Here is a 57,671-nt window from a genome sequence, read left to right on the forward strand (position 1 = left end):
TAAATATCTGCAATTTTCAAGGTTCATTTGAGCCTATTTTTCTTCGGCTCGTTTTTCATAGCTTACTTGACACTATCATCTATTGAACCATACGCATGAAACTTATTTCATGCATATGAAACATCTGATTCTGCTCATTTTTCAATATATCTACGATTTCTTTGCAGCCTTCTTCGCTCCCGCCTTCTCATAAAATGGCTTCGTCCGGTCAAACAATCGCGTGATCTGATTCTGATTTCGTATCTGCTTCACGGCATTCGTGTTATCACAGACAAATTTATTCATCTTGGCTGTATATTCATCCTTCGAAATCGTTCCCTCCGCAACACCGGAAAGCCCTTTCTCCCACGATGCCGTCATTTCCGCCCAAAGCAAACTCTGAATGGAATTTAAGCATACATCGTAGATGATCTCTCCAAGAAACGTCGGTGTCACGATCTGTGTTTTCTTATTTAACGCAATGTATTTGTTCGTCACAAGCTTCGTGATGATACTGTCACGTGTCGCACTCGTTCCAATACCGCTGCCCTTGATCTGACTTCGAAGCTCTTCATCCTCGATGAGCTGTCCGGCATTTTCCATCGCCAGAATCAATGTACCCGAAGAATATCGCTTCGGTGGAGATGTCTCTCCTTCCTTGATATTGAATGTCTGTACTGGAATCGCATCACCTTTCTTCAAAGATGCAAACTTCGCCAACTCCTCATCCGTCAGCTTCTGTTCTTCCTGTTTTTTGTCAGACGAAAGTCCTGCTATCGTCAGATACCCTGGATTTTTCAGTCGTTTGAAATTTGCAAAAAAGCTTTCGGTTCCATTTTCTTTTTCGCCAACCACCGTATGAATCTGTCTTGACAACACAAGGCTTACTTTCTCATACTCTGCTGCCGGAAAGAAAATGCTCAAAAACCGCCGTGCAATAATGTCATACACCTTCCGCTGAATATCATTTAACCCATTCAGATTCCCAAGTCCCTGTCCGGTCGGAATGATCGCATAGTGGTCGGTAATCTGTTTATCATTGACATATTTGGATTTGGCAACACCCTTGTATCCGCCCTGTTGCATAATATACTGCGCATACTGTGCAAGCGGTTCGTATTTCTGCAAGCCACCGATATTTTTCCCGATTTCTTTCGCAACGGCTGTGGAAAGCACACGGGCATCCGTTCTTGGATATGTTACCAGCTTTCGCTCATAGAGTGTCTGCACGGTATTCAACGTATCGGTCGGACTAATCTTAAACAACCGTGAACAGTCATTTTGCAGCTCCGCTAAGTTATATAACATCGGTGGTGCTTTCTTCTCTGTCTTTTTCTCTACCTTCTGCACGATCAGTTCAATCGGTGCATCCGCAGACAATTCAGTAATCAACTGCTTAGCACTCTCTTCTTTTTTGAAACCATTTTCCTTATACAGAAGAGGAGAATCCAGATAGGCAGAATCCTTCGTCGTCTTCCACTCTGCTTCAAATCCTTCTGTGCTGGCAAGCACCCGGTAAAATGGTGTCGGCACGAACTGACGGATCTCCCGTTCCCGCTTCACAATCATGCCAAGTACACATGTCATGACACGTCCAACTGCGATCACGCATCGATCCATGCCAAGATAATTCCGGACTGTGTAGCTATATTTCAGCGATAATGCACGGGAAAAATTGATTCCCATCAGATAATCTTCCTGCGCACGCAGATATGCCGCATCACTCAGGTTATCATAGGCAGAAAGCTCTTTCGCCTCCCGGATACCTCGCATGATTTCTTCCTCGGTCTGCGAATCAATCCACACTCGTCGCCGGTCTTTTTTACTTTTGTCCACGCCTGCCATCTGCTCGACAAGACGGTAGATATATTCTCCTTCTCGTCCCGAGTCGGTGCAGACATAGATGCGTCCAACATCCTCACGATTCAGCAGCTTGCTTACGATCTGAAACTGTTTGCTTGACGCATCAATAATCTCATATTTATATTCCTCCGGTATAAATGGAATCGTATCAAAGCTCCATTTCTTCAAGGCTGGATCATAGACCTCCGGATAGCTCATCGTGATCAGATGTCCGACACACCATGTCACGATCGTATCCTCGTTCTCTAAGTATCCGTCCCTTGCACCGGCAGTTGCAGCCCCCTTCATGCCGAGCGCTTTTGCAAACTCACGGGCAACGCTGGGTTTCTCTGCTATGTACAAATTCTTCACTTAAAACTCTCCTTATTTGATTGCATTCACTAAGGCTTCCATCGCTGGGTAATCAGATTCCTTCATCGTAGACATGATCGTAACGGTTGGCTCCACAATCGTGACATCCTTCATCGTAGAAAGAATCGTCTTCATCGTGCGGGCGGCACATGGTGCCCAGCTGCCATTCTCCAGAATACCAACGGTACGCTTCTGGTACGCCTTTGACTGCAGATGATTCAGGAAATCCTGCATGCATGGAAATACCCCACCATCATAGCTTGCGGCACAGAGCACCATCCGGTCATAGCGGAATGCATCCTCTATTACCTCAGCCATATCTTCTCTCGCCAGATCACTGACAACGACCTTCTCTACGCCCTCTGCGCGAAGCATGTCTGCAAGCTTTTTAGCTGCCTTCGCCGTATTGCCATGGATCGATGCATACGCAACAAGCACGCCTTTATTCTCCGGCTCATACTTGCTCCATGTATCGTAAAGTCCAATATAGTATCCGAGATTTTCCTTCAATACCGGACCGTGCAATGGACAGATTGTCTCGATATCAAGTCCTGCTGCCTTCTTCAGAAGTGTCTGCACCGGCATGCCATATTTACCGACGATATTAAAATAATACCGTCTTGCCTCACATGCCCAGTCCTCATTTTCTGTGAGGGAAAGCGCGCCGAACTTACCAAATCCATCTGCTGAGAACAGCACCTTCTCGCTCTTCTCATAGGTCACCATGACCTCCGGCCAGTGTACCATCGGTGCCATATAGAACACCAATGTATGGGTTCCAAGCGATAACTCTTCGCCCTCCTTGACCGCAATCTTCTCCTGCGCATCCAATCTATCCTCGAAGAACTGTGGCAGCATCGCAATCGCCTTTGCACTTGCAACCAGCTTTACCTCCGGAAAAAGCTCGACCATTCTTCCGATACTTCCCGCATGATCAGGCTCGAGATGCGAGATAATCAGATAATCCGGCTTCTTTCCATTCAATGTCTGAAGCAGCTTATCCTCCCAGCCTTCCATGCCCCTGGCATCAACCGTATCCATAACTGCAATCTTCTCATCCAGAATCACATATGAATTGTACGATACACCTTCTGGTACTACATACTGACTCTCAAATAAGTCAATATCCTTATCATCCACTCCAATATAACGAATTGCATCTGAAATAGTTACCTGCATGTTTTTATCCTCCTGATTATTGTATTCTCCTATATTTAATCGTTCCATAGCATACCAATTACTTTCCTGCGTTTATTCGTACAACACAGTAACTTTATCCGCTACCCTATTCTAACAGATTCCGCTCTATATATCCAATATAATTTCGTGTATAATCCTCAATCAGATAATCGCACACTCCTGTATTCTGAAGCAGCTTTTTATCGGAATCGCCGTAGATTCCTACAATACAAGCTGCGTTCGCAGCAACGGCGGCTTTCACACCGGATGGGCTGTCTTCGATCACCATCGTCTCAGATGGCTCCGCCCCGATGCGCTCCATCGCACGAATATACATATCCGGTGCTGGTTTCGCCCGCATCGTTCCATCATCATAGGCAAGCTTTGATTTGTCAAACCATTTTGCAAGTGCAAACCGTTCAAAATAAAAGTCGACATTGGATAGACCAGATGCCGTTGCGATATTGCATTTTATATTTCTTCGCTGCAACTCATCCAGAAATTCTGGTAACCCCTTCACCAGCCTGCAGGCGTCCTGATCTTCCTGATACATGCTTCTGTATAGAACCTCTTTCTCTTCGGTCAACTGCATGATCTTCTCCTCGGACAAAGCACCCTTCCCAAGCAGCCACTCGAAAATATCCCGGTTCGTATGTCCGAGTATCTGATGCTGGAATTCTTCTTTGGTAAGTTCCCTGCCAGCCAGCTTACTCACATATGTCCGCCATGCAATATCATGATATTTGCCATCAAAAATCATCGTGCCATTACAATCAAATATAATGTTCCTTATTTTCATGTCTCATCCTCTTCTTATCTTTATATATGTACATCTGAGTGGATATACAGAATCCACTCTGAAATTCGCTTAAAATTTCCGGGATGGGTTTTTCCGCTTACTTTCCACGTCCTACGCCCACGTTGTGGGCATTTTCATAATTATACTCCATTCTACGCCCATTTGCCATCGCCCCAAACAGAAAAACTCATCTCGATAAACCAAATTTCCAATTCAAATCTAAAAAATTCACTTTCAATACTGAAAACATTCCACATAATATCTCCTATTACGTAAAAAAGGGGCTGCCAAAGCAGCCCCTGGGGGAAAATATATAAACCAAATGGTCTATAGCATATTCTACTGTTCAAACAACAGCTCTTCATATGTAGGGAATGGCCATGCCTTTGCATCTACGATCTTCTCAAGCTCATCCGCCGGCTTACGAACCGTATCGAAGAAAGCAAATACCACATCATGGTAATACTTTGCCCATGCCTTTGGATCCTCTTCCTTCTCGGCAGCCTTAGCCACAATATCCTCAAGCTCTGCAGTTGCCTTCTTAAGTTCCGCAAGCTTTGTATCGATGGTAGAAAGAATCTCCATCTGTGTATCTGCGCTGATACCAAGCTCCTTCAAATCCTTCACAGAAGCAGCCAGAGTACCCTCATACTTCATAACAGCCGGAATAATCTGCTTCGTGGACATCTCGATCATTGTCTTAGCCTCGATATTGATCTGCTTTGCGTAGTTATCATACATAACAACGCCTCTTGCAACCAGCTCACGCTTAGACATTACACCATGCTTCTCAAACATTTCGATATTCTCCGGTGTTGCGAGGTAATCAACCGCATCAACCATGCACTTGATATTTGGGAGTCCACGGCGCTCTGCTTCCTTTACCCACTCCTCAGAATAACCATTTCCGTTGAAGATGATTCTCTGATGCTCTCTCAACTTATCTGCAACCAGCTTCTTTGCGGCTGCCTCGAAATCATCTGCCTTCTCCAGCACATCTGCAAAATTGCAAAGTGTGTCAGCAACGATTGTATTTAAAGTCATCATTGGCTGTGCAATACACTGTGTACTACCAACCATACGGAACTCGAACTTATTACCGGTAAACGCAAATGGTGATGTACGGTTACGGTCTGTCGCATCCATCTTGAACTCAGGGATGACTGAACATCCTGACTTGTAAACCTTACCCTTCAAGCTGCTTGTTGCCTCTCCATTTGCAATGATCTGATCAACAACATCAGCAAGCTGATCACCAAGGTAAGCAGAAATGATTGCTGGAGGTGCCTCATTTGCACCAAGTCTGTGATCGTTACCAGCAGAGCTTGCTGACAGACGAAGCAATGCAGCATGATTATCAACAGACTCCAGAATTGCAGCTAAGAATACCTGGAACTGCAGGTTCTTCTCTGGCTCCTTGCCTGGATCAATCAAATTCTCGCCATCGGATGTTGAGATAGACCAGTTATTATGCTTACCAGAACCATTGACACCTGCAAATGGCTTCTCATGAAGCAGACATGCAAATCCATTTCTCTCTGCAACCTTCTTCAATGTCTCCATCAGCAACTGGTTCTGATCCGTTGCTACATTTGTTGTACCATAGATTGGTGCGATCTCATGCTGAGAAGGAGCAACCTCGTTATGCTGTGTCTTCGCTGGAATACCATACTCCCACAGATCCTTGTTCAGCTCTCTCATGAAATGAGAAACCTTATCCTTGATCACGCCGAAGTACTGATCGTCAAGCTCCTGTCCCTTCGGTGCCGGTGCGCCAAACAATGTACGTCCAGTCAGCTTCAGGTCAAGTCTCTGATTGAACTTATCCTTGTCAATCAGGAAGTACTCCTGCTCTGGTCCAACGGAAGCAGTTACCTTCGCTGGTGTCTTACCAAACAGCTTCAGGATACGAAGTGCCTGCTTGTTAACGGCATCCATGGAACGAAGAAGTGGTGTCTTGTGATCCAGAGACTCGCCTGTATATGAAATAAAAATAGTCGGAATACAAAGAACCTTACAGCCATCCGGAATCTCTTTGACAAATGCAGGAGATGTACAATCCCAGACTGTATAACCTCTTGCTGCACACGTCTCACGGATTCCTCCGGAAGGGAAGGAAGAACCATCTGGCTCAGCCTTGATCAATTCCTTGCCAGTGAACTCTGTGATGAATGTACCATCACCAACCGGATCCATGAAAGAATCATGTTTCTCTGCTGTCAGGTTTGTGAGTGGATGGAACCAGTGTGTATAGTGTGTTGCGCCGAGCTCCTTTGCCCACTCCCGCATGGCAATCGCTACGGAATCAGCAATCGCTGCGTCAAGCGGTGCACCGTAATCAATTGTCTTCTTTAATTCCTTGAATACTGCCTTTGGCAATCTTGCACGCATGACTGCCTCACAAAATGAACGCTTTCCTAAATCTTCTGCTGTAACTTCCATACTCGTATTCTCCTTTTCCTTAATTTTTTTAATTATCTTTAACTCGTAATTAAGATAACTCAAGTCTAAGGAAAACGCAAACTGAAAAAACCGTCTTTTTTCTTTCATAAATTACGTCAAATCGAATTTTTACTATACATTATTAAGTTTTAACTTGTGAATCGTATGTAAAAACGGACTTTTGTGTCGTTTTCGCAAGTAAATATAGGCGCTCGCAACGCTTAACTTGTGAAACCGTATCAAAAGTCCGTTTCTACTTGTTTTTATCTAGTCAAATCATCTCTCACACCCATATAATACGATGCAAACTCTTGTGTAATCAATTTGTTTCGTATCATCAGGTTGAGCGTATCTTTAAATTCTGCATAGCTGATTGTCGAATGCGCCAGATTATCCAGCGTCTTGCTGATCCGGTCTGCATATCCGTTCGCATCAATCACATTGTCCCGTAATAAGATATTCGACTTGTATGCTTCTTTAAAATAAATATTCACCTTGTTGGACATTGTTACCCGGTCATCCACCTGAAACTCTACCCCTAACAGGTCAAACAGTGCCGATGCCGACCGGTTTGTCACATAGATATCATTTCCGATTCCATACAAATTCTTATAGGCAGACAGATCATCCACAACCGTACTGTGCGCATAATCCGGCAGATACGGACGAAACATATCCGCAAGCACACTGCTGCCCTTATACGCTGCATAATCAATATCTTCATTTGCCGGCTGCTTCTTCAGATATGTAATATTCTTGATCTGATATAGTGGAATCGTGATGTGCCGCGGTTCCTGTTCAATCAGCAACAGATGAAAATCCTTTTTCTCTACCCAGATATAGGCAGGTGTCTGATTTGCCTTGAGCTTTTCGGAACGATCTACGAAGATCATACGATGCTCCCGCCGCACCTTGAACTTATGCAGCGTCTTCTTGACCTTCTTCCGGTCGTATGTTGTGACAGTTTCCTGCGTAAGAGCAACAATCGACTGTTCTTCCATCCGTTCCTCTCTGTCCTGCGACTCCTGTCCGCCCTCATCTGCGTCCTTCTTTTGCTGTTTCTTCCGCTTGTGCCGGTTGTGTTCTTCCTCGACATTCGAAGCTTCTTTCTCGTTCTTTCGCTTCGCAAATACCGGCGGCTTCATATGATCGACTTTCTTGTCCGCATCCTGTGGCTTCGTACGTTTGGAACGTTTTGTGTCCTGCGTTTCCGCGTTCTTCGCATCTTCCACAACACCACCCTGAATCACAAGCGTCTGCGCCAGCGTAATCACAACAAACACACATACGACTGCTGCAAAAATAAACAGAATCTGCCGGAACACGATTGCACACACAATCGCACCGACAGTTCCGATTCCGAACAGCAATGACAAGAGCACGATTGCCCTTGCCTTTGCCGTTCCATATTTAATTGTATTGACACATTTTCGAATCATTACGCCTTATATACAACCTTACGGAAATTCTTCTTTCCCTTCTTCAATACGAACTCCTCTGCGAAATCATCCGGTGTGAACATCTTCTTCACATCTGTGATCTTCTCGCCATTGACAGAGACACCGCCCTGCTCCATCGCACGTCTTGCCTCGCTCTTGGATGCTGCAAGTCCTGCCTGTACAATAATCGACATCAGATCTGTCTGTCCATCATTGAAGATATCTGCTGTGATTTCAGCAACTGGCATATTCTCTGTATTTCCGCCACCGAAGATATTCTTCGCTGCGTCAAGTGCCTTCTTCGCTTCTTCCTCGCCGTGTACAAGTGCAGTCAGCTCATAGGCAAGAATCTCTTTTGCCTTATTCAGCTCGCTGCCTTCCCAGTGCTCCATCTCCTGAATCTGCTCCAATGGAAGGAATGTCAACATCTTGAGACACTTGATAACATCTGCGTCGTCGACATTTCTCCAGTACTGGAAGAACTCATACGGTGTTGTCTTGTTTGGATCAAGCCATACAGCACCCTTCTGTGTCTTACCCATCTTCTTACCCTCAGAATTTAAGAGCAGTGTGATTGTCATCGCATGTGCATCCTTGCCAAGCTTTCTACGGATCAGCTCTGTACCACCAAGCATGTTCGACCACTGATCATCGCCACCAAACTGCAGGTTACAGCCGTACTTCTGGAACAACGCATAGAAATCGTAGCTCTGCATGATCATGTAGTTAAACTCCAGGAAGCTAAGTCCCTTCTCCATACGCTGCTTGTAGCATTCAGCCGTCAGCATACGATTGACAGAGAAATGCGCTCCAACCTCACGCAATACCTCTATATAATTCAGATCAAGCAGCCAGTCCGCATTATTTACCATAAGCGCTTTTCCCTCTGAGAAATCAATAAAACGGCTCATCTGCTTCTTAAAGCAATCACAGTTATGCTGAATGGTCTCCTTTGTCATCATCTGACGCATATCGGTTCTTCCGGATGGATCACCGATCATTGCGGTACCTCCACCAATCAGAGCAATTGGCTTATTGCCACCCATCTGCAGACGCTTCATCAGACAAAGTGCCATAAAATGTCCTACATGCAGGCTGTCTGCTGTCGGATCAAATCCAATATAGAACGTTGCCTTTCCTTCATTGATCAGACGGCTGATCTCCTCTTCGTTTGTTACCTGTGCAATCAAACCTCTTGCTACAAGTTCTTCGTACAATGTCATCTTTCTTTCCTCCAAAATATATTTTCTTTTTTGGGCATTAAAAAACGCCCTTATAAAAATATAAGGACGAAGTATACTCCGTGTTACCACCTTATTTCACGCTTACCTCACGATAACCGCCTTTGCAAGTATCGATATCAATACTTCAGCCTCTGTAACGTGTGCCAATCCGTCTGCCCCTACTTGACAAGCGTTCAGGGAGCAGCTCCGAGATGTATTCATGTTTCCGACTTACCGCGCCTCTCATCAACCGGCTGCTTTCTGTGGCAGCTGCTCGCAAACACTACTTGTTCTCTTCCTCGCCTTTGCTATCATTCACAATGATATGAAAATTATATATGATGATTTTCCGTTTGTCAACAATATCCTTTATCAAACGTAATTACTGTATAATATGTATCCTGTTTCTCCGCAAGCTTCTGCTGGATCTCAGACTTAATCTGTGCTTCTGTCTTCTTACATTCATATGGCACAAGCACATCAAAGATCAGATTGGTATGCGTTGGTCCCGACACAATCCGAAAGTCATGCATCGTAAGACCTTCATCGATTTCCTTTAAAATCCCCGCCATCATATCACGGCAAACATTCGTCTTCTCATCATCGTAATCAATCGGGTCCATGTGGATCGTCATATGTACCTGCAATTCATCGTAGATGTTCCGTTCTAACTCATCAATCGCATCGTGAATCTCCATGATATTTTCATGACAGTCCACTTCCACATGCACACTACCAATCAGATTTCCCGGACCATAGCTGTGTATGATCAGATCATGCATGCCATGACAGAACATATTCTCCATCACAAGCTCCCGGATCTTTGCAACTAACTCCTCATCCGCCGGCTGTCCAAGCAGCTGATCCACCGTATCTTTCACAATACCAAAACCGGAAAGCATAATCATGACTGACACCACGATTCCCATGATTCCATCCATCGGCAGATCTGAAAATGCCGACATCACAAGTGCGATTGCGGTTGCCAGTGTTGCAAACACATCGCTAAAGCTATCCTTAGAGGTTGCAAGCATAATGGACGAAGAAAGCTTCGTGCCAAGCTTCCGGTTCATAACTCCCATCCCAATCTTCACCAGCATGGAAAGCACCAGCACCAAAAGAGCAAGAAATGAAAACGTTACACGCTCCGGATGCATGACCTTCTCCACCGAGCTTCGCAGCAACTCAAATCCAACCGCCACAACCGCAGCCGCGATCACAAGCGAAGTCAGATATTCCATCCGCCCATGTCCAAACGGATGATCCCGGTCGGCTGGCTTCGCTGCCATCTTATACCCAAACATCGTCACGATACAAGTCGCACAATCCGATAAGTTATTCACACCATCTGATACAATCGAAATCGAGCCCGCGATCAGACCGATTGCAAGCTTACTTGCAAACAAGATCACATTGCAGATGATTCCGACGATGGAGGAGAAAAAACCATACCGTTTCCGCACTTCCGGGCGTTCGATCTCATCCGCATCCTTTATGCACTTATGAACCAGAAATTCAAGCACGTTTCTCTAACTCCTTCACTCTTCTACAATAATTCACAGTACCAACGCCCATTGCCATAAATACAAAGAACAGTGGTGTTGTAATCGGCTGATTCAGATTCAGGATGCTCTGCGCGAAATATCCAACTGTCGCTGCCAGACACACACTGATCCATGCATGCTCCTTTGCATGCTTAAACATATAGACGATACTGCTTCCGACCAATGCCAGATAAGAAAGCAGACCAACAATACCTGTGGTAAATAAGTACTGCAACAGCTCGTTATGCGCATTGTCATACACTTTACCCGTGACCTGAACCATCTCATTGTAGCATGCCGCCTTGAGTGTCACACGTACCGACTCATTTCCATATCCAAACAGCTTATTTACAAACGGTGCATCACCATACACTTCCACAATCTTTCTCCAGATGTAACCACGATAACTGCCCCATTTATCATTGAATGTCAGTAACGAAGAGCCAGTTACCGCCAAAACAATAATACCAATCACGCCAAGCGCCACACACGCACCACAGACAATCAGCACAATCTTCTTTTTATTCCATGCTGCAACCCTCGTGCCAAGCTTCCAGTTGCAGACACACACAACTGCAAATACAAGCAGCGCTGCTCCACATAACACAAATGCAATATCCAGCCGGTTTAAGGCGATTGCAAGTCCGCCCCGTTTTTTGTCATATCTTGTATGTCCATATTTATTGATAAACCCAAGCACCAGATTGCCGACAAACAATAAAAACACTGCAAACGAACTATACCGCAGTCTGCCCTGCATAAATGCAAGGATTGTCACCACAACAACGCCAGCAAAAATACCAAGGAATACACTGTCACTGTTTGCAATCAGAATATTGCAACCAGCCGCGATCAGTAGGATTCCTGACAGAATACGCGAAAACCAGTTCTTACAAAATGCAAACACTGCCAACAACACTGGAATCGAGATGGACAGATAACTTGCATACATATTGATATTTCCGAATGTTGATATGAATTTCGTATATTGATTTGATGCAATGTTATAACGCAGATTCAGGAAATCATGCTCCATATGCTGTCCGATTGCAACCGCATACGCAAATGCATTCGCCGCAGCAAAAAAGATAAACATGATCATCTGTGGGCGCACACGCTGTGCCAGCACAACGAATACGATCATCAGAACCAGATACATGCAAAGACCCATCCGTCTGCCCTGCAAGCCATAAAAAGCATCTTTTTTATTATCTGCACAAAACCATGCAAAAAAGTTTGCCATCAGGAATGCAAGTGCATAAAACTCCGGTCGCAAAAACCGTTTCTTCCCGGTATCCTCGACGAGCAAAGAATCATACTTATAATAATTCTTCAGATTTGCCTCCACAACATAACCGATCAATGCAAGCGCCAGATAGATACCGGCCGCATATAAAAAGAAATGATATTTTGTGATCGTAATATTAAAATAATGGTCATCGTAAATCAGTGGATACACACCAAACGCCAACAATGCAAATACATACACCGCGACATCCATCACACGAATTCCTCTGCAATATTCCAAATTGTCTGATTTTTTCGTCTTTGCCATGACTTTTATCTCCTTATCCAGCTCCTGCTGCTATTTTAACATATGTATATAAAAAGAAAAGAGAGATAATTGCTATCTCTCTTTCTCTTCGTGCGGGAGATGGGACTTGAACCCACACGACGTTGCCATCACTAGATCCTTAGTCTAGCCTGTCTGCCAATTCCAGCACTCCCGCATTCTCTTGCGTGTCGCTCACGCTCAACGCAAGACATATATTATCATTTTGATTGCCCTTTGTCAACAACTTTTTTCTATTTTTGTAAATATTTTTTCACCATCTACTATAATGCGCATAAATCCGTGCTTTTATCGTTGGATATACGACCGACTTTGCACACTGCGAATGCCCTGATAATTTACAGACGGTGCTGCGCCATTCTTCGGAACAAGCACAATCTGAATTCCTTCCAACCGTTTTGCCATACCGGCAGTTCCCGCTGGCGCTCCATTTTTAGACCATCCAAGCCAGCCATACGTCTGTGCATGCACACGGTAGTAAACGTCATAATGTGCTGCCATCTCACCTGTCAGATTGATGCAGATTGCCTCCAGACGCTTTGCGCGTCCACTTGTACCACTCATGACTCCATTCTGCTTCCATGTGGACACATCATTTATATTTCCCTCCCAGCCGTAAGTCTGCACATGGGTTGTGTAAACGATATTACCACTGTATGGCTTATTGGTCAGCTTGATACAGATTCCCTCCAGGCGCTTTGCCTGTCCACTTGTGCCGCTCATCTGACCGTTATATTTCCAGCCCTGCCAGCCATACGTCTGTACATGGGTGCGATACGCCACATTTACCGTATTCTCTCCGCTCACCGTCGGATTTGCATTTGTGGTTGCGGAACTGCCAAGCACAGGAGATGTTCCATTCTTCGCGATATACGAGGCGGTCTGACGCACAGTCGCACTTGCATATACACCAGCATAATCAACTTCCGGTGCTGGCATACCACGCTTTACAACCACGATCTGAATACCCTCCAGGCGCTTTGCATATCCCGCAGTTCCTGCTGGCGCACCATTCTTCGCCCATCCAAGCCAGCCGTAACTTTGCGCATGCACACGATAATATACATCATATTTATCTTTGTCAGCGCCCGTAAGTTGGATTTTAATTGCTTCCAGACGTTTTGCCTCTCCCTCGGTTCCGTTCATCTCTCCATTCGACGACCAAGGCAGCCATCCATAGGTCTGACAGTGCGTCGTATATTGGATTCCAAGCTTCTGGTTGCCACTCACAGCGATCTCGATCCCCTCCAGGCGCTTCGCCTGTCCACTTGTACCGCTCATCGTGCCATTTGTCACCTGCTTCTGCCATCCATAGGTCTGCACATGCGTCCGATATCGCACTGTCACCGCAGGTGCCGCCTGTACTTCTTCCGTCAGAGTACGCACACGGACAGACACTGCTTTGCTCTCCCGGTAATATCCGCTCGTTGGACGTTTTACATAAAAGGTATATTCTGTATTTGGTTTGAGATACACAAAAGCCGGACTTGACTGCCAGTGGATTCCATCCACAGAATACACACAGCCACTCTGTGTGTCCAATGTAATCCAAGTTGAACCGTACTTTGCAACCGTCGGAGTCTCCGGTTCATCCTGCCATCCGTATACCTCTATGGTACAGGTTGCCTTTTGATTGTTTGTCAGTTTACGGATTGTAATGGATGTTTTACCCGGTGCAACCGCAGTCACAAGCCCGGATGCACTGACCTTTGCAATATTTGTATTCTCTGACACATATCCTAACCGTTTGTCTGTAACATTTGCGGGCACAAAACTGGTTCGTATCTGCCCTGACTGATTATTCACAAGATCCAATACGACTGTCGCTGTATCCGCATGAATCTGCTCTGCATCCACAACCGTCACAGAAGCTCCGTAATCACTTTCACAACCAGGAGCTACGCCATCATAATAGTGATTCTGCGTATGCGATTCCCGGGAAGAGCCATCGTACTTCTCCATCGTAGCATCAGATTTATTGAAGAACTGATAGGATATCGGCGTTCCATCATCCCACGTGAGGTCCACATTGTACCACTGATTTCCAAGCTTCGTCCGGTTCCAGCCGTGTGTGGCACTCGTAACTGATACCGTCTCAAGCCCTGCAGCATTCGTCAACATACTATACAGCTTCGCATATCCGGCGCACACCGTTTTTTTCTGCATGACAGCACTATATGCTGTCTGATCGTAGGTGCCCTCTTCGTACTCTACATATTCGCAGATGATATCATGTGCTTTCTTCTCCTTTGCATACGCAGTTGATTCTTTTTGAATCGTCTGCACCCATACATCCACCCGGTTAAACATCTGCACGGAAGCATTGGAACGGGTATCTCCATCCGCAAAAGTATCATATACGCCCAGATATACAACTTTACTATTGTAATACAGAGCATTCTTGATGAAATAAAACTGCGGATTCTGATAGGTGAATATGTAAACCAAAGATGATAACTCCTCCGATGTCAACCCTTCATAGCGGATTGGACCGATACCAGAAACAGCCCTGCCATTAACGGATAACACCTTCGCATCCACACATGTATTCATATACGCTGTACAATACAAGTTCATCTCATCATAGAGTTCCTGCCATGTTGTACTCAGATTCTGATAGCAATAATCATCTCCATATGAGTCCCAATTCGTACGATAGACACCAGATAGTGCGGTTCCACTGCTACTATCACTGATTGACATGGCAGCCTCATCGAGATCTCCATAGCTTTCATCAATCTGGTAAAGCTCCAACGGCTTCAGATCCGATGTCTCCGGATCCGCCGTCTCTGCTGCATAAGTTGTCATATTCCCCGTCCAGATAAAGATCGTGCACAACAGCATGATTATACATTTTGTTACTTTTTTATTCATCCTTTGCTCCTTGTACTCTCCGGTCAACAGTTTTACACCCCTATTATAACAAAACCCGCTGTCCGAAGACAACGGGTTTTGAATACAATCTTTTATTAAGCGAGCTTGCTCTTAGCAACCTCTACTACCTTTGCGAAACCTTCTGGATCGCTGATAGCCATCTCTGAAAGCATCTTTCTGTTAAGATCTACACCTGCAAGCTTCAATCCATACATAAGCTTGCTGTATGAAAGTCCATTCATTCTTGCTGCTGCATTGATACGAGCGATCCAGAGCTGTCTGAACTGTCTCTTTCTCTGCTTTCTACCAGCATAAGAAGATGTCAAAGCTCTCATAACTGACTGCTTTGCTACTCTATACTGCTTAGATCTTGCTCCCTTGTATCCCTTAGCGAGCTTTAATGTTCTATTATGTCTCTTCTTAGCGCCAACGCCGCCTTTAATTCTTGCCATCGTTCATTCCTCCTAATATCCTATAAATATGGTAAAATCTTCTTCATAACTTTGCTGTTTGTAGAATCAGTCATAGTTGCTTTTCTAAGATTTCTCTTTCTCTTTGTAGTCTTCTTAGTAAGAATGTGGCTCTTGTAAGCCTTATTTCTCTTAAGCTCACCGGTTCCTGTCTTCTTAAAACGCTTTGCAGCTGCTCTTTTTGTCTTTAACTTTGGCATTTCTTTTCCTCCTTAAAAATCATGCATATGCATGGTAATTTCTTATTTATATGAATTTAACGTTTTTCAGCTAAAAACATGATCATACTTCTACCTTCAAACTTTGCAGGTTTATCTACAACAGCAACATCTGAAAGCATCTCGGCAAAGGAATTCAGAATCGCTTTACCATTATCCACATGCGCAAGCTCTCTACCGCGGAAACGAAGTGTAACTTTTACCTTATCGCCCTTAGTCAGGAATTTTCTTGCCATGTTTGCCTTCGTATTCAGATCGTTATTGTCGATGTTTGGTGACAAACGAACTTCTTTGATTTCAATGACTCTCTGCTTTTTCTTTGCTTCCTTCTCGCGACGTGTCTGCTCATAACGGAACTTTCCATAGTCCATAATCTTGCAAACAGGTGGCTTTGCTGTCGGTGCAATCTTGATCAGATCAACACCCTGCTCATCTGCGAGCTTCTGAGCGTCCTTGGATGACATGATACCAAGCTGCTCTCCTGTCTCACTTACCACACGTACCTCTTTGTCACGAATCTGCTCGTTAATCATTAAATCGCTAATAATATACACCTCCCATTATCAATGCATTAAAAAAGTGGATAGACAAACTATCCACACATTGTTATAATAAGAAATCTATATATTCTCTTACTACATAACCCGAGTCGCCTATGCGCTAAGGTGAGAGTGGATACTCTGCTTTCATCAACATACTTGCATACTATAGCATGCAGGTATGGAGTTGTCAATACTTTTTTCAAAATTATATTTCATTTTAGACTATTATACACAGATCAGTTCCTTCGGGGAAGATGCCAGATTCTGATATCCATCTTCCGTCACCACGATCATATCCTCAATCCGTACACCAAATCTGCCCGGCAGATAAATACCCGGTTCCACTGTGATCACAACACCCGGCTTCAACACAGCATCACATTTCATGGAAAAACGAGGTTCCTCGTGAATAAAAAGTCCCACACTATGTCCGAGTCCATGTCCGAAATAATCTCCATAACCGGCGTCTGCGATGATGTCACGTGCACATTTATCGACATCCGAACATACCATGCCCGGTTTCACAACGGAAAGTGCTGCAAGCTGTGCCTGAAGCACGGTATCATACACCTTCTTCTGCTCTGATTCTACCACTTCTCCAATATGAATCGTCCGCGTCATATCCGAACAATATCCCTGATACATACAGCCAAAATCCATCGTCAGGAAATCACCTTCCGTAAGCAGCTTCGGCTGTGGCATCGCATGTGGCAGACTGCTGTTTGAACCACTTGCCGCAATCGTATCAAAACTCGTTCCCTCGGCACCACGCAGCCGCATCTCATATTCTAACTGCAAGGCAACTCGCTGTTCCGTCAATCCATCCTTCCAGTTCTCGTGGATAAACTTTACAATCTCTGTAAACGCCTCATCGCCAATCTGCTCTGCACGTGCCAGCTTCGCAATCTCGTCCTCTGTCTTTACTTCCCGATACACATTAACTGCATCTTCCAGTGGCACAAACTCCACCTGCATTCCCGTCAATTCTTTTGCAAATGTATCTACAAAAGCCTGATACTGCATATACGAAATCTCTTTATTCTCAAATCCGATTCGAAGTGTGGATCTGCCCTCTTTTGCAAATGCCTTCTGCACCATCGCCGCGATCGTCTTGGAATATCCTTCCCGTCCAATATCCACACAGGTAAATTCCGGTGCTTCCAGTTCTACCTGCTCTGTATACCGGCTGTCTGTCAAAATATACTGTTCTCCCTGAAACGCCACAAGCATTCCTGTATGTCCCCGATACCCAGACAGATGATGGATGTTATATCCATCCGTCAGGATCAGTACCTGTAAATCCTTTTTATCAATAACTTGTACCAGTTGTTCCTTCATGTCTATCAAGCCTCCTACTGTAGTAGTATACAATCATAGATTTGGAAATACAACGCAAAAATGCAACAAATAAAAAAGTATGCTCTGTAGAGCGCCAATTGTGCCAGCCCCCTTGATTTTTATCAATTATATGTTACGATAATCTTGTTCGAGGATCAGTCCTTGGACATCTTGGGGAGAGCGAGTTGTTGATGTTCGGACGCAACAACTCAAACTATGTTTTACATAGGGAGACCATATAGATTGGGGAATCTATATGGTCTCTTCTATTTTTTATTTATCTAATGAATTTTATATAACATATTTATTACATACAAAAATCCATGAGCAACCCCGATATTATCGAAGTCACTCATGGATTTTATTTTACTAATAATATAATAATTACTTACTTACATACGGTCTAGCTGTTTTACCAGGTGCCGGTCCACCCTTTGGAACAAGCTTAATTTCTATGCCCTCCAAACGTTTTGCATAACCTGCAGTTCCTGCTGGTGCACCATTCTTTGCCCAATCAAGCCAGCCAAATGTCTGCGCATGTACACGATAATAAATATCATAGTGCTCTGCCATCTTGCCTGTTAAAGTAATACAAATCGCTTCTAGACGTTTTGCCTCACCACTTGTACCGGACATTGCACCATTTGATCTCCAAGTAGAAGGATTATTCACATTTCCCTGCCATCCATAGGACTGTACATGTGTTGTATAACTAATGCCTCCGCTATAAGGCTTGTTTGTCAGTTTAATTTCGATACCTTCCAGACGTTTTGCTTGTCCACTTGTACCACTCATACTTCCGTTAAACTTCCAACCTTGCCAGCCATATGTCTGTACATGCGTTCTGTATGTAACATTTGGTGTACTGTTTCCTTCAATCGTAGGATTCATTGAAGATGTCGGCTTCGAATTCACAACTGGTGACGTTCCAGATAATGCAATATATGCACTTTTATTGACAGATTTAATGCCATTCTTATTCTCGTCAATCTTCTCGCCCTTCTTAACAATTACAATCTGAATTCCTTCCAGACGTTTTGCATAACCTGCAGTTCCTGCTGGTGCGCCATTCTTCGCCCAACCAAGCCAGCCATAAGACTGTGCATGTACACGATAATAAATGTCATACTTATCCTTATCTGCACCTGTGAGCTGAATCTTAATTGCCTCCAGACGCTTTGCTTCGCCTTCTGTACCACTCATGTCTCCGTTTGATGACCATGGCAGCCAGCCGTAGCTCTGGCAATGAGTCGTGTACTGAATGCCAACCTTATCATTTCCGCTGACATTTATTTCAATGCCTTCCAGACGTTTTGCCTTTCCGGACGTACCGGACATAGCGCCATCCTTACTCCATGACTTCTCCCATCCAAATGTCTGTACATGCGTACGATAGCTCACTGACATTGTTGGAACTTTCACTTCCGGAGTCGGTGTCGGAGTTGGTTTTGGATCCGGAGTTGGTTTTGGATCCGGATTCGGATTTGGATTTGGTGTTGGATCTGGTGTCGGTGTTGGCGTTGTTCCATCCTTTGGCAAAACCGTCAATGTACAGGTAACAGCTTCTGCCGTATCACCATAATTCGAGTTGTTTGAAGGTGTACATGTAATAGTGACTGTTCCTGCCTTCTTTGCTGTAATTTCTCCGGTCGTAGACTTAATAGTCGCAACCGATGTATCCGAACTCTTCCATGTGACCTTCTGTGTGGTTGCTCCTTCTGGATTCAATGTCGCTGTCAACTTCAACTTCTCGCCGCCAACCTTTACAGTTGCTGTTTCAGGAATACTGATACTCTGTAACGGCATATAGACATTTATCGTCTTTGTAAATTTCGTTTCCGTTTCACCAGGTACACTTGTAGCAAATGTAATAACTGTATTTCCACTCTTTACCGGTGTAATTACTGTTGAAACTGTAGCCTGTGTATAATCTTCATTAAACACAATCTTTCCCGTCTCAATCTTAACCACACCTTCTACAGATGGTGTACATGTAAGTGTCACATCTTCCTCTTTAATCTCACCATATTCCAATGCTTCTTTGAATCCCTGCAATTTGATTGTTGCTGTAATCGTTGTTTGCTCTCCATCCTTTGAAGCATTCAGTTTTGTTGTTGCTGGATCAGAGGACGACATTTGTGTAACATATTTATTAAACACTGTTACCTTACACATACCATTTGTCTTACCATCCGGTGATGTTGCCTTGATTGTTTCCGTTCCCTGTTTGATTGCTGATACTTTGCCATCTGCATAGGATGCATAGGTACCTGTATCTTTATTATTCATAGTCCATGTTAATTTATCTGGTGCATCTTTCTCTGCAACTTCATATGGTACATCCACACCATTTTCTTCTTTATAATATTTGATAGTTGCAGACAAGTCTCTCTCTGAGCCAACTCGCATTGTGTATGCGTTATTGGAAAGCTTGATTGAAGCTAATGCATCCAAATAAATAACATCAAACGTTTTCTGCTCTGTGGACAAATTTCTTGCCCACGCAGCTCCATCAGACCCCGCATATACATAAAGATCCAGTGCAGAGTTCGTTCCAATAAATACACCAGTATTGATTGTCTTAATAGTCTTTGGAACCTGTATTTTTGTCAGCATCTTACAATTTCCAAACATCTGCTGTGGTAACGCCGTTGTTCCCTCTGCAATCTCAATAATTTGTATGTTACCCTGCTCATCCTTCGGATTTGTTAATTTCGAACAACCATAGAAGCACAGCTCTCCAAAGGATGTAAGTTTCTTTGACAAATACATATATCCATTTAATCCGGACATCCCTGCAAAAGCAGACTTTCCAACTGAAGTGACAGTATCCGGCATCGCCAGATTTCCAACAAGTCCACTACAACCACTAAATGAAAACTCTCCAACCGTCTTCAGGTTTGCAGGAAGTACAAATTCATTTTTAAAGCCATCACAATCTGCAAATGCATAATTTCCGATAGTTGTAATACTATCCGAAAGCTTTAATGCATCAAATCCAGAACATGCGTCAAATGCATAATTCGATACATTAGTTACCTTTCCCGGTATTGTTAAAGTCCCGGTGAGTAAACTACATTGATCAAAGGCATAGGCACCAATCGTATCTACCGTTTCCGGGATTGTTAATGTTCCATTTAACGAAGAACATCCCTGAAATGCGTTTGCATTTATTTTCTGTACGCCTTCTGGAATATCCACACTTCCAATCATGCTAGAACAGTTTGAAAATGCAGCCTGTGGTATATTCTTTAAATTCTTACTTAATACAAGTTCTCCATTAATATTACTACATTTATTAAATGTATACGTACCAAGCTGTGTCAACGTATCTGGAAGTGTAATTCCTCCTGTCAGCTTTGAACACTCAGAAAAAGCATAATTGCCAATTGTTTCCAACCCTGATGGCAAAGAAAGCGTTCCATCCATCCCTGAACACTTTTCAAATGCATATTGCCCAATACTTGTAACCCCCTCTGGAATTACAATCGAGCCCTTAAACGCAAGGCACTTATCAAATGCATACGCTGGAATACTCGTTAATTTACTTCCGTTTTCAAACGATAACATCCCCATATTTGATTTGTCGGTATCGGCATATGCACTTTGAAATGCAGAATCTCCCATGAACGCAACGGAACTTGGGATAACAAGATTTCCTTTCAGCTTTGCGCCAGAAAAGGCTTTCTTTCCGATTGATGTAAGTCCACTTGGAAGCGCAAGATCTCCTGCATTTGTTGAGGAAGCCCCATAATTCAAAAATGCTTCATCACCAATTTCTGTTACATTAAGTGGAAATTTTAACCCATTTTCCATATTGACTTTTCTACAACCAGAAAATGCCTGCGCACCAATGATTCCTCCACCATTAAATGTAATCTTTGTCAAGCCTTCACAATTATAAAATGCCTGTTTACCAATTTTGGTAACACCATCAGGAATCACAATTTCACTTTTCAATCCTGCCTGACTTTGAAATGCAGCCTCTCCAATCCAATTCAGCTTTGAACCTTCCTCAATTGTAACGGACTGCAATATGTAAACTTTCTGTTTTTCTCCTCCGGCAAATGCATTTGTACCAATGGATTCTATAGAGGCAGGAATATTCACGCTTCTCGGACATTCCGTCAATGCGAATGCACCCTGATCAATCGCTGTAACTGGAATATTCTGATAGTCTGCAGCATTTGTGTACTCACTGGAAGCACTTACCTCACTTGGAATAGTAATATTTCTATCTGTCTTATTTTTACCATATCCCTTAATAATAGCTTCCTTTTTTCCATTATTTACACGAATCTGATAAGACAGAGTATAATTTCCCTCTTCAGGTGTGTACTCTAAATACGTTTCTTCTGTAATCGTCTTATCTTCTGCAACAGTTTGCTCTGCCTGCTGTAAATCTTCACTTACAGTTTCAACCTCTGTCTTGGATTCCTGTTCACTTGTTTCTTCTTGTGGATTTTCTTGTTCTGACGCTTCGAAAATTTGAGATGACTCCGCCGCATATGTAACTGTTGGTGCTATATTGCTTGATGCCATAGCAACACTCAGTGCGACAACGAGTGCTCGATTCATTTTGCGTTTTCGCATAGTATCTCCCCTTTCATATTATTTTGTACGTTGTGGCATATATCGCCTAATTCCTAACTACATACATATTTTAATTATAACGATTCTTATAAAAAAGTCAATCAAATGGCAAAAAAAGCATGGGACTCTTTTCAGAGTTTCCCATGCTTTTTTTATTATTTTACGTTAAGTCAAAGAGATAATCCTTCAACATAACCTTGATTCTCTGGTAAACCTTGTTACCTTCGGAATCGGTTGCTTCAATTACAATATATGTATATTCATTATTGTAATTCTCAAAGTACGATGGCTGAAGCTTCAATTTCGTTGCCGCTACTGTAACTTCCTTACCATCAGAATCTACATACTTCTCAGCAATCTGTCCGCCATCCTTATTCAACAGCTTCTCAAGAGAAGAATCATATCGGAATACATCCTTGATGATACCTTCCTTTACCTGTGTAGAATTCCAATCCGCAATCAATACATGATTCTTATCTGCTACATATGAACTATCACGATTTGTCTCTGAGTAATCCAAATCATAGTAGATTCGAACCTGCTTTAATGTTGCATCCTGGTCTACAGTTACCTTAAAACTAAACTCTGGATATGAAGTATTCTCCTCAACCTTTGTATAATAATCATCGTTTACATCACGTTTGATGATATTATTTGTTTCTTTACCATAGTCATATACATAAATGGTTGGCTGTTTTACACTGTTACGAACTGAGTTACAAATAATATTGATGTACAGGTAACGCTCATCATTATTATCCTTTCCTACACCAGTCACCTTCGAATGTCCGGCACCACAGTAGTTTACGTTCTTATAAGTGTAAATAAAGTAGTTGTCCATACCATCTCTCGGTGATGCTGCATAGATGGAAGAACCGTCCTTTGTATTATTACCACCTGCAAGAGAATACCACACAGTCATGTCATCATTTTCAACATCCAGCGCATATGCCTGTGAGTGCGTTCCTGAAATATTCAACTCAGATGCCAATGTGAATGGGAACAATGTTACAATACCCTGATTGTTCTGACTCGCTTTATCAGTACCATACTTTGTATTCTCCTTTGCAGAAAAGCTAGCTGCATTGTACCAATATCCTGCGATTGCCCAGCTCAAATCGGCATACCGATAAGGAATTGCATATGGATTATCATTACCACTGACATTTACCGCATCTGTATATGCCACGGATGTCAGATATTTGCTTGGCGTTGATCCAAACACTTTTTTCATATCTGAAAGCCAGCTTGTATACCGACTTTCATCTTTCGTTGTCGACAGATTCGTCATAAAGTACTTGTCACTATCCTGTGTAGTTGTATACTTCACATAATTCTGACTTGCATCTGTTGTCACAGGATCATTAAAGTGATACCGATCCATACCAAAGTATGAACGAAGTGTTGCTGTCAATGTAGAAGTACCCTTATCAGAGAACTTTGTCAATGTATCATGGAACAACAGGAGCTGTCCATCATCTTCGATGTAAGACTTCAAATCTGCAAGTGCAATCGGACTTGTAATATCATCTCCACCGAAATCTTCAGATGGTCCAAGAATAATTGTACTGTATGATTCCTGTAACCAATCGGCACCTGCTGCATATCTTGTATATTTCTTGTAAAGTTCCTTATACTCAAGTTCTTTATCTTTTACCTTAAAGTACTCCTCCATATAAGTGTTCATACTCTCGCCATTTGGAAGATATGCCTGTGATACATCATTATACTGTGCAGCGTTACCATCAATAGAATAATAATCACTGTACGTTGATTTTGTCTTCAAACGATTCAATTCCTGAATCAAAGTCTCTTTTGATGTATTACTTGAGAAGGTTGTCTTGCCTGAATTTGTGCTTCCTGACTGAATTCCGGCAATTAACTTATCAATTTCTTCATCAAGTTCCTTTCTTGCATCAACGGTTGTTTTCTGAATATCAACACCTGTTTCATCCTTCATGCTGGATGTTCCAGTTGCACTCTCATTCTTCATAAACTGATACAACTGCCAATACTTGCCTGCCAACTGCTCATACTCACGTTTCTTAATAAATTTATATTTATCTTCCACTGTTGTGAGTGCATTATACTTATCATAATCAGTATCCGTTGAATCAATTGTAAATGAATTTACAAGTGCCTCTTTTTCTGCATCTGTAATTGCTGAAGAGTAATCAACTTCTCCATTGTCAACCTTGTAATCATATGCAGCTTCTGCATCCTTTGCAGCCTGCTCAAACTCATTACGCAGCATAATATCAATATCAAAGTCATACAGATCATTTACCTGATCTGCAAGGTTGTTATCCCAGTCATCCATACCCTTGACACCTTTTCCAGGTACAACAAGCTGACTGTCATAACTTACGATACCAAACGTATGCTCATGCTTACCTAAGTAATGACTTCCCAGCATACCATCCTTCGAATCCTGGAAATTACCACCATAAAGAGCTCCATACGCTGTACGATTTCCTGAATTCGTATATGGGTTATACTCCAGTCTCTGATATGCCTGCTGACATACAGTACAGAAATACAAGGAGTTGTAACCTTCTGCGCCTTCGCCAAGTGCGTTATTTGACCACTGGTTTGCCTTACCTCCCGGCATAATCTGCAATACATTTACCTGCTGTTTTTCGTCAGTCTTGTTCTTGACATAAGCAATACCCGTCTGGCTGACTGAATTTCCATTTGTATCAACAACCTCAATCATCCAATACAGTGGACCATAGAAGCTGTCCGCACACTGATAAGTAAGTGAATTCGCATCTCCTGATGTCATGTACTCTTCTTTTCGATCAAAAGTACTATTTCCATCATCATCAATATACAGTTTAACCGTATAATTGGCACTTCCCGTGACTGTATATTTAAATTTCAATGTACCGTCTGTAATCTGTGATGTTTCATCATACCGATTATAAGTTGCCGGCATACTTGTGATTGTCAGCTTTGGTCTCTTCTCTGATGTTGCATAGATTGAACTCAACTCATTCTTTGGAGTATCTGCTGCACCACCCTTGAACACTGAGACATATCCTGTTAATGAATCACCAAGCGAACCATCACTTAAAATATCTTCCACATCCGTCTGATTAAAGTTCCACTGTACATTATCTTTATCAGTGCCTTCACATGCTGCCAATAACTTATACATATTAGAATCCGGATCAATCGAGTTCTGCAAATAGCCATCTGTCTTTGCAAGAGTATATGCTGTTGTCAGATTCTTACTTACTACAACCGGCATTCCTGCATCAACATATTCTTTTAATGCCTCATACCGATTATATGTGATATCATTACCATTCAATACTGTAAACGTATCTGTATAATTTCCATTCAGGCGAACCTTCGCAGTTGGTGTACCACTGTTTGCAGGACCTGGAGACTGTGCCATAGCTGAAAGATCCAGATTTACAATATCACCATTGTGAGAATACATCGTGTAGATTGGCAAAGTTGTAATCTTTGACATGTCCAAACTACCCGAATTAGACTTCAAAGTCCCACCCCATCTTGCAAGACCTGTCAAACTACGATATTCTAACACATCCTTTAATGCAGATGTATTTCCGCCAATATAAACCAAATCGTACTTTCCTAAAACTTCTGATTTATCACACGCAAACTCCTCGGATGACATCTGTACCAAATTAATCTTATCAATTGGTAAGTTTAATGCATCTGCTAATTTTGCCTTAGAGAGCTCCCAAGCATAGTACTCTGTATTTTCAGCTAACTGTTCTTTTGTCTTTCCATTCACGACATTAGCTGGAGCTGTATAATAATTTCCACTTCCATAAATACTTGATGCATTACCACTTCTTGGCTTTGCCTTGCCTACTTCCTGTGCCACAGCTTCATCAATTGGATAGCATGGCTGAATCTCTAACACCGTAAAGGATGAGGAAGAAGAACCTCTACCACCAATTCCACGATATTTCGATGCATTGATCAAATCTGCAATAACCTTTGCTGTCGCTGCACTCTTTGAAGTTGTAACAACACTGAAGTCTGCTCTTGAAGTTACCATGATATTCTCATATCGTGCAACATACTCTGTTGTTGCTACCATATAGAATAACTTAGAGTAGTTTGTCTCTTTTAAATCATCTGGAACTTTAATCGCAGCATCTGATGATGTTCCCATATCTGCACCATATACAATATGGAGCTTACCATACATTGCTGATGCAAATTTCTTATAGAGATCTGCCGTGATTGTCTGATTATAACAAGAATCTTCAATCACAATCATGTCGTACTGATCAAAATCAACGGATTCTGAATCAGCCAATGTTACAATATCATTCTGTATATAAGTTGGTCTTACACCGACACGGTTATTATAACCATTCTTATAGAAGATTGAATTTGCATCCAGCTTATAATATTTTGATGTAGCAGTATCTGCAATTGCAGAACCATCTGCTGCATACAACCCCGTTGCTGACGGATTTCCTGCTAACAGCGCATCTGTCTTTGTATATGTAGTATTGACGCCAATTGTCAAAATCTTCGCCATAGACATCGGCTGTGCTGAGGATCCATCTGAAGCAGAGGCAGTCGGGTCTGACTCATATACTTCTGTCCATGCACCATTTGTCTTCTGTGTCTGACCGTTAATTCCCAGATACAAAGAACCACCTGCATGCTGCAAATACTGATCTGCACTTAAGTTGCTTGCCCACTTGAATGTGTAATAATACTTTTCATTTGGGCCAAATACAGAAGATGCAAGATCTTTCATATTCTTTGATGTCGACGGATCAACGGTTGTTGCATTTGGACTATCAATGACTAAAGGCTTAAAATCGCCAACTGCATATGTATGCAGAAGATCATATAATTTCTCGCTCATGTCATTGTCTTTTGTAAATTTCGATGCAGAATCATTACTTACATAAATGAAATCTGCCTTTGAAATATAAGCAAGATCTGCATCACTTGTTACATTTCCGCCAAAACATTTGTATTCGATACAACCATCTGCCATCGCCTGCTCGATTGTACGGTTTCCATCAATAACATAATCCTTAAAGCCATTGGAACTAACAAATGTCTCTAAGCTTGAAGCAGAAGAAGATGAAATTTCTGCGATATGATAAATCTTATCTACTTCTGGATCTTCTGAATTTGAATTATCGATAATGTAATCGATAATCGTTTTTGTATCCACATTCTGACTTGCATCTGCGATAATTTCGCCATTCTCCAGCAAGCCGTCTTCGTCACCATTTCCAGCGAAGGAGAACGATGCAATTGCAACTGCAATCGCCGCAACGAACATTACAGATAATGCAGATATCAAAATCTTTGTTTTACGTTTCATGTTCTACTTCCCCTCCCTACTTTTTTGGTACTAATACATACGAATTTCTTGGATTCACTCTTCCATTCGTTGTATACGTCATATTAGACTGATTATAGTATATATCCAGCTTAACTGAATTGTTTTTTGCATCAATGTTTGCTGTACATCCCGCAACACCAACGCCTATCGCTCCTAGCTTTGCTTCAACATATGACAAATATGGATTATACAGATGTACAAACTTTGAATTTGAATCTGACATATCCACCTCATCATCTGACATTGTCATGTATGCATATTTTCTGCCATAATACATGTTATTGTTTTCGAAGTAAAAGGTAGAAACTAATGTGTCATTTATGCTGTATACAATTTTGGAATTTTGTTCTGTGCACTGTACCTTTGTTGCTTCCCCTGTCAATGAATTAGTTATTACCTGTTCAGACAAAATGCTTGGGTTTCCACCCGGTACCAGATTCATATCCAACGGAACAGAACTTTCAATTCGCAGATATGATATATATATTGGATCGTCTACATCAATATCCTTAAAACATATTACATCTGCCTTTGAAACTGAATCAGTAATTCCATATAAAGATGGATCTTTTACAAGTGCTTTTGCTGTTGCCTCATCTTTCACATAGAACTTCTTCGCCATTGTTGCACTTGTCTCTTCTCCTACCGTTGCAAAATTCAACTGTTCTGATGCTGTATATCCAACCATCACAATATCATTTGCCTGCATGATAGTGTCTGTAATTAAGCTATATGTTTCCTGAGCCTGTGTTTGTAACTTAACATCCACCTGTTCTTTCCTTGTTTGTGATACGCTCGATCCCATAAAGGAAGAAACTGCTAACATCAAGAACGCAAGCACTGCTATAGCTATAATTAATTCCACCAAGGAGAAGCCGCTGTTTTTATTATCTTTATTCATCTTCACGCCCCTCCTTAATGTAATGTATGGCTTCCATTTTTATTCAAAACCACGGTATTTAACAATGAGTCTTTGCTGTTACGATAAAACTCATACTGACCATCACCATATATACACATGCCTTGACGGTCATAAATTATATATACAGGCTTTTCATCAATTCCGGTAATATCCTGTTCCGTACCAGATGAATCTTTGTACTTCACCTTTACATATGCCGAAAAGCTCTCGCCCTTTCCACTGTTTGCATTCTCTGAATCATCAAATACATAACTGGAATTCAGCGACATATCATTACCATTTCCTATATAATAACCCTTCTTTACATAATACTTACTACCACTTTTATAGACAGCTAATGCAAATTTGTAATCTGGCTGCTGTGTATCCGCTACCACACACATTTTCCCTTTGGCATTTTTCTGTGTTTCAGACAATGCTGTTTCCAATGTAATAGAAGCTTCCTTGGCTTTTGCATTATGCAAAATCGTGATTGTTACCATAGCCGCGCCAGTCATTATTGCAATAATCGCTATAACGATAATCATCTCAATGAGTGTGTAGCCTTTGTTATCCTTCATAAATCTTCTCTTCTCCATAGGCCACCTCTCTATTCCACATTCTTCATCCAGTTTGCGAAGCTTACAACATCTGTATAATCAATCATATCAATTGATTTTGCTTCGGAGGCGTCTGTGGAAGATGCATCCTCTTCCTTTGGCTCATATCCACGGAACAGACTCAATATCAATTTTGAATTATCATCTCCAGTCAGTAAGCATTCACGCAATACTGCTCTACAAATCTCAGCGGAAGAAGCAATTGTTTTTACATTTCCTGCAACATATACTTTACCACCGGCAATAATCACACCTTCAAAATCTGTGACACCATTCTCAGCCGATGTATCAAAGTATACATCTCCCTTTGTGATTACAACGCCTCGTACCTCACCTTTATCTTCCTTCTTTGCCTTGACAACTACATCTGAATTACTTATCCATACAGAGTACCCAGATGCAAGATCCATAACATTTGCGCCCGAATCTGTACCAGAAATATTAGGTGTAATGTTTGTGCTCTCTGTTATCTTCGACATATCCAGGAACTTATTAATTGGTGTGATACTTCCATCGCCAAGATCTTCATCATTGACAACCGCCTTAATATACTGCTTCTCTACTGCATTGTTTGCAAGTGTAACCGAATCTAATGTAGGATCCTGACTATAATGTCCCAGATTCCACTTCATATAGTCATATTCCATTTCCAAATCATTGGAAAGCTGATATGCATCTGTATACTTTGATTCCTTTCCGTTTGCATCTACTGAACCAAGCCAGCTATTTCCCTCATTCATGTCCTTCAGACTATCAGAAGTCAAAAGCTTTGTAAGTGCATCTGTATTGTCTGCTCTGACAATACTAAATGTTGTATCTTTCTTCGTTGTAATTGCACCGCTGGAATAAATACTTACATTTGGATCAAGATCTGCATCCGGAAGAACAATATTTCCAGCATCAAAATCCTCATAATCGCCAATATCTACCAAATATTCTGCAATTACACTATCTGTAAGCCCGGTCTTATTTGTTGCTGCTACATATTTTCTATGCATTTCCAATTCAGCATCATAATCTTCAATAAAGCCTGCAGCAAAATACTGTGCAGACGGGAATTCATCTAACCATGCACTATACTCTGCATTTGTCATCTGTCCTGCCATTACTCTAGCACGATACAGCAGTTCCGTCTGAGTGTATGCAGTCTGGAAATCATAATAATAATACTTCTTACCAGATATTTCCTGCAATACACATGGTACCTTACCATCAAACTGATAAGATGGGAAATACTTTTCAAACAAATCACTGCCCTTTAATGCTGGTGGAAGTTCTGCCAGATAATATCCAAGCGACTCCCCTTTGTCATTCTTAGCAAGCTTAGGGATTCCATTATAGGTTACTGGAATATAAGCTTCCTGGTTACTCTTTAATGAAATACTCTCACCCATCTTATAATCGCGGATGGTTGTAGTCTTATTATCATCTGTCCGCAATGCATCTGGCATTTCCGGATTATAATCCGTTGGATGATATGCATATGTATCCTTCACTGTGTTTACAACTGCATCATCTTCTCTTGTCGTTCCATCTACGCTGTTTACATCCTTTGAAAGCTCAATGTATGTACGTCCTGCTAAGAACAATGTTTTTGCCTGTGCCAAATTCAATGTTGACTGCTCACCATTTACGATAATAGCACTACTGTTATAATGCCCGCGATTTTCTGTTTTCTTATTACCTGCTGCATCTGTAACTTCAATCTGGAAGTTTGCGGCATCCACAACTGGTGTAAACTTACGATCATCTTTCTCTGTGCTGTCTCCATAGCCAAAATAGCTACCAGTTAACTGGAAAGAAGATCCTGCAGCATTTACTTCCGTGTCATCTTTTACATACATATTTGCTTTCATAATTGCCTCTGCGCCTTTGTATGTTGTTGTGACAGTACCATCTTTTGCTGTATTATCTTTAACTGTACTATAACCATCTAATACAATATTGTCTGTCCATACCTCAGATTCTGCTGTCTGGCTTCCATTCTTACCATAGACAGAAAGAGATCCCTTATCCATAACTGCCATTGTACCTGGTACAATAACCGTATCTGCCATAATAGATACCTGAGAACCATTTACATAGAATCCTGAGTATTTACTCTTAATTGTTGCACCATCATAATAATCGTTTCTTCCTGCAACCTCCGTTTGATTGTTCTGTGTTGCATAATTATTATAATAGGTATATGTACTTGAAGTTTTCTCTCCCTTGGCACTCTTTGATGTTACACTGCCATGCTGATATAATTCTGCAATATTAACATTTTCTCCATCTTCCTGTTCAATCTCATAAGTGTCGGATGTGGTAAGCTTTTTACTATCATCACTTACATCTTCATCCCATGTGCTTTCGTTATACTGCTTATTATAATAATCAGAAGCAGCATATACATTACCAGCAATGGTAAGCGGAACTGTTGGCTGATCAACCTCAACACCCATATCCGCTACTAAAGCATACTTGAAAATGTTAGGATCTGTATCATTCATAGAATCGAACAATACTGCAAAATCAGGATTGCCAATTACGATATCTGTTGTGATGCTCTGTGTAAACACACCATTTGCAGATGAACGATTGTATTCCTGCGTACGGCTTAACTTCAGATTCTTAATGATCTTACCAACCTTATTATTGTTTTCATCTTCATAATCTACAACCTGTATCCGGCTCGCATCCAATTTTACCGAATCATTTGTGATATAAGATGTCAACTTTACTGCCAAATCATCCAAGCTTACTTTAAAGAATGGATTATTCTGCAGCTGACGGTAGAACTCTTTTGAGAACATCTCCTGAGCCTCGTCCTGTGTTTTCGTCACATAACGTCCCTTAATCAGATCATACTCAACCATATTCTCTACCGTATAAACATATGCATCCTGCAAGTCTTCCACTGTCTGTGAACCCACACCTGCATAAATTTCATTTAACGCCTGCTCAACATAATAGAAATTATCCCGGTCATTCAGCTCCTGTAGTTTTAACCGATAAGACTGAACTGCAGCTGCTAACAACGCTCCAACAATAATTCCAATAAACGCAACAGAAACGACTACCATTACAATACTGGAGCCGGCATTACTTTTTAGTTTTTTCAACAGTTTTTTGAATTTTTTCAACTAATTAGCCCCCTTTGCTCCAGATAACCGAACTGTATTCAAGCTCTCCTTGTCCGGTGTTAATTTTACTGTAACTGTGTATAATCTTTCTGATTCTCGTGTATCTTCACTAAGCATATACAGAACCTTCATATCTCCAGTCGTTGTTGTTCCATCGGAAGATACTGTATTTGTAACATAAGAATTACCCAATGCATATTTGAGATAAACCGCATCCACTTCATTTTCTACGGAACTTCTTGATTCTTTCTCTCCCTTTACATAATCAAACACTCCTGAAAATGCATCTGACTGGAACTGAGAATCATTATCTCCATCATAATAACCATTTGTATCAAGATTTGTAAAGATGTATATACGTTTGTAGCCATCTGGATTTGTTGCCTTACCAGTGCTATCAAGTTCTACAGATGTATTGTTATTCTTACTTGCAAGATGTATCGTAACTTTTCTTGTCTGTGTTGAATCAGTATAGTATGTATAATATTCTGCTTTCTTATCAGGAACTCCATCTCCATCTGAATCTATCGTATAATAATCATCCAAGCTTGCCTTGGCATTCTGCTGATCCTTATACGGTTTATAGAGATACAGTTTGCTCTCATCTACATTGTTATCAAATAAGATATAATCATCACTCTGATATACCGCATTCTCAGTATTTGCGCCAGAAATACAATACGGCTGGTATTCAAAATAAATTTCCGGTGCCTGCTTTGTATAGAATTTCTGACTGAAAACTGTATAACTTACCATATCATGATAGGAACTCGTCGCAGCACCATCAACAATCAAGCTATATGTATAATCATAATATACATCGGCTTTTACAATATAGTAATCTTTTCCTGTTGAAGCATCTGTTGCCTTATCCGTATATATCTTGATTAATCTCTTTGAATTGTTCATACTATCCTGCGACAATATTGACTCATTATCAACATTCAGCAATGCCTGCTGCCATGATTCATAATCCAATTCACGAAGATGATCCATTGCCTTGGAGAACAACGCCGAAAATGCTTCTGAGTCAAAGCTGGATGTACCACCCAATATAAGCGCAACCGTATTCTTATCAAGGTCATGCATATTACCCAGATTTACATCATTCGGATTTTGTACATAACTTACTGCCGATCCATCGGAATTGGTATCTGTACATACAACTGCTGATACATAACCTTCATCATTATACTTTACAATCGAACCTTCATTGGTGAGTTCAAACCCTTCGCCAAAGGCTGCCAATTCTGTGCTTGTCAGATTATATGCAACTTTATAATGTTTTGGTGCACTCTCTCCACCATACGCACGTACTTTATTTGACAAGTCATCGAGTACTACAACATTTGAATACTTATCTCTCTTAGCTCCAATCTCGCTTTCCGGTAACTGATATTCATATGCAGAATATGTAAGATCCGTTGCGATTTCATTTGCCGATGTATCATACATGGTAACTGAAAGATCTGCATGTATCGTAGGATCTCCATATCGATCATTCAGGTCTTCTCTTGAAACCGTCTGGAATTCCTCCATCTCACTACCAGCCATCTCATTTACCTCCTGGAGAGCTTTTGCCTTCCGGCTTGTCTCCAGGGTATTGGCAAATTGTTTTAAAATCGGAGTTAAAAGGACTGACAATATGGCAACAGCTATGACGATTTCAATCAAAGTGAAACCTTTATTATTTGTTTTTGCCATAAATCCTCACCCTCTCTTAGTATACCTTAACAGTACCTGTCTTGCTGCCTAAGGCAAATCTAGGAGCGCTCTTGTCATCGTCTGCAACCTTCACATAAACCGGAACATCTGTTGAGTTGCTTACACTCAATGTAATTCCATTCTTGTCATCATTATCTACACGAGCAGATGACTCAACATAAATTGTTAAATCCTTATCTGTCAGCTCAAATGAGTAAGAATCGCTGCCCATTGCAACCTCGACCATATTCTTACCATCCTCATCTGTAATTGTAAGTGTAACCTTCTCAACATCGTTTGCTGTTGAGCTTACCTTGTTGCTTCCTGCACTTACAATAATACCATCTGAGCTGTCTCCATTTGCATTGTTCAAACCAATCAGGATATCATGATCACTCGCGATATCTTCACCCTGACCTGCATCATGGCTGGAAGTCTGTACAGATGCTGCACCAGGACCTCCAAGGAAGATATTAGATACACCTTCTGGTACATCTACATCCACACTATCTGCTTCACGTCCACCACCTGTTATACAATATGCATTCAAAGAAATGCTTCCTGAATATACATCATCCTGTGAATTATATGCAATGTTGAAAGAAGAAATATTCATTCTGTACTTATATCCCATAATATAATCAATGAAATCCTTCAAGCCTTCATATGATCCTGTATATGTAATAGGAAATGCTGCTGACATACACTGATAATCACCAGATCCAACAGTCGTTGTATCTTCATCCGTTGCTTCTTCTGTATCGCTTGTATCATTAGACGCACTTGCTGCTGCACTTAAACTGTAGAATGTCTCAGGCTGTCCAAGGCCAACAGAGTTTACACCAAACTGTAAATTCCCCTCATCCTTTTCAACACCTTTGATGAACATAACAGAAATTTCCTGATCCAATGTTGCAGGGAAATATGCCAGTCTGTCAGCAAAAAGCTTTTCATATTCAGCAGTCTTTTCCTCATACATGTCACGATCTTTCTGTTTTGCATTTAATTCATCATAGCGAGCCTGTAATGTGTCTACCTCTGACTGAATTGAATCTGCAGTGCTCATATTATCCTTAAATACATACAGATATGTAAGGCCTAAAATTGCAACTGCCACGATAAATAAAATAATTTTAATATTACTTTTGCTTAATTTCATACTCTGCTCCCTCCCTTACTCAGCTTCTGCTTCTGTCGTTTCAGTATCCCCGGCATCATCAGTTGAAGCTTCAGGGTTTTCCATCATCGGTACATAGTTGACTGTGACAGTAAATTCATATGTGATTTCTCCATCTGTATCCTTCTTTGAAATGCTTGCTACATACGCATTGTCTACACAATCAATTGTCTTCAGCTGCATAATAAAATCTGCAATTGCATCATAGCTTGTTGATACACATGGCATTGATACACCGTTGTTATCAGATGAGAATGATGATACGACTATACTTGTAGGAATCTTACTCTCTAATTCTGAGATAAACTGTCTTGCATTTTCGTTCAACTGGTATGTTGTATAGTACATAGACTCCATGTCTGTATACTTTGCTTCAGCTGCATCATATGCATCGATAATATCTTCAATATCACTGATTCTTGCAATATCTGACTCTAACTGATCTCGTTTTTCAGTCACAGTATTCTTCTTATTAATAGAATAGAACGCCATGCCAGCTGCACCAATTGCAGCAACTGCGATCAATGCAATAAACGGAGCCAGACTTCCGTCTGCCTTTGTTGCGGATGCTGCTACATCTGCAAGTTCAAATCCCATTGGAGCAAACGCTGCTCCGATTGGAGTAACAAGATATACCGGATTGTATACTTTCAAGTCGATACTTGGATCAAACTTGATATTGTACAATGTATCCATAATTCGTGTGCTGACATTCAACTGTACTTTAAAAAGTCCGTCAATACCGCGAATCAACGCACCATCACCAGTCAGGAATACATCCTCAATTGGCTTGTCCGGGTTCTTTGATGCATAGAAGTCCATAACACGTCCAATGTTGTTAATCAAATAACGGAATGCACCAGTTACTTCGTTATCATCAAAATCTACAGTGATCAAGCGATCGTTCTGGAGCAATGTCATAGCGGTTGTTGCATCAACGCCCTTGTCATCCATGACTACATTTACAACAGAGTTTGTACCATATGGAACCGTTCTCTGTAACAGCAGGTTATCGCCCTGTACAATATTCAATACTGTACTCTCGCTACCTAACTGGATAACCATGGTTGTTGTGTTCTGATTTGTCTGTGTTTTAATAAGCTGGAGCATTGCATTACCGATATAATCCAGTGCAACGACATTCAATCCAGCCATCTGACCTAAGTCATAATAAGACTTTACCATATGCTCCGGTGCTGCAACCGCAAGTACGCGAAGCTGCTTGTTATTCTCTTCATCTGTTACTGTCTCAAGCACAGAATGAGAAACAACATAATCTTCTATATTTACAGGGAAATACTCGGATGAGTTTGAATTGATAATTCCTCTGATCTTTTTCTCTGGAACAAACGGTATCATAACCTCTCTGTTTACAATCTTTGTCGATGAAAGAACGAAGATCGCATTCTTATTATTAATACCGCGAGCCATCAACTGCTGTGTAATTGCCTCTGCAATCTTCTCTGGCTCCTTTAATACACCATCTTCATAGGAATCTTCTGGTGTTTCAAAAATGATGATATTATGAATCATCGTCTGCTTTTTTGCTGAAGCAGTCAGCTCAATAATTGTAATACTTTCGTTTGTGATATCAATCGATAACACTTTATTGCTTTTTGCCATTCGTTATAGCCTCCCTCGCTAATCAGTGATTTTATATGTAGGACTTTCGTCCATATACTTATAGGTACCAGCTCACGAGCTGTTCACCCCATATCATTGCTATAAATATACCCATAGATAAATATGGGCCAAAAGCCAGCTTTCTGCCAGCTTTCTTAACAGCCATTCGTATGAGATGTACCACCGTTCCGATGATACACGCCATGATAAATGCTACCGTAATTAGTTTCCAGCCCATCAGTAAGCCGGTTGCCGCCATAAGCTTTATGTCACCGTGTCCTATGCCTCTCCCCTTTGTAACAAGATTAATGAGAAGTAAAAAAACGCTGACAGCAAACAAACCGATTACATACTGACTCCAATTACTTATATCTGTAAAGAGTCTAACCAGTCCCAAAATTAGTATAAAAATATTGAATCCCAAGGGGATTTCCTGTGTACGCCAATCTATGACGCTTAACGCTAGTAAGGCAGAAGCACACAGGCAATAAAGGAACGTTTCCAATGTGATTCCTTTTGCGAGGAAGACAACCACATATATGATTCCATTTGCAGCCTCCACAATCGGGTACTGTACTGAAATATGTGCCTTACAATGCCTGCACTTTCCACCTAAAAATAAATAACTAAATAAAGGTATGAGTTCATACCAGGATAAGGTATGCCCACATGTCATACAATGAGACCGTTTTAAGGTTATGCTTTCTTTTATCGGAAGTCTTAAAATTAAAACATTGACAAAACTACCGATTACAATTCCATATAACGCAAAAAAAATGCTAAATACTATTGTTACTAACATCGTCCTAACCTTTCCGTCTCATTTTTAACAGATTCCACCCGATCATTCGAGTGGAATCTGTTTTTGTGATTTAATCACATATTTTACTGATATGCTGCACAGCACTCTGGGCTGATGATGTATGCAGAATCATACTCAGCAACCTTTGCTCCAGATGGTGTAGCTGTAGGAGCTGTATCGGAACCGATCATTACATATACTGTACCCTTTGCAGTGATTGCTGCATAGAACTTCTCCGGCTTAACTACACATGCTGCTGCGCTATCATCTTTGTTAGCCTTTGTGTACTTAAGCTTTGGAATCTTCTCACCAATGTTTGTACCAATTTCTGTCAATGCAAGAGTTCCAACATCTGCAACACTAACCCCTGTAGTTGGCTCTTCACAACCTGAAATTGTCATTGCATCATTAGTCATTGTTGCTGTTGATGTAGATTCTCCCGGGTTAAATGTGATGAGTGTAAAATCAGCATCATCATCACCGCAGTTTGTCAAGAATGCATATACATCCTCATTACCAAGTGCAGTCTCAACTGCTGTCTTAATTGTCTTACATGAGCTAACATCGTTAGACTTTCTTGACTTATCAATGTAACGAATCAATGCAGGAGCGATTGCACCAGCAAGGATTGCCATGATAGCAATAACGATAATCAACTCTACGAGTGAGAAACCTTTGTTGTTTGTTTTCTTCATAAATTTACTCTCCTTTTCTTTATATAGTTTTTTCTATGATAAAACCGAAGTCCTCGCCCAACGGTTTGTATCCAATTTCACTTTAATAACTATCAATTGCGTCGTACATGCTAAGCATTGGACTGTAGATAGCCATTACGATACCGCCGACAACAACACCCATGATTACGATGATGAGTGGTTCCATTGCTGCTGTAAGTGCATCTGTTGCATCATTTACTTCCATCTCGTAGTAATCTGCAACCTTGTCCATCATATCTTCGATATTACCAGTTTCCTCACCGATCTTTGTCATCTGAGGAAGCATCGGTGGGAAGATTCCACAATCGCGAAGTGGTTTGGAAAGCGGAACACCTTTTGCAATCTGTGTCTTCGCATCCAAAAGTGCTTCCCGAATGATCCGGTTATTGATCATCTTTGCGACCTGCTCCACTGCATCGATCAAACTGATACCAGAAGCCATCAAAGTTGCCATCGTACGAGAGAATGTTGCTGCGGCTGACTTAATCGTCAGATTACCAAACAATGGGAATTTAATGCCAATCTTTGCATACATCAATGATCCAGGTTCTGTCTTGCCAAATGCTTTCAAGCCAAATACGATCGCTGCAACAATAATCACCAAGATATACCACTTATGCTGCAAGAAGTTACTTAAGTTTACAAGCATCTGTGTAGCCGCCGGAAGTTCTGATCCCAAATCGTCAAACATCTGTGAAAACTGTGGGATAACGCCAACCAGTAACACTGCTACAACCGCTGCAACGACAATCAAGATAACGATTGGATATGTAACTGCACCTTTCACCTTTGAATGCAGTGCATTTGCTGTCTCAAAGTGTGTTGTCAGACGATCAAAACAGATTTCCAGATTACCGGACATCTCACCAGCCGCTGTCATGTTGATCATAATCGGCGGGAATACCTTTGGATTCAATTTGAATGCATCCGCCAGTGTACCACCCTTTTGCACATACGACTGAGCTTCCTGTAATGCGCGTTTCAAAGTTTTGTTTTCCAGCTGTTCTGACATCATTTCCAACGCACTGATAATCGTAACACCTGCATTCAGAACTGCCGAGAACTGCTTACAGAACACTGCCAAATCTTTATCTTTGACTTTCTTGCCGCCTCCCTTTTTTCCGGCGCCCTGTTCTTTTATATCCTGGACAATCAGTCCTTCGGACTTCAGCTTTTCTTTTGCCTTGTCAAGGTTAATCGCCTCTATCGAGCCTTTTTTCGCCTTGCCGTTTTTGTCCATGGCTTTGTAATTGTATTGTGCCATTTTAACTCCTCCGACCTCTTATTTTTCTAAAAAATGAACATTTTATGAACAATTTATATACTGATACTACTCTATTTGATAGTTTTTTGCAATAAAGTTCAATAAAATAATTTAATTTTGTGAAACTTGCACAAATGTTACATCTGTTTCTTCATTGCAACCTGATCCTGTGCATACACAAGTGCCATATCTCTGGTGATCGTTCCACTCTTATACAAATCCAAGATATAATCATCCAGTGTAATCATACCCTGTGCACGGCTTGTCTGAATCGTAGACTGGATCTGATGGTTCTTCTGCTCACGAATCAAGCTTCGGATTGCCGGGCTGGCAAGCATAACCTCGAACGCTGCCACTCGTCCATGCCCATCTGCTGTCGGAATCAGTGCCTGTGAGATAACCCCTTCCAGAATCATCGCTAACTGGATACGTGTCTGCTGCTGCTGATGTGTTGGGAACACGTCGATGATACGGTCGATCGTAGATGCCGCACCAATTGTATGCAGTGTGGAGAATACCAGGTGTCCAGTCTCAGCAGCCGTAATCGCTGTAGAGATTGTCTCAAGGTCACGCATCTCTCCTACGAGGATGATATCCGGATCCTCACGGAGGGCTGCACGAAGTGCATTTGCATAAGAGAGTGTATCCATACCAACTTCTCGCTGGTTTACAACTGATTTTTTATGTTTGTGGATATACTCGATTGGATCTTCCAGTGTAATGATGTGATCGGTCAGGTTTTCATTTGCTTTATTGATAATAGAAGCAAGCGTTGTCGACTTACCGGAACCGGTTGGTCCTGTTACAAGCACCAAGCCTCTTTTCTTCTTATACAACTGTACAACTGCTTCTGGAATTCCTAACTGATCCGGTCTAGGAATAATGGTATCGACCTTTCTGTAAGCAGCCGCCATATTTCCACGATCCATAAATACGTTTACACGGAATCGACCAGTTTCTGGAGATGCGAAGGAAAAATCGACCTCTCCTCGTTCCTTTAAGATCTGCTTATGACGATCATGCATCGTCGAACCAATTGCTTCTGCTGCATCTGCCGGTGTCATTGCCGGAAGTTCTACCTCTGTCAACCGACCGTTGATACGAAGTTTCGGCGGGATACCTACCGCAATATGGATATCGGATGCATTCTGTTCTACGGCGAATGCCAGAAGTTCTTTCATGTCTATCATGTTCTTTTCTCTCCCTCTTTTATATTATAGTTTTAATATTCATCACCCGTCTCATATGTAATCTTCTTCATCTCACTAATCGACGTAATACCGTTCAATACATGTTGTGCTGCACCCATCTTCAAAGTAAGCATGCCTTCTGACAACGCCTGCTTTTCAATGACATCCGCCGTAGCACCCTTGGAGATAACTGCCTGCAGTGCTTTCGATACCGGCATCATCTCATACACACCGATTCGCCCTGCATAACCAGTATCTCCACAAAGTGGACAACCAACCGGCTCATAGATGATGACATCATCATCCATATCCTCTGGTTTGACACCAAGAATTTTCTTTTCTTCCGGTTCTGCTAATCTTGCCTGTTTGCAAGAGCTACAAAGTCTACGAACAAGTCGCTGTGCGATAACACCCACCAACGCATCGCCCGCTACATAAGGCTCAATACCCATATCGATGATACGTGTAACCGTAGATGCGGCTGAGTTTGTATGCAGTGTGGATACTACCAAATGTCCGGTGATAGCCGCCTGAACAGCAATCTGTGCAGTCTCACTGTCTCGAATCTCTCCGATCATAATAATATCCGGATCCTGACGGAGGATAGATCGAAGGGCTGCCGCGAAAGTCATCTCTGCTTTTACATTTACCTGAACCTGATTGATACCGTCGATATTTGCCTCGACAGGATCTTCTACCGTGATAATATTTACATCTTCGGTATTTAACTCACTCAATGATGTATACAGTGTAGTTGATTTACCGGAACCGGTTGGTCCTGTTACAAGGATGATTCCATGTGGGTTACTCAGGATGCCGTCAAACACCTTCAATTCCTTTGGTCCAAATCCAAGCGCGCTCTTCGGTTTCGTCAGACCGTCCTTGGAAGTAAGTCTCATAACGGTTTTCTCACCATATACAGTTGGAAGGATAGATACACGGACATCGTACTCTCTCCGGTCAACCATAATTGTGATACGACCATCCTGTGGTTTACGTTTCTCTGCGATATCCATACCGCCGATGATCTTGATACGGGCACTGATACCTGCCAGAAGTCCAATATCGTAGGTCATAACATGCTTCAACGCACCATCAATACGGTAACGAACTCGAACGCTACTCTCCAGCGGTTCGATATGTATATCGGAAGCTCTCTGTCTGACACCGCTCTCGATAATCTGCTTTACCAGAAGTACGATTGGCGAGTTCTCGATATCTTCATTCAGCGCCTCTTCATCCGCATCATTGACGCCGTTCTCCTGCATCTCCTTACGGTACTGCTCAGCAGCCTCCATTGCCTGTGCATTACCATAATATTTACCAATTGCCTCCATGACATCATCTTCCATGGCAAGCAATGGTTCTACCTGTGTATTTGTCGCAATACCGATATCATCGATAGCATTTAAATCCATTGGATCTACCATTGCCACTCGCAGGATATTCGGATTATTCTCATCATATCCAATCGGGATTGCCTTATATTTGTTGACCAGGTTTTCCGGTACCTGTTTCAACAAATCTTCATCCAGTTTGCAGGCTTTCAGCTCAATGTAATCAATTCCCATCTGTGTCGTCAATACTGTAATCAAAAGTTCCTGGCTAATAAAGCCAAGTTCCATGATTACATTACCGATACGACCACCATTTTCCTTCTGATAGGCAAGTGCCTCCTGAAGCTCTTCTTCCGTAATAGCCCCCGCTTCAACAAGCAAATCACCTATACGAATCTTTTTTCTTCCTCCAGTTATTCGCATAGCAATACCCTCTCATAAATTTTATAGTATGTACAATTATAGCATAGCCTATTTGAAAAAAAAAGCAATTTTTTGATATCTGTTTAAATCTGTCTAAGTCGTTTATTTTACATAACATTATGGTTCTTCAAGATTTTCATTTATCCAAGCCTACACCTTATCCAGCATATACGGAATAAAGCATATAGCAAAGTCATACATTCCATGAATCGCTGCTACCATAATATAATTGCACTTATTCCATTTATTGTATAATAGCGTGTATATAGCCCCGACGCAAAACGCAAATACCGCGTTTGATATATTATGTTGAAATAAGTGTGATAGTCCAAATAAAACGTTTGCTAAAATCGGAGCTATCCATTTTGCCTTATCTGTTACACTTTCCAAGCTTTCTTTAAATGCCACTCTATAAATGAGTTCTTCTGCAGGTCCAACCGAAAAAACGTAATATATAAAAAAGAAGACTATTGTCCACATATTATTGGTATAAAATCTTCCCACTGTTATTCCCATTTGATTTGCAATCACAAGCCACAAACAAGAAAGTGCTACTCCAATTACTACACCAATCCCAAAATCAAAAATCCATTTTTTATTAACTAATTGAACTCTTTGTTTAATACAATAAACAATAGATGGGACTGCTATCAGCCACGGAACTACTATTAACGATATTCTATATAAATGCATATTCCAAATATAGTCAGGCAGCCCCATCAGCACAGCCGATAATATAAATGTAAACAAAAACAACCGAACGAATTGAAAAACTTCCTTTTCCTTTTTTAGATGTATCTGCACATCATGTTTTAAGTGAAACATAACCCTCTCCTTCCCAAACCATTAGAATCATCATACCATCTTTTTCCATCTTGGAAAAGCACTATTTTCCATCATTCGTCATAGTATATACAAAGAGGGATAGCGAGGCAGCCATGCAGACTTTTCATCACCCGCTCTCTCCCGAAGAGGAATCGCATTATCTGCAAAAAGCAAAGGCGGGCGATCTATCCGCGCGCAATATCCTTGTAGAATACAATCTGCGTCTCGTCGCGCATATCGTCAAGAAATATCAGACTGGAAACCGCTCCACCGAGGATCTGATTTCCATCGGCACGATCGGCCTGATCAAAGCGATCAATACATATGATACCGACAAAGGTTCAAAGCTTGTCACCTACGCCAGTCGCTGTATCGAAAATGAACTTTTGATGCGGCTTCGTCAGGAACGCAAGGAAGCGCGTGAGATTTCCCTGTACGAACCAATCGGCACCGACCGGGAGGGAAATGAGATCAGTTTGATGGATGTCATCCGAATCGACGAAGAAAATGTGCTTTTGAATGTTATCACGTCCGAAAGTCTCAGAAATATCAATGACTTGTTTACCGAAATATTAGATGACCGCGAGCAGCAGGTAATCGCGCTCCGTTACGGTTTATATGACAATCAGGAGCTTACGCAGAAAGAGATTTCAAACCTACTCCATATCTCGCGCTCCTATGTCTCACGGATAGAGAAAAAGGCACTGCTTAAGCTGCGCAGTGCCTTGTGCGTATAATCATACCTTTTCTGATTTTCTCTGAATTTGAAACCTTCACACAGAGTAACTGTTTTGGATGCGGTGCAGATTCCATCTCTGTGCCGTGTTCGTCATGAATTGCAAGAACCTCTACGTCCACATTCTCGCCGTCAAACGCCATAACCTCGATTGCATCACCCACGCAGAATTTATTCTTCTGGTGGATAACCAGTTCTCCTGCCGCTGTCACTTCTTCAACTGTACCAAGGTAGACACGGTTCTTCACATAGGTGTTACAGTCGTAAATCTGTGTCTCCTCGTTTGGTTTTCCATAATAAAAACCAGTTGTAAACTGACGGAATGTGCATGCTGCGATTTCCTCACGGTAATGTTCCATCTTGCTCTCATACAATTCCTTCGATGTATAGTAATCATCAATTGCCTCCCGGTATGTCCGGGTAACAACTGCTACATACAGTGCTGTCTTCATACGTCCTTCTACCTTGAAAGAGTTGATTCCTGCGTCAATCATATCCGGGATATGCTCAATCATGCAGAGGTCCTTGGAATTAAAGATATACGTGCCTCTGTCATCTTCTTCCACTGGAAGATATTCGCCCGGTCGCTTCTCCTCCACAACCGCATATTTCCAACGGCATGGATGCGTGCAGGCTCCCTGATTTGCATCTCTGCCTGTAAAATAACTGCTGAGCAGGCATCTTCCGGAATAAGATATACACATCGCTCCATGCATAAATGCCTCGATCTCCATATCTGCCGGAATATGTTCCCGGATCGTTTTGATTTCCTTTAATGAAAGTTCCCGCGCCGCTACCACACGCGTCGCGCCCTGTTTTCTCCAGAAATCGTAGATCAAGTAATTCGTATTGTTCGCCTGTGTACTGACATGAATCTCAATGCCCGGCAGGATTTCCTTCGCCAATGTGAAAATACCCGGATCTGAAATGATAAATGCATCTATTTTCTCTTCAAGTCCAGTCTCTTTCAATTCATGGAAATACGCCTTGATTCCATCGATATCCTCATTGTGTGCAAATATATTTACCGTCACATACAGCTTCGCTCCATGCGCATGCACATAGTCTGCTGCTTCATGCATCTCTTCGATTGTGAAATTCCCAGCCTTCGCACGAAGTCCATAATTCTTGCCACCGATATAGACTGCATCTGCGCCATAATCAACTGCCACCTTTAATACTTCCAGACTTCCGGCAGGTATCAATAATTCTGGTTTCTGTAACTTATCCATCTTCGATCCTCTTTCATTTTCCTGTTATTCCTGCACGATTGAGATTGCCATACCATCCCCAACTGGCAGAATGGCTGTCTCCAACCGATCATCATGTGTGAGCACATACAGATATTCCCGCATCCGGTCATGGATCGTGCGGTTCCGCTTTTCCACCAGAAAATGGGATTCTAATACTTCCCCTTCCTGCAGGATGTTGTCCGATACGATCACACCGCCCGGTTTTAACACGCGCAGCACATCTGGCAGATAATAAATATACTGTGCCTTTGCTGCATCGACAAACGCAAACTCATAAGTATCATCTGGAAGCTCCTTCAACGTCTCTGCCGCATCTCCACAGATCACCTGAATCTGCGTCTCTTTTCCAAGCTGTTTGATATTTGTTCTTGCTTCCGCAGTCCGTTCCTCGCTCAATTCCAGCGTTGTGATCTGCGCATCCTCTGACAGAAATCCTGTCATGTAGATAGAAGAATAGCCGACGGCTGTTCCGATCTCCAGAACACGCTTCGGCTTTTTCAATAGTAACTGTGTCTTTAATAATTCTCTTGCCTCTGGCCGGATCACCGGAACACCGCGCTTTACAGCATCCCGATATAATTCTCCCAACGCCCCGGCATCCTCCTTTGCCATCGAACGGACAAAGGATGTAATTCTCGCAAACTCATTCATACTTATTCGTTTTCCTCGTCACTGCTTGTATCTATATTACAGATAATCTGCAATATCTCATCATAGGTCATGCTGGCTGACAAATGATATTTTCCACTTGTGATCTTATTTCCATAGCCCTTTACCTTTACCTTGGCATAAAAGACGTACTTATCTTCAATAATCTCCGCATCCTGCAAAGCACTTCCAATCTCCATGATCGAGGAATCTGCTGGAATATCGACCACGATATACTGCTGGCTTCCCGGATGGTATGCAACATTGCCAAATACGCCATAAGCAAAATTAAAAGAATATGTAAACAGCTTTACGATCAAAAATACGATCAGTATATTGACAAATAAACTGAACATAAACCCAGAAGAATTCTTTAAACCTTTTCGCAGATTCTCCTCTTTTTTACGCACATTTTTCCTGCTTGTTTTTTTCTTTGCTATTCCATTTGTTGTTTTTTTCACATTTTCACTCATTGATGTAATCAAACTCCAATCCTTCTGCTATGGAATCAAACACCCGCTGCAGCAGCTTACAGATCTGCTGTTCCGCCTGCAAAAAATCACTTACCACAGAGTTGTGCAGCAGTTCATCGTATTCCCTTGTCAGTTCTATCATCTCATCGTAAGGGTTTACGCCCTGCCGATTCTGAAGCTCGTAATTCTTGGCACGGAATTCCTGCAGATGTCTGCTCAATTCCTCATTTTCAAGAAGCGCCTGTTTTGTCCGCAGGTAAGTGCGGTACTCCTCAGATGCCCGGATATGTTCATTTAATTGTTTGCTCTCGTTAATAACCTGTCTCATATTAAACCTCTGTGATAATCGGCAGAATCATCGGGCTTCGCTTCATCTTCTTCCAGAGGAAATCACTCAGCGCATCTCGAATCGTATTCTTCAATTTGCCCCAATCTGTAATTCCCCGGTCTAAGCAGTTATCCAATGCTTCCTGCACCACCTCGCGGCATTCATCCATCAGGTTCTCTGCCTCACGCACATAAACGAATCCACGGGATACAATATCCGGTCCGGCAACCTGCTGGTTGCTTCCTGCCTCCAGTGTCACGACAACGATCAAAAGGCCATTCTCGGAAAGTTGCTGACGATCACGCAATACAATGTTTCCAACATCGCCAACACCGAGTCCGTCGACCAGAATTCCCTGTGCCTGTACCTTTCCAGTCACGTCAAAGACATCTTCTCCTATCGACAGTACATCGCCGGCGGATAAGATCTTGACATTTTCCTTGGGAATTCCCATCTCTACTGCAAGCTCTGCATGGCGCTTCAGATGTCGGTATTCGCCGTGTACCGACATCGCATATTTCGGTTTTGTAAGCGCATACATCAGTTTTATCTCTTCCTGACAGGCATGTCCGGAAACATGGGTATCCTGGAAGATTACATGAGCGCCCTTCATTTCAAGCTCGTTGATCACCTTGAAGATTGCCTTCTCATTTCCCGGAATCGGGCTGGATGAGAAGATAACTACATCGCCCGGCTTGATCGTGATCTGCTTGTGAATGCTGGCCGCAATTCTCGAAAGCGCTGCCATATTCTCGCCCTGACTTCCGGTTGTGATCAGTACCACCTGCTCATCCGGATAGTTCTTAATCTGATCGATCTCGATCAACGTATTGTCCGGTATATCAATATAGCCAAGCTCCGAAGCTGTCTGAATGACATTTACCATGCTTCGTCCCTCGACAACCACCTTTCTGCCATACTTGTACGCAGAATTGATAATCTGCTGTACACGGTCGACATTTGATGCAAATGTCGCAATGATGATTCGATGATCCTTGTTGTCATCAAACAAATGGTCAAATACTTTTCCGATCGTTTTCTCGGATGGAGTGTATCCTGAACGTTCCACATTTGTGGAATCCGCCATCAGTGCAAGCACACCTTTCTTTCCAAGTTCACCAAATCGTGGCAGGTCAATTGCCTCACCAAAGACCGGTGTGTAATCAACCTTAAAATCTCCGGTATGCACGATGATACCGGCTGGTGTATAGATCGCAAGTGCAGCCGCATCCGCAATCGAATGTGTCGTACGGATGAACTCGATACGGAACGCACCAAGTGTGATCATCTGTCCGTGTGTTACGATCTTTCTTCTGACGTTGTTAATATTTCCATGTTCACGAAGCTTATGCTCGATCAGTCCCATCGTCAGCTTGGTTGCGTAAATCGGCATATTCACTTCATTTTCTATATACGGAATCGCACCGATATGATCCTCATGTCCGTGCGTGATTACAAGTCCCTTTACCTTGTCCGCATTTTCCTTTAAGTATGTGACATCCGGGATGACAAGGTCGATACCAAGCATCTCATCCTCCGGAAATGCAAGTCCACAGTCTACGACAATAATACTGTCCTCATACTCGAACGCGGTAATGTTCATTCCGATCTGCTCTAATCCCCCAAGCGGAATGATCTTCACCGACTTATTATTCTGTTTCATTCTAAACTAAACCTCCAAATCAATGTCTTCCAACAGCTCATCAAAGATCTTGATCACTGCTTTCAATTCGTTCTCGTCTTCTACTTCTGCGTAAGAAACGACATCTCCTTCGCTGTCCGGTTCTTCTTTCAGTACAAAGAAACTGCCATCCTCACTTTCTTCGTCATCTGTCACCAGAATGTAATTCACTCCAAAAAGCGTTGTCTGTTCTAATACATACAACTCGATATCTCCATCTTCTGTTTCAAATGTAATCTTCTCACTCATCTCTTTTATGTGCCTCTCGATCCAGATAACTCTGCAATATGATAGCTGCCGCCATCTTGTCAATGTGTTCTTTTCTTCCGCTCACGCACACACCCGTCTCTTCTAAAATCCGGTTTGCTTCCACTGTCGTGAGCCTTTCATCCTCAAATATTATCGGCAATCCGGTTCTGCGTTCCAGATTCTCCGCAAATTCTCTCGTTGCCTGAACTCTTGGTCCTTCCGTATTGTTCATCATCTTGGGAAGTCCAAGTACGATTTTATCCACGTCGTGCTCCACCACGAGTGCCTCAATCCTTGCATAGGTCTGTCTCAGTTTATTTTCTTGTTTTCGCTCGATCGTCTCGAGTGGCTGTGCAATCAAACAAGTTGCATCTGACAATGCAACGCCAACTGTCTTCGAGCCATAATCCAGTCCAAGGATTCTCATATCGTCCCGCTCCTTCTGTCAAGCAGAAATACCACGCAGTGTTTCTTACTTGAGCCGTGTCTCAATATAGTTCTCAAGAAGTACCTCTATGATCTCATCCCGCTCTGCTTTCATGATCAGACTTCTCGCATTTTTGTAACTTGTAATGTAGGTTGGATCTCCACTCATCACATAACCGACGATCTGACTTACAGGGTTGTATCCTTTCTCAGATAACGCCTCATACACCTGCTCTAAAATGTCAGATACCTCTATATTTGATTCATGGATAATTCCTATGTCCTGAGTATTTTGATTGTTCACTTTCTCACGTCCTTCTTTATTGCATTAAAAAACATTTGGCTTTATTTTAATATATGTAGCCTAAAATAGCAACTCTTTTATTTCAGCATGCCAAAGAAATCATACTGGTTTGTCTCTGGCAGATCGCCGAGGATTCCAAGTTCTTCCATCACATCGAGGATCGTCTTTGACACCTTTCCACGGATACGGATATCCTCTTTTGATGTAAATGTGCCGCCTTTTGCTGCTTCCTCCAGCTGTTGCGCCGCCTTTAAGCCCATGCCGGCAATGGATGCAAAGCTCGGCATGATCTTTCCATCTATGATCTGGAAACGATCTGCCTTTGCACGGTACAGATCGATTGGCATAAACTCGATACCTCTCGCATACATCTCCTGTACCAGCCGCATATCACGCACCATATCCTTCTCGGTCGCACTCATATCATTCTTATCTTTCTTCTGCAAGGCAGCCAGATTTTCTTCCAGTGCCTCCTTGCCAAGACACATCTGCTGATAGTCAAACGCCGACGCACGGATACTGAAAAATGCCGTGTAATATGCAAGCGGATATTTAATCTTGTAATATGCTACACGCCAGCCCATCATAACATAGGCAACCGCATGTGCCTTCGGGAACATGTACTTGATTTTCTCACATGACTCCATGTACCATTCTGGAACATCATGCTTACGCATCTCCTCTTTCCACTCATCCCATTTGTCACATTTGCCTTTTGCAACGATACCTTTTCGTACCTTCTCCATGATGTTAAATGCAAGTCCCGGTTCCAGTCCCCGGTAGATCAGATACGTCATAATATCATCTCGTGTACAGATCGCGGACGAAAGTTCACAGACGCCCTCCGCAATCAGTGTCTGTGCGTTTCCAAGCCATACATCCGTACCATGGGAAAGTCCCGCGATACGCACCAGATCCGAAAATGCTTTCGGCGCAGCGTCGATCAACATCTGCATCGCAAAATCTGTACCAAACTCCGGAATTCCAAGTGTACCAAGCTTCGTGCCGCCGATGTCCTCCGGTTTGATACCAAGTGCTTCCGTATTATGGAACAAAGACATAACATCTTTATCATCCAGCGGAATCGTCTTCGCATCCAGTCCGGTCAGATCTTCCAGACGACGAATCATCGTCGGATCATCATGACCGAGAATATCAAGTTTCAACAGGTTATGGTCGATGGAATGGTACTCAAAATGTGTTGTAATAATATCGGTTGTTGTGTCGTTCGCCGGATGCTGGATCGGCGTGAACGAATAAATCTCCTCATGCTTTGGCAGCACGATCATACCACCCGGATGCTGTCCGGTTGTACGTTTCACGCCTGTCAGTCCCAAAGCGATACGTTCCATCTCACAACGCCGTTTTACCTGCTCATGCTCTTCGTAATATTTGTACACATATCCAAATGCGGTTTTCTCTGCCAGAGAACCAATCGTTCCCGCACGGAATGCCTTTCCCTTTCCAAAAAGTTCCTCTGTATAAGCATGTGCTTTGGGCTGATACTCACCAGAGAAATTCAAATCAATATCCGGCTCTTTATCGCCATAGAAACCAAGGAATGTCTCAAACGGAATATCGTGTCCTTCCTTCGTCATCAGCGTGCCACACTTTGGGCATTTCCGGTCAGGCATATCACAACCAGACTGTCCTTCGAACTGTTTCACAAAATCCGAATCAAAATCTGTAAAATAACACTTCGGACAGATGTAGTGTGCCGGAAGTGGATTTACTTCCGTGATACCTGCCATCGTCGCAACAAAGGACGAACCAACCGAACCTCGGCTGCCTACCAGATATCCATCGCCATTTGATTTCCACACCAGCTTCTGCGCGATAATATACATAACCGCAAATCCGTTTGAGATAATGGAATGCAGTTCCCGTTTCAGTCTCGCCTCTACGATCTCCGGCAGATTTGGTCCGTAAATCTCATGTGCTTTGTCATAACAGATCGTCGTCAGCGTCTCATCGGAATTATCAATGATCGGCGGACATTTATCCGGCCGTACCGGTGAGATACGCTCAATCATATCATTGATTTTATTTGTATTTGTAATAACGACTTCTTTTGCAAGATCACTGCCTAAATACTGGAACTCTGCAAGCATCTCATCCGTTGTACGGAAAAACAGCGGTGGCTGACGGTCTGCATCATGGAATCCCTTTCCCGCCATCATGATCCGCCGATATATCTCATCCTCCGGATCGAGGAAATGCACATCACACGTTGCAACGACCGGCTTGCCAAACTGTTTCCCGAGGTCACAAATCTTCCGGTTTACATCCTGCAGATCTTCCACGGTCTTGACCGGCGCTTTCTCATCATCAAGCAGGAACATGTTGTTTCCAACCGGCTGAATCTCATAGTAATCATAGAAATTACAAAGTCTTGTGATTTCATCCTCGCCCTCTCCGTACAATACTGCACGGTAAAGCTCGCCCGCCTCACAGGCGGAGCCAATGATCAGACCTTCCCGGTATTTGTTGATCAGACTCTTCGGCATACGTGGACGCCGGTTAAAATATGTCAGATGCGACTCAGAAATCAGACGGTACAGATTCACTCGTCCAACCTCATTTGCCGCCAATATGATACCATGATACGTTTTTGCTTTCCGGATTGCATCCGGAGATGCAGCACCCGCTTCGTTTAACTCATGGATCGTTGTAATACCTTTTTCTTTGATCATCTTGATCATCTTGACGAAGATCTCAGCTGTAGCAGCCGCATCATCACAAGCTCTATGGTGATGCTCATTTACAACACCAAACTGCTTGCACAGACGATCCAGTGTATACTTACCAAGCTCAGGAAGCAGGATATGCGCCAGTGTCATCGTATCCACGATTGTACTGTCAAACACCAGTCCCAGCCGCTTTGCATTCTCCCGTATAAATCCGGTATCAAAGGTAGCATTATGCGCAACCACACTTGCATCGCCAATATACTCTAAAAATTTCGGCAGGATCACTTCGATCGTCGGTGCATTCTGCACCATCGCATCCGTGATGGATGTAAGCTTCGTGATCGTATACGGAATCGGCACCTCCGGATTGACAAATTCAGAGAATGTATCCTGTATCCTTCCATCCTTGATCCGCACGGCACCGATCTCAATGATACGATTATTTGTCGGGCTTAAGCCTGTGGTTTCTATATCAAATACCACATATTCCGAATCAATCTTCTGTCCTTTTTCGTTCTGGATCAAGCCTTTTACATCATCGACAAAATAGCCCTCTACACCATAGATGATTTTAAAGTCCTCGCCTTTTTTGAGCTGGTGGTTTGCAATCGGGAATGCCTGTACAACACCATGATCGGTGATTGCAAGCGCCTTCATGCCCCATTCCTTCGCGCGGGCAATAACTTTTTCGATGCCAACCACACTATCCATCTCGCTCATGATCGTATGCAGATGCAGCTCGACACGTTTTTCAAGCGCGTTATCCATCCGTTTCTCCCGAAAATCATTTGCCGGTTTGATTCCGGCAACGGATGAAAAGGTGATTTCCTTACTGTAGCTGTCATACATTGGCACACCTTTTATGATATAGAATTTTCCCTTCTGCAATTCATCCAGCAACGGTCCCCGGTCATCCGGTGATACAAACAGTTTGAACATAATTGTATCAGTAAAATCGGTAATCGCACCTGTGATAATAAACTTTCCACTTCGCAGTTCGCGATCTTCCAACGCAATTACCTGTCCATGGATACAACATTCACCGGTACCTTCTTCGAGTGCCTCAATCTTGACAATATCCGCCTCACAGTTTCTGCCATAGAACACATCCGGGTCCTGTGACTGCTGCTTGCGATAACTTCCATAATCGCCTTTCCCTGAGAATTTGCGATCGGATCTGGCACCTGCGCCATAGGATTTGGCTGCTGCAGCCGCTGGTTTTGCACTGGATGCGGCTGGCTGTGGGGACTTCGGTGCATCTGTCTTTGCAGCCGTTTTTGCTTCTGCCTGTTTATTTTCATCCTTGGCGGCCTTTTTATCTTCTGCATTCTTCTCTTTTTCCGAAGCATCCGAAGCAGCTTTTGCCGCCTGTAATTCTGCATTTTTCTCCTCGATCGTACGGAGCTCCTGCTGTAAGCGCAGCGCATTTGCCTGCCGCAGCTTCGTTTTTTGCTCTAAGGAATAGCTGAATCCAACTTCGATTTCTTTTCCAAAATGATCACGAAAATAAGACACGAGAAAATCCCGTATCAGTTTTTCATGTTCCTTTGCAACCGAGGAATGTTCGACCGCAATGCTGATCACATCCTCGTTATAATACCACTCCGCCCGGCTCATCAACCGAAATGCAATCCGGCTGATGCTGCGCAGTTCCTCTAACAGGCTTTCTTTATAATTCTCCGCAATCTGTCTCACATCATATTGTTCCGATAGCTGATATCGCATAAATATCTGGATTTTCTTTCCTGCACCACCCATATGATATGCATACTGTGTCAGCAATGCTTCCATACGGGTAATCATATGATATGGAATCAAGTGGTCACTTTGCAGCGTAACAATCATCTGTTTTTTTGTCTCGTAGGTTTTGATACTCTCCACCTGCGTATCCGAAAAAAGGGCGTCAAGTTCCGCTCCACCCTTAAAAGCCGGAAATACATTACAAAATGTTTTGTTATCCACGTTTTTACTCCTCTTCCCAGTGATCCAGCTCGTACTTCAGTGCTGCAAGCAGATTCTCCTGTGGAACTTTCTTAATGATCTCACCGTGTCTCATCAGAAGTCCCTCACCATTGCCGCCTGCAATACCAAGATCCGCTTCCCGTGCCTCACCAGGTCCATTTACCGCACAGCCCATCACAGCAACCTTGATTGACAGATGGTCATAGCCGGCAATCAGTTTCTCTACATCATTCGCAAGTCCGATCAGGTCGATCTTTGTTCTGCCACAAGTCGGACAGGACACGAGCTCGATTCCATCCTTGCGCAACCCTAACGTCCGCAGGATCAGCTTTGCCGATGTAATCTCCTCAACCGGATCTCCCGTCAGAGACACACGCATCGTATCGCCAATTCCCTGTCCTAAAATCATACCAAGCCCTACTGCAGACTTGATATTGCCACGATAGACTGTTCCAGCCTCTGTAATTCCAACATGCAGAGGATAACTCGACTGTTCCGCAATCAATTCATGCGCATGTACACACATCATAACATCGGAACTCTTGATACTGATTACCAGATTATCGTAATCACATTCCTCGATCATCCGTACCTTGTCAAGTGCAGACTCCACGATACCTTCCGCTGTCACGCCACCATATTTTTCAACCAGATTCCGCTCTAAGGAACCGGAATTCACACCGACACGAATCGGAATATTCCGCTCTTTCGCTACTTTTACAACCTTCTTCAGATTCTCTTCTCCGCCGATATTTCCCGGATTGATCCGAATCTTATCTGCACCATATTCCATCGCAAGTATCGCCAGCCGATAATCAAAATGAATGTCTGCTACGATTGGAATATGAATCTGTTCTTTAATCTTATCAAATGCCTTTGCAGCCGCCTCGGTATTCGCGGTGGAACGGATGATCTGACAGCCTGCCTTCTCCAGTTCCAGAATCTGCGCCACGGTTGCGTCTACATCAGATGTCTCTGTATTTGTCATAGACTGAATCGCAATCGGATTGCCGCCACCGATCACGACACCGCCAATATTTATCATTCTCGTCGTATCTCTGTGTGGAAGTGTTTTTTTCGTTCCGTATCTCATAATCACAACCCCTTTTCTAACCTTTTAGAAAAATGCATTCTTAATATCATTAAAGAATACTACAACCATCAATACCATAAGTAACGCAAATCCGATGAAGTTCACAATCGCTTCCTTCTCCTGTGGAATCTTCTTTCTACGGATTGCCTCAATAAACAGGAACAACAGTCTGCCGCCATCCAGTGCCGGAATCGGAAGCAGGTTCATGATACCCAGATTCACACTCAGCAAGATACTCCAGTTTAAAAGATTCAGTATTACATTGATTACTGCCTCTTTCTGCGTTGTGCTGATATCCTTTGCCTCTTCAATCACTTCGTTCATGGCACTTCCAACACCAACGGGACCCATGATATCTCCATTTTTCACACCGCCAGTCACAATCATCCGAAGTCCTGTCACCGTCGCTTTCACCCAATATCGAAGCTCCAGACCTGCATATTTGATATCATTTCCAAATCCGGTGGACGCGACATAACCTCCAGCAACTCCAAGTTTATAATTTCCTTCATTGTCCACCTTTGGTGTTACAACAACCGATTCCTTTGAACCATCTGCATGCTCAATCGAAAGTGTTACCGGCTTGGAAGGATTCTCTGCCTGCATATAGAGTAAAATCTCACGATAATTATAAATCTTCTTGCCATTAATCGCTGTCACTGTATCTCCAACAACGATTCCAGCATCCTCCGCCGCAGAATGTTCTACCACGGTTGTAAGTCTGGCAGGATCACAGCCCGTAAAATGAATCAATACAATTGAAAAAACAAATGCCAGAATAAAGTTAAACACAGGACCCGCCGCAATCACCAGAATCCGTGCCAGCAGCGGCTTGTTGTTAAACGCATTCTCATCTTCACTCTCGCCATCTTCCCCCATCATCATGCAGTACCCACCAATCGGCAGTAAACGCAGGGAATATTTCGTCTCCTTTTTCTGTATTGAAAAAATAGCCGGTCCCATACCAATGGAAAACTCCATAACCGCGATCTTATTCATCTTTGCAACAATAAAGTGTCCGAACTCGTGAAAAAACACGATTACACCAAACACCAGTATAATCAGAATAATGTTCATACAATCTCCTTTTACATCGAAACTCTATCAACCGAATTGTCGTTCAATATAGTCATATACCCAGCGTTCCGTCTCCAGAATCTCTTCAAGTGTCGGATTCGCAATGGTCTTATGCTCCCCCATACAGGCTTCAATTATATCATAGATTTGTAAAAATTTTATGTCCTTGTGCAGGAACTTTGCAACCGCACATTCATTTGCCGCATTAAGTACCGTCGGCATAGATCCGCCAGTTTTAATTGCCTGATATGCAAAATCCAGTCCCTTGAATGTCTCTCTGTCTGGTTTGCTTGTGATGATTCCGGCAATCTTCGAAAAGTCAAGACGGTCACCAGCCAGATATCTACGCTCTGGATAATAAAGCGCATACTGGATTGGCAGGCGCATATCTGCAGTTCCAAGCTGTGCCTTGATCGCACCATCTTCAAATTCCACCATCGAATGAATGATGCTCTGTGGCTGCACAACAACCTCGATATCCTCTGGCATCACATCGAACAGCCAGCGCGCTTCAATAACCTCTAAACCTTTGTTTACCAGTGTTGCAGAATCAATCGTAATTTTTCTTCCCATAGACCAGTTCGGATGTTTCAATGCATCCTCCACTGTAACATCCTTTAATTCCTCTCTTGTATTTCCAAGGAATGGTCCGCCTGATGCTGTGATCAGAAGCTTTGCTATCTTGTTTTCTCTTTCCCCATGCAGGCACTGGAATATTGCAGAATGCTCACTGTCTACCGGGAGAATCCGGACATGATATTCCTCTGCCAGCTTCATGATCAGATGTCCGGCAGTTACCAGTGTCTCCTTGTTTGCGAGTGCGATATCTTTTCCCGCCTTGATTGCCTCGATCGTCGGACGGATTCCGATCATACCAACGATTGCTGTCACAACAAGCTCCGCCGGTTCATATGTAGCGACCGCAATCAGTCCATCCATACCATAAACGATCTTACAATTAAAATCAGACAAGGCAATCCGTAACGCATCTGCCTTGTCTTTGCTTTGTACACTTACGAGTGCCGGTTTGAATTCCCGCACCTGTTTTTCCAGTAATTCTATATTATTTCCTGCTGCTAAGGCTCCGATACGGATATCTGCATTGGCACGCACGACGTCGAGCGTCTGTGTACCAATCGAACCGGTCGAGCCGATAATCGCGATTGTTCTCACATTGCGCCTCCTAAGTTTCCAATCATAATTGAAAAGCAATAATATACGATTGGTGCTGTAAAAATAATACTGTCAAACCGGTCCA

The 57,671-nt window shown here is 42.5% G+C and carries 41 protein-coding genes, 1 tRNA gene and 1 other annotated feature (1 of these 43 running past the window's edge); of the genes, 1 reads left to right on the forward strand and 41 read right to left on the reverse strand.

The window, feature by feature from the left end:
* Positions 1–150 precede the first annotated feature (150 nt).
* The 28 genes from AAAT93_RS12115 to AAAT93_RS12250 all read right to left on the reverse strand — a co-directional run bounded on the left by AAAT93_RS12115 (position 151) and on the right by AAAT93_RS12250 (position 43,493).
* Complete coding sequence (locus tag AAAT93_RS12115) at positions 151–2,193, reverse strand: DNA topoisomerase (protein ID WP_021985184.1); 2,043 nt, start codon at positions 2,191–2,193, stop codon at positions 151–153.
* Between the two features lie 12 nt (positions 2,194–2,205).
* A complete protein-coding gene (locus AAAT93_RS12120) occupies positions 2,206–3,372 on the reverse strand; it encodes an FprA family A-type flavoprotein (RefSeq protein ID WP_021985185.1) in 1,167 nt (388 codons plus the stop codon).
* A 106-nt stretch (positions 3,373–3,478) separates the two neighbouring features.
* On the reverse strand, positions 3,479–4,171 hold the full coding sequence (locus AAAT93_RS12125) for an HAD family hydrolase (protein ID WP_021985186.1): 693 nt from the start codon (positions 4,169–4,171) through the stop codon (positions 3,479–3,481).
* 339 nt (positions 4,172–4,510) lie between these two features.
* Entirely contained in the window at positions 4,511–6,613 is a 2,103-nt protein-coding gene (locus AAAT93_RS12130) for a glutamine synthetase III (protein WP_021985187.1), read from the reverse strand.
* A 263-nt stretch (positions 6,614–6,876) separates the two neighbouring features.
* Positions 6,877–8,052 carry a hypothetical protein gene (locus tag AAAT93_RS12135; protein WP_021985188.1) on the reverse strand — a complete coding sequence of 392 codons (1,176 nt, stop codon included), beginning with the start codon at positions 8,050–8,052 and terminating at the stop codon, positions 6,877–6,879.
* Positions 8,052–9,275, reverse strand: a complete 1,224-nt coding sequence (gene tyrS / locus AAAT93_RS12140) for a tyrosine--tRNA ligase (RefSeq protein ID WP_021985189.1) — start codon at positions 9,273–9,275, stop codon at positions 8,052–8,054. The genes AAAT93_RS12135 and tyrS overlap by 1 nt, the downstream gene beginning before the upstream one ends.
* 59 nt (positions 9,276–9,334) lie before the next feature.
* Positions 9,335–9,584, reverse strand: a binding site (T-box leader).
* A 47-nt stretch (positions 9,585–9,631) separates the two neighbouring features.
* Positions 9,632–10,798: a cation diffusion facilitator family transporter gene (locus AAAT93_RS12145; RefSeq protein ID WP_118544855.1), complete on the reverse strand. Its 1,167-nt coding sequence runs from the start codon at positions 10,796–10,798 to the stop codon at positions 9,632–9,634.
* Positions 10,791–12,374 (reverse strand): O-antigen ligase family protein, encoded by a 1,584-nt coding sequence (locus tag AAAT93_RS12150; protein WP_227573264.1) that lies wholly within the window; start codon positions 12,372–12,374, stop codon positions 10,791–10,793. The genes AAAT93_RS12145 and AAAT93_RS12150 overlap by 8 nt, the downstream gene beginning before the upstream one ends.
* 91 nt (positions 12,375–12,465) lie before the next feature.
* Positions 12,466–12,549, reverse strand: a tRNA-Leu gene (locus tag AAAT93_RS12155).
* A gap of 131 nt (positions 12,550–12,680) precedes the next feature.
* Positions 12,681–15,266, reverse strand: a complete 2,586-nt coding sequence (locus AAAT93_RS12160; RefSeq protein ID WP_227573265.1) for an Ig-like domain-containing protein — start codon at positions 15,264–15,266, stop codon at positions 12,681–12,683.
* A 95-nt stretch (positions 15,267–15,361) separates the two neighbouring features.
* Positions 15,362–15,718: a 50S ribosomal protein L20 gene (gene rplT / locus AAAT93_RS12165; protein ID WP_021985193.1), complete on the reverse strand. Its 357-nt coding sequence runs from the start codon at positions 15,716–15,718 to the stop codon at positions 15,362–15,364.
* A 20-nt stretch (positions 15,719–15,738) separates the two neighbouring features.
* Positions 15,739–15,936: a 50S ribosomal protein L35 gene (gene rpmI, locus AAAT93_RS12170; protein ID WP_021985194.1), complete on the reverse strand. Its 198-nt coding sequence runs from the start codon at positions 15,934–15,936 to the stop codon at positions 15,739–15,741.
* A 56-nt stretch (positions 15,937–15,992) separates the two neighbouring features.
* Positions 15,993–16,487 (reverse strand): translation initiation factor IF-3, encoded by a 495-nt coding sequence (infC, locus tag AAAT93_RS12175; protein WP_117780625.1) that lies wholly within the window; start codon positions 16,485–16,487, stop codon positions 15,993–15,995.
* A 234-nt stretch (positions 16,488–16,721) separates the two neighbouring features.
* Positions 16,722–17,834 carry a M24 family metallopeptidase gene (locus AAAT93_RS12180; protein ID WP_021985196.1) on the reverse strand — a complete coding sequence of 371 codons (1,113 nt, stop codon included), beginning with the start codon at positions 17,832–17,834 and terminating at the stop codon, positions 16,722–16,724.
* Between the two features lie 384 nt (positions 17,835–18,218).
* Positions 18,219–22,427 carry a leucine-rich repeat protein gene (locus AAAT93_RS12185; RefSeq protein ID WP_021985197.1) on the reverse strand — a complete coding sequence of 1,403 codons (4,209 nt, stop codon included), beginning with the start codon at positions 22,425–22,427 and terminating at the stop codon, positions 18,219–18,221.
* Between the two features lie 160 nt (positions 22,428–22,587).
* A complete protein-coding gene (locus AAAT93_RS12190) occupies positions 22,588–27,765 on the reverse strand; it encodes a DUF5057 domain-containing protein (protein ID WP_195540938.1) in 5,178 nt (1,725 codons plus the stop codon).
* Between the two features lie 16 nt (positions 27,766–27,781).
* The gene (locus AAAT93_RS12195; RefSeq protein WP_021985199.1) at positions 27,782–28,687 is read right to left on the reverse strand and encodes a PulJ/GspJ family protein; all 906 of its coding nucleotides are present in this window, start codon (positions 28,685–28,687) and stop codon (positions 27,782–27,784) included.
* Between the two features lie 14 nt (positions 28,688–28,701).
* Positions 28,702–29,286 carry a prepilin-type N-terminal cleavage/methylation domain-containing protein gene (locus AAAT93_RS12200; RefSeq protein WP_021985200.1) on the reverse strand — a complete coding sequence of 195 codons (585 nt, stop codon included), beginning with the start codon at positions 29,284–29,286 and terminating at the stop codon, positions 28,702–28,704.
* A gap of 11 nt (positions 29,287–29,297) precedes the next feature.
* Positions 29,298–32,432, reverse strand: a complete 3,135-nt coding sequence (locus tag AAAT93_RS12205; RefSeq protein ID WP_227573266.1) for a hypothetical protein — start codon at positions 32,430–32,432, stop codon at positions 29,298–29,300.
* Positions 32,433–34,136, reverse strand: coding sequence for a type II secretion system protein (locus AAAT93_RS12210; RefSeq protein WP_021985202.1), 1,704 nt, complete (start codon positions 34,134–34,136; stop codon positions 32,433–32,435). It abuts the gene before it with no gap.
* A gap of 16 nt (positions 34,137–34,152) precedes the next feature.
* Positions 34,153–35,295: a hypothetical protein gene (locus tag AAAT93_RS12215; protein ID WP_021985203.1), complete on the reverse strand. Its 1,143-nt coding sequence runs from the start codon at positions 35,293–35,295 to the stop codon at positions 34,153–34,155.
* Between the two features lie 15 nt (positions 35,296–35,310).
* Positions 35,311–36,936, reverse strand: a complete 1,626-nt coding sequence (gene pilM, locus AAAT93_RS12220) for a type IV pilus assembly protein PilM (protein ID WP_021985204.1) — start codon at positions 36,934–36,936, stop codon at positions 35,311–35,313.
* A 58-nt stretch (positions 36,937–36,994) separates the two neighbouring features.
* Complete coding sequence (locus AAAT93_RS12225; RefSeq protein ID WP_021985205.1) at positions 36,995–37,738, reverse strand: prepilin peptidase; 744 nt, start codon at positions 37,736–37,738, stop codon at positions 36,995–36,997.
* An 83-nt stretch (positions 37,739–37,821) separates the two neighbouring features.
* The gene (locus AAAT93_RS12230) at positions 37,822–38,433 is read right to left on the reverse strand and encodes a type II secretion system protein (RefSeq protein ID WP_227573267.1); all 612 of its coding nucleotides are present in this window, start codon (positions 38,431–38,433) and stop codon (positions 37,822–37,824) included.
* A gap of 82 nt (positions 38,434–38,515) precedes the next feature.
* Entirely contained in the window at positions 38,516–39,718 is a 1,203-nt protein-coding gene (locus AAAT93_RS12235) for a type II secretion system F family protein (protein WP_227573268.1), read from the reverse strand.
* A gap of 137 nt (positions 39,719–39,855) precedes the next feature.
* Positions 39,856–40,908 (reverse strand): type IV pilus twitching motility protein PilT, encoded by a 1,053-nt coding sequence (locus tag AAAT93_RS12240; protein ID WP_021985208.1) that lies wholly within the window; start codon positions 40,906–40,908, stop codon positions 39,856–39,858.
* 32 nt (positions 40,909–40,940) lie between these two features.
* On the reverse strand, positions 40,941–42,668 hold the full coding sequence (locus AAAT93_RS12245; RefSeq protein WP_227573269.1) for a GspE/PulE family protein: 1,728 nt from the start codon (positions 42,666–42,668) through the stop codon (positions 40,941–40,943).
* Positions 42,669–42,818: 150 nt separating this feature from the next.
* Positions 42,819–43,493, reverse strand: a complete 675-nt coding sequence (locus AAAT93_RS12250; protein ID WP_021985210.1) for a CPBP family intramembrane glutamic endopeptidase — start codon at positions 43,491–43,493, stop codon at positions 42,819–42,821.
* Between the two features lie 113 nt (positions 43,494–43,606).
* Here AAAT93_RS12250 and sigK point away from each other — a divergent pair, with 113 nt between their 5' ends.
* Positions 43,607–44,230: an RNA polymerase sporulation sigma factor SigK gene (sigK, locus tag AAAT93_RS12255; RefSeq protein WP_021985211.1), complete on the forward strand. Its 624-nt coding sequence runs from the start codon at positions 43,607–43,609 to the stop codon at positions 44,228–44,230.
* Here sigK and AAAT93_RS12260 read toward each other — a convergent pair.
* From AAAT93_RS12260 to AAAT93_RS12320, 13 genes are all read right to left on the reverse strand, one after another.
* Complete coding sequence (locus AAAT93_RS12260) at positions 44,202–45,461, reverse strand: peptidase U32 family protein (protein WP_021985212.1); 1,260 nt, start codon at positions 45,459–45,461, stop codon at positions 44,202–44,204. The two genes, sigK and AAAT93_RS12260, sit on opposite strands and share 29 nt — an antisense overlap.
* 24 nt (positions 45,462–45,485) lie before the next feature.
* Entirely contained in the window at positions 45,486–46,133 is a 648-nt protein-coding gene (locus tag AAAT93_RS12265; RefSeq protein ID WP_227573270.1) for an O-methyltransferase, read from the reverse strand.
* Positions 46,134–46,135: 2 nt separating this feature from the next.
* Positions 46,136–46,603 carry an endolytic transglycosylase MltG gene (locus tag AAAT93_RS12270; protein ID WP_021985214.1) on the reverse strand — a complete coding sequence of 156 codons (468 nt, stop codon included), beginning with the start codon at positions 46,601–46,603 and terminating at the stop codon, positions 46,136–46,138.
* Positions 46,596–46,931, reverse strand: coding sequence for a YlbF family regulator (locus AAAT93_RS12275; RefSeq protein WP_021985215.1), 336 nt, complete (start codon positions 46,929–46,931; stop codon positions 46,596–46,598). Before AAAT93_RS12275 ends, AAAT93_RS12270 begins: the two co-directional genes overlap by 8 nt.
* A gap of 1 nt (position 46,932) precedes the next feature.
* Complete coding sequence (locus AAAT93_RS12280) at positions 46,933–48,594, reverse strand: ribonuclease J (RefSeq protein ID WP_227573271.1); 1,662 nt, start codon at positions 48,592–48,594, stop codon at positions 46,933–46,935.
* A 6-nt stretch (positions 48,595–48,600) separates the two neighbouring features.
* Positions 48,601–48,861, reverse strand: coding sequence for a DUF1292 domain-containing protein (locus AAAT93_RS12285; RefSeq protein ID WP_021985217.1), 261 nt, complete (start codon positions 48,859–48,861; stop codon positions 48,601–48,603).
* A complete protein-coding gene (ruvX, locus tag AAAT93_RS12290) occupies positions 48,854–49,288 on the reverse strand; it encodes a Holliday junction resolvase RuvX (protein ID WP_021985218.1) in 435 nt (144 codons plus the stop codon). The genes AAAT93_RS12285 and ruvX overlap by 8 nt, the downstream gene beginning before the upstream one ends.
* A gap of 45 nt (positions 49,289–49,333) precedes the next feature.
* Positions 49,334–49,591: an IreB family regulatory phosphoprotein gene (locus tag AAAT93_RS12295; RefSeq protein ID WP_021985219.1), complete on the reverse strand. Its 258-nt coding sequence runs from the start codon at positions 49,589–49,591 to the stop codon at positions 49,334–49,336.
* A 77-nt stretch (positions 49,592–49,668) separates the two neighbouring features.
* Positions 49,669–54,243 (reverse strand): PolC-type DNA polymerase III, encoded by a 4,575-nt coding sequence (locus tag AAAT93_RS12300; protein ID WP_227573272.1) that lies wholly within the window; start codon positions 54,241–54,243, stop codon positions 49,669–49,671.
* Positions 54,244–54,247: 4 nt separating this feature from the next.
* Positions 54,248–55,336, reverse strand: coding sequence for a flavodoxin-dependent (E)-4-hydroxy-3-methylbut-2-enyl-diphosphate synthase (gene ispG / locus AAAT93_RS12305; RefSeq protein WP_227573273.1), 1,089 nt, complete (start codon positions 55,334–55,336; stop codon positions 54,248–54,250).
* Between the two features lie 24 nt (positions 55,337–55,360).
* A complete protein-coding gene (locus tag AAAT93_RS12310; RefSeq protein ID WP_021985222.1) occupies positions 55,361–56,413 on the reverse strand; it encodes a M50 family metallopeptidase in 1,053 nt (350 codons plus the stop codon).
* A gap of 27 nt (positions 56,414–56,440) precedes the next feature.
* A complete protein-coding gene (locus tag AAAT93_RS12315) occupies positions 56,441–57,586 on the reverse strand; it encodes a 1-deoxy-D-xylulose-5-phosphate reductoisomerase (RefSeq protein WP_117780646.1) in 1,146 nt (381 codons plus the stop codon).
* A protein-coding gene (locus tag AAAT93_RS12320; RefSeq protein WP_021985224.1) for a phosphatidate cytidylyltransferase crosses the window boundary here: on the reverse strand, positions 57,583–57,671 show its end. It continues 733 nt past the right edge of the window; 89 of the gene's 822 nt are visible here — the last part of the coding sequence; its start codon lies beyond the right edge, outside the window — the gene reads right to left on this strand; its stop codon occupies positions 57,583–57,585. Before AAAT93_RS12320 ends, AAAT93_RS12315 begins: the two co-directional genes overlap by 4 nt.

Origin of the sequence: Coprococcus hominis (ex Arizal et al. 2022) (genome assembly GCF_040094675.1) — a bacterium.
Taxonomy (GTDB): Bacteria; Bacillota; Clostridia; order Lachnospirales; family Lachnospiraceae; genus Coprococcus_C; species Coprococcus_C hominis.

Excerpts from the sequence above, each read along its gene's own strand:
- AAAT93_RS12120 (WP_021985185.1), bottom strand. The coding sequence starts at position 3,372 with ATGCAGGTAACTATTTCAGATGCAATTCGTTATATTGGAGTGGATGAT.
- AAAT93_RS12125 (WP_021985186.1), bottom strand. The coding sequence starts at position 4,171 with ATGAAAATAAGGAACATTATATTTGATTGTAATGGCACGATGATTTTT.
- AAAT93_RS12130 (WP_021985187.1), bottom strand. The coding sequence starts at position 6,613 with ATGGAAGTTACAGCAGAAGATTTAGGAAAGCGTTCATTTTGTGAGGCA.
- AAAT93_RS12135 (WP_021985188.1), bottom strand. The coding sequence starts at position 8,052 with ATGATTCGAAAATGTGTCAATACAATTAAATATGGAACGGCAAAGGCA.
- tyrS (WP_021985189.1), bottom strand. The coding sequence starts at position 9,275 with ATGACATTGTACGAAGAACTTGTAGCAAGAGGTTTGATTGCACAGGTA.
- AAAT93_RS12150 (WP_227573264.1), bottom strand. The coding sequence starts at position 12,374 with ATGGCAAAGACGAAAAAATCAGACAATTTGGAATATTGCAGAGGAATT.
- AAAT93_RS12160 (WP_227573265.1), bottom strand. The coding sequence starts at position 15,266 with ATGAATAAAAAAGTAACAAAATGTATAATCATGCTGTTGTGCACGATC.
- rplT (WP_021985193.1), bottom strand. The coding sequence starts at position 15,718 with ATGGCAAGAATTAAAGGCGGCGTTGGCGCTAAGAAGAGACATAATAGA.
- rpmI (WP_021985194.1), bottom strand. The coding sequence starts at position 15,936 with ATGCCAAAGTTAAAGACAAAAAGAGCAGCTGCAAAGCGTTTTAAGAAG.
- infC (WP_117780625.1), bottom strand. The coding sequence starts at position 16,487 with ATGATTAACGAGCAGATTCGTGACAAAGAGGTACGTGTGGTAAGTGAG.
- AAAT93_RS12180 (WP_021985196.1), bottom strand. The coding sequence starts at position 17,834 with ATGAAGGAACAACTGGTACAAGTTATTGATAAAAAGGATTTACAGGTA.
- AAAT93_RS12185 (WP_021985197.1), bottom strand. The coding sequence starts at position 22,427 with ATGCGAAAACGCAAAATGAATCGAGCACTCGTTGTCGCACTGAGTGTT.
- AAAT93_RS12190 (WP_195540938.1), bottom strand. The coding sequence starts at position 27,765 with ATGAAACGTAAAACAAAGATTTTGATATCTGCATTATCTGTAATGTTC.
- AAAT93_RS12195 (WP_021985199.1), bottom strand. The coding sequence starts at position 28,687 with ATGAATAAAGATAATAAAAACAGCGGCTTCTCCTTGGTGGAATTAATT.
- AAAT93_RS12200 (WP_021985200.1), bottom strand. The coding sequence starts at position 29,286 with ATGGAGAAGAGAAGATTTATGAAGGATAACAAAGGCTACACACTCATT.
- AAAT93_RS12210 (WP_021985202.1), bottom strand. The coding sequence starts at position 34,136 with ATGGCAAAAACAAATAATAAAGGTTTCACTTTGATTGAAATCGTCATA.
- AAAT93_RS12215 (WP_021985203.1), bottom strand. The coding sequence starts at position 35,295 with ATGAAATTAAGCAAAAGTAATATTAAAATTATTTTATTTATCGTGGCA.
- pilM (WP_021985204.1), bottom strand. The coding sequence starts at position 36,936 with ATGGCAAAAAGCAATAAAGTGTTATCGATTGATATCACAAACGAAAGT.
- AAAT93_RS12225 (WP_021985205.1), bottom strand. The coding sequence starts at position 37,738 with ATGTTAGTAACAATAGTATTTAGCATTTTTTTTGCGTTATATGGAATT.
- AAAT93_RS12230 (WP_227573267.1), bottom strand. The coding sequence starts at position 38,433 with ATGAAGAAAACAAACAACAAAGGTTTCTCACTCGTAGAGTTGATTATC.
- AAAT93_RS12235 (WP_227573268.1), bottom strand. The coding sequence starts at position 39,718 with ATGGCACAATACAATTACAAAGCCATGGACAAAAACGGCAAGGCGAAA.
- AAAT93_RS12240 (WP_021985208.1), bottom strand. The coding sequence starts at position 40,908 with ATGATAGACATGAAAGAACTTCTGGCATTCGCCGTAGAACAGAATGCA.
- AAAT93_RS12245 (WP_227573269.1), bottom strand. The coding sequence starts at position 42,668 with ATGCGAATAACTGGAGGAAGAAAAAAGATTCGTATAGGTGATTTGCTT.
- AAAT93_RS12250 (WP_021985210.1), bottom strand. The coding sequence starts at position 43,493 with ATGTTTCACTTAAAACATGATGTGCAGATACATCTAAAAAAGGAAAAG.
- sigK (WP_021985211.1), top strand. The coding sequence starts at position 43,607 with ATGCAGACTTTTCATCACCCGCTCTCTCCCGAAGAGGAATCGCATTAT.
- AAAT93_RS12260 (WP_021985212.1), bottom strand. The coding sequence starts at position 45,461 with ATGGATAAGTTACAGAAACCAGAATTATTGATACCTGCCGGAAGTCTG.
- AAAT93_RS12265 (WP_227573270.1), bottom strand. The coding sequence starts at position 46,133 with ATGAATGAGTTTGCGAGAATTACATCCTTTGTCCGTTCGATGGCAAAG.
- AAAT93_RS12270 (WP_021985214.1), bottom strand. The coding sequence starts at position 46,603 with ATGAGTGAAAATGTGAAAAAAACAACAAATGGAATAGCAAAGAAAAAA.
- AAAT93_RS12275 (WP_021985215.1), bottom strand. The coding sequence starts at position 46,931 with ATGAGACAGGTTATTAACGAGAGCAAACAATTAAATGAACATATCCGG.
- AAAT93_RS12280 (WP_227573271.1), bottom strand. The coding sequence starts at position 48,594 with ATGAAACAGAATAATAAGTCGGTGAAGATCATTCCGCTTGGGGGATTA.
- AAAT93_RS12285 (WP_021985217.1), bottom strand. The coding sequence starts at position 48,861 with ATGAGTGAGAAGATTACATTTGAAACAGAAGATGGAGATATCGAGTTG.
- ruvX (WP_021985218.1), bottom strand. The coding sequence starts at position 49,288 with ATGAGAATCCTTGGACTGGATTATGGCTCGAAGACAGTTGGCGTTGCA.
- ispG (WP_227573273.1), bottom strand. The coding sequence starts at position 55,336 with ATGAGATACGGAACGAAAAAAACACTTCCACACAGAGATACGACGAGA.
- AAAT93_RS12310 (WP_021985222.1), bottom strand. The coding sequence starts at position 56,413 with ATGAACATTATTCTGATTATACTGGTGTTTGGTGTAATCGTGTTTTTT.